Source organism: Aeromonas sobria (genome assembly GCF_006243315.1).
Lineage (GTDB): Bacteria > Pseudomonadota > Gammaproteobacteria > Enterobacterales > Aeromonadaceae > Aeromonas > Aeromonas sobria_A.
The window spans coordinates 57672-115037 of record NZ_NKWE01000019.1; the positions used below are offsets into that span (position 1 = coordinate 57672).

Annotated in this window: 50 protein-coding genes (1 of these 50 cut by a window edge); 30 read left to right on the forward strand and 20 right to left on the reverse strand. The window is 60.5% G+C overall.

What is annotated here, in order from left to right:
- Together CF137_RS05145 and CF137_RS05150 are read left to right on the forward strand one after the other, a co-directional pair.
- Nucleotides 1-534, forward strand: partial view of a Hint domain-containing protein gene (locus CF137_RS05145; RefSeq protein ID WP_139718253.1) — the 3' portion only. It extends 405 nt beyond the left edge of the window; the window shows 534 of its 939 coding nt (coding positions 406-939); its start codon lies off the left edge, out of view; the stop codon is at nt 532-534.
- Complete coding sequence (locus CF137_RS05150; protein WP_139718254.1) at nt 531-872, forward strand: RT0821/Lpp0805 family surface protein; 342 nt, start codon at nt 531-533, stop codon at nt 870-872. The genes CF137_RS05145 and CF137_RS05150 overlap by 4 nt, the downstream gene beginning before the upstream one ends.
- Nucleotides 873-962: 90 nt before the next feature.
- Here CF137_RS05150 and CF137_RS05155 read toward each other — a convergent pair whose 3' ends face one another.
- Nucleotides 963-2678, reverse strand: coding sequence for an NAD-dependent malic enzyme (locus tag CF137_RS05155; RefSeq protein WP_139718255.1), 1716 nt, complete (start codon nt 2676-2678; stop codon nt 963-965).
- A gap of 276 nt (nt 2679-2954) precedes the next feature.
- On the opposite strand from CF137_RS05155, the gene CF137_RS05160 reads away from it, so the two are divergent.
- Nucleotides 2955-3719, forward strand: coding sequence for a substrate-binding periplasmic protein (locus CF137_RS05160; protein WP_139718256.1), 765 nt, complete (start codon nt 2955-2957; stop codon nt 3717-3719).
- A 96-nt stretch (nt 3720-3815) separates the two neighbouring features.
- On the opposite strand, the gene CF137_RS05165 is transcribed toward CF137_RS05160, so the two are convergent.
- The gene (locus CF137_RS05165; RefSeq protein WP_139718257.1) at nt 3816-4226 is read right to left on the reverse strand and encodes a DNA breaking-rejoining protein; all 411 of its coding nucleotides are present in this window, start codon (nt 4224-4226) and stop codon (nt 3816-3818) included.
- A gap of 203 nt (nt 4227-4429) precedes the next feature.
- Here CF137_RS05165 and CF137_RS05170 point away from each other — a divergent pair, with 203 nt between their 5' ends.
- Nucleotides 4430-5560, forward strand: a complete 1131-nt coding sequence (locus tag CF137_RS05170; protein ID WP_139718258.1) for a hybrid sensor histidine kinase/response regulator — start codon at nt 4430-4432, stop codon at nt 5558-5560.
- 96 nt (nt 5561-5656) lie between these two features.
- Here CF137_RS05170 and CF137_RS05175 read toward each other — a convergent pair whose 3' ends face one another.
- The 10 genes from CF137_RS05175 to CF137_RS05220 all read right to left on the reverse strand — a co-directional run bounded on the left by CF137_RS05175 (nt 5657) and on the right by CF137_RS05220 (nt 16487).
- Nucleotides 5657-6628 carry a formate dehydrogenase subunit gamma gene (locus CF137_RS05175; RefSeq protein ID WP_139692324.1) on the reverse strand — a complete coding sequence of 324 codons (972 nt, stop codon included), beginning with the start codon at nt 6626-6628 and terminating at the stop codon, nt 5657-5659.
- A complete protein-coding gene (gene fdh3B / locus CF137_RS05180; RefSeq protein ID WP_139692323.1) occupies nt 6625-7248 on the reverse strand; it encodes a formate dehydrogenase FDH3 subunit beta in 624 nt (207 codons plus the stop codon). The genes CF137_RS05175 and fdh3B overlap by 4 nt, the downstream gene beginning before the upstream one ends.
- A 4-nt stretch (nt 7249-7252) precedes the next feature.
- Nucleotides 7253-10129 (reverse strand): formate dehydrogenase subunit alpha, encoded by a 2877-nt coding sequence (locus CF137_RS05185; RefSeq protein WP_139718259.1) that lies wholly within the window; start codon nt 10127-10129, stop codon nt 7253-7255.
- 35 nt (nt 10130-10164) lie between these two features.
- Nucleotides 10165-10368: a transcriptional initiation protein Tat gene (locus CF137_RS05190; protein WP_139718260.1), complete on the reverse strand. Its 204-nt coding sequence runs from the start codon at nt 10366-10368 to the stop codon at nt 10165-10167.
- Between the two features lie 117 nt (nt 10369-10485).
- Nucleotides 10486-11115, reverse strand: coding sequence for a TorD/DmsD family molecular chaperone (locus CF137_RS05195; RefSeq protein WP_162515850.1), 630 nt, complete (start codon nt 11113-11115; stop codon nt 10486-10488).
- A 10-nt stretch (nt 11116-11125) separates the two neighbouring features.
- Complete coding sequence (locus CF137_RS05200) at nt 11126-12901, reverse strand: 4Fe-4S dicluster domain-containing protein (RefSeq protein ID WP_139718261.1); 1776 nt, start codon at nt 12899-12901, stop codon at nt 11126-11128.
- Between the two features lie 103 nt (nt 12902-13004).
- Nucleotides 13005-13607, reverse strand: a complete 603-nt coding sequence (locus tag CF137_RS05205; protein WP_139718262.1) for a DUF3306 domain-containing protein — start codon at nt 13605-13607, stop codon at nt 13005-13007.
- The gene (locus CF137_RS05210) at nt 13600-14178 is read right to left on the reverse strand and encodes a DUF3305 domain-containing protein (protein WP_139718263.1); all 579 of its coding nucleotides are present in this window, start codon (nt 14176-14178) and stop codon (nt 13600-13602) included. The genes CF137_RS05205 and CF137_RS05210 overlap by 8 nt, the downstream gene beginning before the upstream one ends.
- Nucleotides 14179-14439: 261 nt before the next feature.
- Nucleotides 14440-15168 (reverse strand): PP2C family protein-serine/threonine phosphatase, encoded by a 729-nt coding sequence (locus CF137_RS05215; protein WP_139718264.1) that lies wholly within the window; start codon nt 15166-15168, stop codon nt 14440-14442.
- Nucleotides 15165-16487, reverse strand: coding sequence for a serine/threonine protein kinase (locus tag CF137_RS05220; RefSeq protein WP_139718265.1), 1323 nt, complete (start codon nt 16485-16487; stop codon nt 15165-15167). The genes CF137_RS05215 and CF137_RS05220 overlap by 4 nt, the downstream gene beginning before the upstream one ends.
- A gap of 291 nt (nt 16488-16778) precedes the next feature.
- Between CF137_RS05220 and CF137_RS05225 the strand changes: the two genes are divergently transcribed.
- Nucleotides 16779-17636: a formate dehydrogenase accessory sulfurtransferase FdhD gene (locus CF137_RS05225; protein ID WP_139718266.1), complete on the forward strand. Its 858-nt coding sequence runs from the start codon at nt 16779-16781 to the stop codon at nt 17634-17636.
- 163 nt (nt 17637-17799) lie between these two features.
- Nucleotides 17800-18666 carry a helix-turn-helix transcriptional regulator gene (locus tag CF137_RS05230; protein WP_162515851.1) on the forward strand — a complete coding sequence of 289 codons (867 nt, stop codon included), beginning with the start codon at nt 17800-17802 and terminating at the stop codon, nt 18664-18666.
- A gap of 80 nt (nt 18667-18746) precedes the next feature.
- Here CF137_RS05230 and CF137_RS05235 read toward each other — a convergent pair whose 3' ends face one another.
- Together CF137_RS05235 and CF137_RS05240 are read right to left on the reverse strand one after the other, a co-directional pair.
- On the reverse strand, nt 18747-20849 hold the full coding sequence (locus CF137_RS05235; protein ID WP_162515853.1) for a sensor histidine kinase: 2103 nt from the start codon (nt 20847-20849) through the stop codon (nt 18747-18749).
- A 25-nt stretch (nt 20850-20874) separates the two neighbouring features.
- Nucleotides 20875-22230, reverse strand: coding sequence for a sigma-54-dependent transcriptional regulator (locus CF137_RS05240; protein WP_101323984.1), 1356 nt, complete (start codon nt 22228-22230; stop codon nt 20875-20877).
- Between the two features lie 256 nt (nt 22231-22486).
- On the opposite strand from CF137_RS05240, the gene CF137_RS05245 reads away from it, so the two are divergent.
- The 6 genes from CF137_RS05245 to CF137_RS05270 all read left to right on the forward strand — a co-directional run bounded on the left by CF137_RS05245 (nt 22487) and on the right by CF137_RS05270 (nt 28405).
- Nucleotides 22487-23317, forward strand: coding sequence for an ABC transporter substrate-binding protein (locus CF137_RS05245; RefSeq protein ID WP_139718267.1), 831 nt, complete (start codon nt 22487-22489; stop codon nt 23315-23317).
- 150 nt (nt 23318-23467) lie between these two features.
- Nucleotides 23468-24169: an ABC transporter permease gene (locus tag CF137_RS05250; RefSeq protein WP_005347674.1), complete on the forward strand. Its 702-nt coding sequence runs from the start codon at nt 23468-23470 to the stop codon at nt 24167-24169.
- 34 nt (nt 24170-24203) lie between these two features.
- Nucleotides 24204-24899 (forward strand): energy-coupling factor ABC transporter ATP-binding protein, encoded by a 696-nt coding sequence (locus tag CF137_RS05255; RefSeq protein WP_101323983.1) that lies wholly within the window; start codon nt 24204-24206, stop codon nt 24897-24899.
- A complete protein-coding gene (gene mobA / locus CF137_RS05260; RefSeq protein WP_139718268.1) occupies nt 24871-25515 on the forward strand; it encodes a molybdenum cofactor guanylyltransferase MobA in 645 nt (214 codons plus the stop codon). Before CF137_RS05255 ends, mobA begins: the two co-directional genes overlap by 29 nt.
- Complete coding sequence (locus CF137_RS05265) at nt 25512-27272, forward strand: bifunctional molybdopterin-guanine dinucleotide biosynthesis adaptor protein MobB/molybdopterin molybdotransferase MoeA (protein ID WP_139718269.1); 1761 nt, start codon at nt 25512-25514, stop codon at nt 27270-27272. The genes mobA and CF137_RS05265 overlap by 4 nt, the downstream gene beginning before the upstream one ends.
- 74 nt (nt 27273-27346) lie before the next feature.
- The gene (locus tag CF137_RS05270; RefSeq protein ID WP_139718270.1) at nt 27347-28405 is read left to right on the forward strand and encodes an FUSC family protein; all 1059 of its coding nucleotides are present in this window, start codon (nt 27347-27349) and stop codon (nt 28403-28405) included.
- A 64-nt stretch (nt 28406-28469) separates the two neighbouring features.
- On the opposite strand, the gene CF137_RS05275 is transcribed toward CF137_RS05270, so the two are convergent.
- Together CF137_RS05275 and CF137_RS05280 are read right to left on the reverse strand one after the other, a co-directional pair.
- The gene (locus tag CF137_RS05275; RefSeq protein ID WP_042020227.1) at nt 28470-29012 is read right to left on the reverse strand and encodes a DUF3332 domain-containing protein; all 543 of its coding nucleotides are present in this window, start codon (nt 29010-29012) and stop codon (nt 28470-28472) included.
- Nucleotides 29013-29193: 181 nt separating this feature from the next.
- Nucleotides 29194-30495 carry a methyl-accepting chemotaxis protein gene (locus tag CF137_RS05280; protein WP_139718271.1) on the reverse strand — a complete coding sequence of 434 codons (1302 nt, stop codon included), beginning with the start codon at nt 30493-30495 and terminating at the stop codon, nt 29194-29196.
- Between the two features lie 490 nt (nt 30496-30985).
- On the opposite strand from CF137_RS05280, the gene CF137_RS05285 reads away from it, so the two are divergent.
- From CF137_RS05285 to CF137_RS05345, 13 genes are all read left to right on the forward strand, one after another.
- Nucleotides 30986-32893 (forward strand): PTS fructose transporter subunit IIABC, encoded by a 1908-nt coding sequence (locus CF137_RS05285; protein ID WP_139718272.1) that lies wholly within the window; start codon nt 30986-30988, stop codon nt 32891-32893.
- Between the two features lie 594 nt (nt 32894-33487).
- Complete coding sequence (gene uhpT, locus CF137_RS05290; RefSeq protein WP_139718273.1) at nt 33488-34894, forward strand: hexose-6-phosphate:phosphate antiporter; 1407 nt, start codon at nt 33488-33490, stop codon at nt 34892-34894.
- A 218-nt stretch (nt 34895-35112) separates the two neighbouring features.
- On the forward strand, nt 35113-35418 hold the full coding sequence (locus tag CF137_RS05295) for a PTS fructose transporter subunit IIB (protein ID WP_042020223.1): 306 nt from the start codon (nt 35113-35115) through the stop codon (nt 35416-35418).
- A complete protein-coding gene (locus tag CF137_RS05300; RefSeq protein WP_139718274.1) occupies nt 35418-36185 on the forward strand; it encodes a PTS sugar transporter subunit IIA in 768 nt (255 codons plus the stop codon). The genes CF137_RS05295 and CF137_RS05300 overlap by 1 nt, the downstream gene beginning before the upstream one ends.
- Before the next feature lie 147 nt (nt 36186-36332).
- Nucleotides 36333-37250, forward strand: a complete 918-nt coding sequence (locus CF137_RS05305) for a pseudouridine synthase (RefSeq protein WP_139718275.1) — start codon at nt 36333-36335, stop codon at nt 37248-37250.
- Nucleotides 37250-37741 carry an NUDIX hydrolase gene (locus CF137_RS05310; protein ID WP_162515855.1) on the forward strand — a complete coding sequence of 164 codons (492 nt, stop codon included), beginning with the start codon at nt 37250-37252 and terminating at the stop codon, nt 37739-37741. Before CF137_RS05305 ends, CF137_RS05310 begins: the two co-directional genes overlap by 1 nt.
- Before the next feature lie 157 nt (nt 37742-37898).
- The gene (gene mnmA, locus CF137_RS05315; protein WP_139426957.1) at nt 37899-39005 is read left to right on the forward strand and encodes a tRNA 2-thiouridine(34) synthase MnmA; all 1107 of its coding nucleotides are present in this window, start codon (nt 37899-37901) and stop codon (nt 39003-39005) included.
- Between the two features lie 23 nt (nt 39006-39028).
- Nucleotides 39029-39640 carry a high frequency lysogenization protein HflD gene (gene hflD / locus CF137_RS05320; protein WP_042020217.1) on the forward strand — a complete coding sequence of 204 codons (612 nt, stop codon included), beginning with the start codon at nt 39029-39031 and terminating at the stop codon, nt 39638-39640.
- A gap of 130 nt (nt 39641-39770) precedes the next feature.
- Nucleotides 39771-41141, forward strand: coding sequence for an adenylosuccinate lyase (gene purB / locus CF137_RS05325; protein ID WP_139718276.1), 1371 nt, complete (start codon nt 39771-39773; stop codon nt 41139-41141).
- 165 nt (nt 41142-41306) lie between these two features.
- Nucleotides 41307-42437 carry a ribosomal protein uL16 3-hydroxylase gene (locus CF137_RS05330; RefSeq protein ID WP_042020215.1) on the forward strand — a complete coding sequence of 377 codons (1131 nt, stop codon included), beginning with the start codon at nt 41307-41309 and terminating at the stop codon, nt 42435-42437.
- Between the two features lie 184 nt (nt 42438-42621).
- A complete protein-coding gene (locus CF137_RS05335) occupies nt 42622-43035 on the forward strand; it encodes a hypothetical protein (RefSeq protein WP_101323972.1) in 414 nt (137 codons plus the stop codon).
- Nucleotides 43036-43479: 444 nt separating this feature from the next.
- Nucleotides 43480-43854 carry a hypothetical protein gene (locus CF137_RS05340; protein ID WP_139718277.1) on the forward strand — a complete coding sequence of 125 codons (375 nt, stop codon included), beginning with the start codon at nt 43480-43482 and terminating at the stop codon, nt 43852-43854.
- Nucleotides 43854-45200: an APC family permease gene (locus CF137_RS05345; protein ID WP_101347604.1), complete on the forward strand. Its 1347-nt coding sequence runs from the start codon at nt 43854-43856 to the stop codon at nt 45198-45200. Before CF137_RS05340 ends, CF137_RS05345 begins: the two co-directional genes overlap by 1 nt.
- Nucleotides 45201-45319: 119 nt before the next feature.
- Here the strand turns inward: CF137_RS05345 and CF137_RS05350 are convergent, their stop codons facing one another.
- Entirely contained in the window at nt 45320-45703 is a 384-nt protein-coding gene (locus CF137_RS05350) for a hypothetical protein (RefSeq protein ID WP_139426946.1), read from the reverse strand.
- A gap of 268 nt (nt 45704-45971) precedes the next feature.
- Between CF137_RS05350 and CF137_RS05355 the strand changes: the two genes are divergently transcribed.
- Together CF137_RS05355 and CF137_RS05360 are read left to right on the forward strand one after the other, a co-directional pair.
- On the forward strand, nt 45972-47120 hold the full coding sequence (locus CF137_RS05355) for a Na/Pi cotransporter family protein (protein WP_139718278.1): 1149 nt from the start codon (nt 45972-45974) through the stop codon (nt 47118-47120).
- Between the two features lie 174 nt (nt 47121-47294).
- The gene (locus tag CF137_RS05360; protein ID WP_139718279.1) at nt 47295-47765 is read left to right on the forward strand and encodes an FKBP-type peptidyl-prolyl cis-trans isomerase; all 471 of its coding nucleotides are present in this window, start codon (nt 47295-47297) and stop codon (nt 47763-47765) included.
- A gap of 145 nt (nt 47766-47910) precedes the next feature.
- Here the strand turns inward: CF137_RS05360 and ggt are convergent, their stop codons facing one another.
- Nucleotides 47911-49692: a gamma-glutamyltransferase gene (gene ggt / locus CF137_RS05365; RefSeq protein ID WP_139718280.1), complete on the reverse strand. Its 1782-nt coding sequence runs from the start codon at nt 49690-49692 to the stop codon at nt 47911-47913.
- Nucleotides 49693-49883: 191 nt separating this feature from the next.
- A complete protein-coding gene (gene rdgC / locus CF137_RS05370) occupies nt 49884-50795 on the reverse strand; it encodes a recombination-associated protein RdgC (RefSeq protein ID WP_042020207.1) in 912 nt (303 codons plus the stop codon).
- Between the two features lie 180 nt (nt 50796-50975).
- On the opposite strand from rdgC, the gene CF137_RS05375 reads away from it, so the two are divergent.
- From CF137_RS05375 to CF137_RS05385, 3 genes are all read left to right on the forward strand, one after another.
- Nucleotides 50976-51404 carry a GNAT family N-acetyltransferase gene (locus CF137_RS05375; protein WP_042020205.1) on the forward strand — a complete coding sequence of 143 codons (429 nt, stop codon included), beginning with the start codon at nt 50976-50978 and terminating at the stop codon, nt 51402-51404.
- 103 nt (nt 51405-51507) lie between these two features.
- Complete coding sequence (locus tag CF137_RS05380) at nt 51508-52734, forward strand: exonuclease SbcCD subunit D C-terminal domain-containing protein (RefSeq protein ID WP_139718281.1); 1227 nt, start codon at nt 51508-51510, stop codon at nt 52732-52734.
- The gene (locus CF137_RS05385) at nt 52731-56483 is read left to right on the forward strand and encodes an AAA family ATPase (protein ID WP_139718282.1); all 3753 of its coding nucleotides are present in this window, start codon (nt 52731-52733) and stop codon (nt 56481-56483) included. The genes CF137_RS05380 and CF137_RS05385 overlap by 4 nt, the downstream gene beginning before the upstream one ends.
- A gap of 97 nt (nt 56484-56580) precedes the next feature.
- On the opposite strand, the gene CF137_RS05390 is transcribed toward CF137_RS05385, so the two are convergent.
- On the reverse strand, nt 56581-57345 hold the full coding sequence (locus CF137_RS05390; RefSeq protein WP_139718283.1) for a DODA-type extradiol aromatic ring-opening family dioxygenase: 765 nt from the start codon (nt 57343-57345) through the stop codon (nt 56581-56583).
- Between the last annotated feature and the right edge of the window lie 21 nt (nt 57346-57366).

The following is a 57366-nucleotide window of genomic DNA, read 5'->3' on the forward strand; positions in this document are numbered from 1 at the left end:
CTACCGCTATTTACCGGCATGCAGATAGTGTGTCGCCCGGCACCTGGCATGGTGACGGGCAATCTGGCCCTGCAACCCCAACCGGAATTACTGCTGGTTGAATCACTCTGCTGGATCGAGGCTCCCCCAACCACTGCGCTCTTCAATCTGCTGCTCGATGGCAGCCACAGCTATATCGCCAATGAGCTGATCGTTCACAACAAAGATGGCGACGGGGGTGGCGGCAGCGATAGCGGCGGAGGCAGCGATAGCGGCGGAGGCAGCGATAGCGGCGGAGGCAGCGATGATAGTGGCGGCCAGAGCGAGCATGCTGGCGGTGAGCAACATGGTGGTGGTGAACAACACGCAGGGGGCGATGACCATGGCGGCCGCGGGTTTGGCAATGGCATTGATGACAACGGCGTGGATGCCGTCGATGCCAATGGCAACAAACTCAGGGGTGATGGCACGGTCGATGATCGCCAACAAGTGCTTACCGATGAGCAGGAGCGGGCTCTGCTCAACAACGGTTTTCGCCAACAGGGGCAACCATGATGCGCAATCTGTTACCACTCCTCCTGCTCGGCCTCACCGGCTGCGCCACGGTCGACACCCAGCCGCTTTACCATCAGATGGATAAAGCAGATGTTCAACTGGCCAATCAGGCCCTCGCCAAGGCGCTGGAAACCCGCGCCAAAGGGCAGAGCCTCACCTGGTTCAATCCGGCCAACCGTCACTCGGGTAGCGTCACGCCGCTGCGTACCTTCCGCCATACCAGCGGGGAGTGGTGCCGCGACTATCGCGAGCAACTCTATATCGGTAAGGCCAGCCAGCAGTGGCAGGATACCGCCTGCCGCAATCAGGACGGTCGCTGGCGGCCCTTGCGCACTTAGCGCATGCAACGGGGGATAAAACAAAAGGGGGTAGCAGCGCTACCCCCTTGTCATCTTTACCAACCCGTTATCCGGGCAGTGGATCCGCGGTTATACCCGACGATAAGGCAGATAAACCGGCTCCCACATGTGGTTGAGGATATGCTGCTGCAGATCCTGACCGATCAGTGGATGGGAGGGATCTCGCCGCACTATGTCTTTCAGCACAGCAGTCGCCACATGCACCGAGATGCTGCGCAGCTCGCGAATACGCGGATAGACGGCACCCTTCGCCAAGTCCACCTCACTGACACACTCGGCCAACGCAAAGGCGGCGGTGGTGAAGATATCGGGGCTTAACTCGCGAAGCTGACTGACAATGGCTGCCAAACCCACCCCGGGGAAGATAAAGACGTTGTTGCCCTGCCCGACCCGGAAATCCTGCCCCTCGTAGCTCACGTCCTTGAACGGGCTGCCGGTGGCAACGATGGCCTTGCCCTGACTCCAGCGGTAAATATCCTCCGGCAGCGCTTCACAGTTGGCGGTCGGGTTGGAGAGCGGGAACACCATGGGGCGCTCGCAATGCTGCTGCAGCAACTGGACGTGCTCTTCCTGGAAGGCACCGCCCGAGCCGCTGGTACCCAGCAGCACAGTGATGGGCACATGGCGCAGCACGTCGGCCAGATTGGCCTTGCCGGGCACCTCGGTATCCCAGCCCGCCAGCAGCAGCCCCGGTTTAGCGTAACGGCGCTTGTACTCGTCGAGCCCTTCCCGGTTGTCACACACCAGCCCTTGGGTATCCAGAATGTAGATGCGATCCCGTGCCGCCTGCGGATCCATCCCTTCGCGGATCATCCCCGCGCAGATCTGATCCGCCACCCCGACCCCGCCAGCACCGGCGCCATAGACCAGATAGTTCTGCTGGCCGAGGGTTTCCCCCTTGACCTTGACCGCGCCTATGATACCGGCCAGCACCACGGCACCAGTACCCTGAATGTCATCGTTGAATGACGGCAGCGCCTGCTGGTAGCGGGCCAGATTGTTGAAGGCGTTGGATTTGCTGAAGTCTTCCCACTGCAGTACGGCATTGGGGAAGTGGCGCTTGACCCCGGCGACAAACTTGTCGATGAAGTCGTCGTACTCCTTGCCACGAATGCGCTTGTGGGGCTGACCCAGATACATGGGATCATCGAGCAGTTTCTGGTTGTCGGTGCCCACATCCAGCGCGATGGGCAGACAGCAGGCGGGGTGAATACCGGCCCCCAAGGTATAGAGAGAGAGTTTGCCGATAGGAATACCCATGCCGCCCACCCCCTGATCGCCAATCCCCAGGATCCCCTGGCTGTCGGTCACTACTATGATGCGGATCGATTTGGCATCGATATGACGGGCCAGCGAATCCATGTCTTCGACATTTTTCGGGGTGATATAGAGGCCGCGCGGCTTCTGGAAACGGTGGCTGAACTCCTGACACGCCTTGCCGACGGTCGGGGTGTAAATATAAGGAGTCATCTCCTCCACATGGCGGGAGAGCAAGGCATAGAAGAGAGTTTCGTTGCGATCCTGCAGAGCACGCAGGTTCTGGTACTTCTCGATGTCGCTGCTCGCGCTCTTGAACCCTTCATAAACCCGTTCGAGCTGGGCTTCAAACGTTTGTACCTGAGGCGGCAACAAGCCATCGAGCTCGAAATCGGCACGTTCCTGTTCGGTGAAGGCAGTGCCCTTGTTAAGATTGCGATCATTCAGCAGGTTTGTACCTGTCAGTGCAACGGGGCGAAAATCCTGTCCCTGTGCATCTTTCCACAGCAGATATTGTCCGGTAGCCATAGTCATTCTCTTTGATTTACGTGAAGTTGCCATTCGGCAGGAGAGTAAGACTCATAATGAAATCAATCATATGACGTTTATTCGATCGGTTTTGTGAGCTTGGGCATACCCTGCGGCCAAAATAGGCCCCCAGCGACCCCGGCGAGACAAATATCCACAGCAAGGAATAAGACTCATGTTAGCATTGCTGGCAACCCAGCCACCCTTCACAGCATCACAGCCGGGAGTGACCCTGATGCCCTCGACTCTGCCAGCCTGCGCCCCCCTCTTCTTGCCATGCGCCTGATCCCGCTGCTTGCTCTGTGGCTGTTTCTGACCTGCCAATCGGCACTGGCCGCACCGGGCCGGGTGCTCAACATCATCGTCGGCGAGTGGCCTCCTTTTGTTTCTGAACAGTCGAAACAGCACGGCCCGGTGGCCCATCTCATCGTCGATCTGTTCAAGGCGGCGGGCTATGAGGTGAAGTTCCACTTCGCCCCCTGGGGCCGAGTCTATTCGCTGGCGGCCAACAGCCAGCTCTATGACGCCACCGCCGTCTGGATGCACAAACCGGAACGGAAGCAGGATTTTCTGTTCAGCGAAGCGGTGCTGCAGGAGCAGTTTGTCTTCTTCTCACTCAAAGCACGACAGCTGCAGGCCGAGCGCCTTGAGCAGATCGTCGGCATGCGGTTGGGGGGCGATATCGCCTACAGCTACGGGCCAGAACTGGACAAGATGGTGGCTGACGGCAAGGTGACCCAGCAGAAGGTCACCGACGTGAAACAGAATTTCGGCAAGCTGCTGCGGGGGCGGATCGACCTCTATCCGCAAGAGCTGCGGGTCGGTCTGGCCGAGCTGCAGAGCCAGCTTGATCCCACCAGCGCAACCCTCATCACCCACAGCCAGACCCCTTTTCTACGCAACGACAGCTTCGTGATGTTCCCGCGCAAGATGCCGGATTCGGCCAAATTGCGGGATCAGTTCAATCAGCAATTGCAGCAGGCCATCGCCAGCGGGCGCTATCAGACTTACTTCGAACGACTGGCCCGGGGCGACTATTGATCGTCTTGATGAACGTATTGAGGTAAACGCGAGGGAAAAACAACAGCGGTGGCCCCCTGTAACAGCCACCGCCGTGATGCTTGTCAGCAGCAGGCATTAACCGCTGATGCCCACCTCCAGCTTGAACGGCGTCTTGGCCTTGCTGCTTTCGTCCGCCCCCATCTGGTAGACACGAATGGTGTAGGTGCCCTTGGCGGGCAGGGTTGTCTCAAAGTTGTTCCCTTCGGTGGAGCCGATAAAGATCGCCTCCCCCTTGCTGCCTGGCGGCAGAATATTGAAATAGGGCTTGCCGGTCAGGATCACCACCATGCTCTGGCCCTTGTTGGCCGTCAGCTTGTAATCGAGGGTTTGGCTACCCTGAATGGTGCCGTTGATGGTCGCCCCAGACTCCCCCTTCTTGAACTGCACCTGCTGGGTCTTGATCCCGTCAGCCGCCTGCACAGACCAGGCCGATATCCCGCCCAGCAACCCGACCGACCATACCGCTGCCAATAACGCTTTGTTCATCTTCACACACCTCTCCGTTGAAACTATGTCCGTGTACTGTCGCTCGCCTACTATTGCACATTTTACGTGCACCGCTGGCGCACAAAAACTCGTTTGAATCACTCTCTCCCCCTATTTGTAAACCGATAAAGGGGATGAACAACTATGCTGAAGATTGGACCCATAGCACGGAACTGCACTGCGGTATGCCAAACAGCAACACCATGAGCAACATACTGATCGTCGATGACATGGCCTCCAATCGCTATATCCTGCGCAGCCTGCTCGAAGAGGCTGGTTATCAGGTGCGCGAAGCGACAGATGGCCAGCAGGCCGTTGATGCCGCAACGCAGGCCACGCCCGATCTGATCCTGATGGACATCAATATGCCGGTGATGGATGGCTACGAAGCGTGTCGGCGGATCCAGCAACAACAGGGGCAATGGGCCCTGCCCATCATCTTTATCAGTGCAAACAGTGAAGTCAGCGCCCTTGAGCAAGCCTTTCAGGCCGGTGGCTGTGACTATGTTTCCAAGCCATTTCATCAGCTCGAAGTGCTGGCTCGGGTGCAAAACCAGCTACGCCTCAAGGAGCTGGGGCGCCAGCAGGCTAGAGTGCAACTCTACCAAAGCCTGTTCCAGCTCACCGCCGGGATTGCCCATGAGATAAATACCCCGCTGGGAGTTGGCATTACCGCCTCCAGCCTGATTCAGGGCGCTGGCGACCTGCTGGCCAACGCGGTAAAAAGCGGCGTGCTGGGTCAACGCCTGCTCCATCAGCAACTCACCGATATCAAAGAGGGAACCGAGCTGGTTGAATCCAGCCTGCGCCGGGTTGCAGTGCTGGTCACCCGTTTCAAGGAGCTGACCCGGGATCAGACCGAGCTGGATGCCAATACCTTTTCAGTGCAGGAGAGTCTGCAGCAGCTGCTGCAGGCCTTCTCCCCAGAACTGCAGATCGCCAAGGTCAGTTACCATCTGGACGGCAACAAGGTCACCATAACTGCCCCCGAATCCCTGTTTCTGGATCTGGTCCAGGAGCTGATCAAAAACAGTCTGGATCACGCCTTTCAGGGGGCCGGGGAGCACAGTTTCACCATCCATATCGAACAGCATGAGGGCTCACTGCTGCTCACCTACAAAGATTCCGGCCCCGGCATGCCCGCCGACAAGTTGCCACGGCTGTTTGAACCCTTCTTCACCACCCTGCGCGGCAACGCCAATCACTGCGGATTGAGCGCCTGCCGGATCCACAATCTGGTCGAGAACAACCTGCGCGGCTCGGTCAATGTCACCAGCCCACCGGGTGAAGGGCTCTGCTACGAGATCCGCCTCCCGCTCAAACCGGCGGGCTGACACATCAAGCAGAGCGAGTGAACAACAGAGGAAATGACACAACAACAAGGGGCGCCTCAGCGCCCCTTCCCTTTATGTTTTCCGTGCCATCGACGGTCAGCTTGACTTACCCGCCTTCGGCTCATCGAGGGTGTGTTTTACCTCTTCATACCAGAGGTCGTGGTGCTCCTTGGCCCAGGTCTCGTCCACCTCGCCGGTCACCATCCCCTCCAGCGCCCCTTCCAGTTGGAACAGACCCATGTAGATATGGAAGATAAAGCCGCAAATGAGGATCAGCGCCCCGACGATATGGATAAAGCTGGCCCACTCCATCTGGCGGCGCAACTGGCCGAAGATGGGGAAGTCGAGGAACAGTCCGGTCGCCACCACTATGCCGCCAAACCAGATCAGCAGCCAGAAGATCGCCTTCTCGCCGCCGTTGGAGAAGCCCGCCGAGGGGTGACTGCCCTTGTGGGGCCCCAGCATGCCACCCGCCTTCATGAACCACTTCACATCCACCATGTTGACGATGTTGTGGCGGAACCACTTGATGAGCACCCCCATCAGGCAGAGGAAGAACAGCGGTCCCACGTAGTTGTGGAACACCTTGGCGAACCAGATCCAGTTCTCCCACACCCCGAGGCTCACCACCGGCTTGATGAAGTACTTGCCATAGATGATGGCCAGCCCCGACCCGGAAAGGGTCAGGAACATGCCCGCCGTGGTCCAGTGCAGCGCCCGATCCAGTCTGCTCCAGCGCTTGAGCTTGCGCCCGGTGCGCGGCTTGGAGAGCTTGGTCTGCCCCACGACCAGGTACATCAGGCCACACATGGCGAGCGACCCGAAAATGGCGATGGCGCCGAGCGGCGACACCCACTTGGTCTTCACCTCGAACCAGAGCTGCCCCGGCACCGAGATCAGCACCCCGTGCTCCGGTGAGCGGGAGGTGGTCACCCCCTCCTGCCCATCCTTCACCGCCCGCCAGTAATCGGCGCCGGCAAAGCCGACCGCCTCTTTTTCGGCATCGGCGAAACTTGCGGTACTCACCAGCAGCAGGGCAGCAAACAGGGCCATTAGCCAGGTTTTCATGCCGCCCCTCCCTTGCCCGCCTTGCTGGCATCATGGAACAGCTCATCGCCATTGCCCCAGGCCGCCTCCTTGGCACCGCGATAGGCAACCCGCTCGCGGAAGATATCGGAGATAACCTGTGCATCCCCCGCCAGCAGCGCCTTGGTGGAGCAGAGCTCGGCACACATTGGCAGCTTGCCCTCGGCGATGCGGTTGGCTCCGTACTTCTGGCGCTCCGCTTCGCTGTGATCCTCTTCCGGGCCACCGGCGCAGAAGGTGCACTTGTCCATCTTGCCCCGATCGCCGAAGGCCGCGGTTTTCGGGAACTGGGGGGCACCGAACGGGCAGGCGAACAGGCAGTAACCACAACCGATGCAGAGATCCTTGTTGTGCAGCACTATGCCGTCGTCGGTGTGATAGAAGCAGTCAGCCGGGCAGACCGCCATGCAGGGAGCGTCGGTGCAGTGCATGCAGGCGACCGAGATGGAGGTCTCCCCCGGCAGGCCGTCGTTGAGGGTCACCACCCGGCGGCGCTGGATGCCCCACTCGAGGGCATCGTCGTTCTCGTTCTTGCACGCCGTCACACAGCCGTTGCACTCGATGCAGCGCTTGGTGTCACACATGAATTTCATTCTGGCCATGGGGTCAGGCTCCTACTTTGCGAAAACGGCACAGGGTGACCTTGGTCTCCTGCATCTGGGTTACAGGGTCATAACCATAGGTAGTGACTATGTTGACCGACTCCCCCAGCACATAAGGGTCAGACCCTTCCGGATATTTGGATCGCAGATCCTTGCCCTCGAAGTGGCCGCCGAAGTGAAATGGCATAAAGGCCAGCCCCGGCTTGACCCGCGGGGTGACCAGCGCCTTGACTTTGACCCGGCCCCCTTCCGGCCCCTCGACCCACACATCCTGACCGTCGCGCACACCGACATCGTTGGCATCCGCCGGGTTCATCTCGACGAACATCTCCTGCTGCAACTCGGCGAGCCAGGGGTTGGAGCGGGTCTCGTCGCCGCCCCCCTCGTACTCCACCAAACGGCCGGAGGTGAGGATGATCGGAAACTCCTTGCTGACGTCCTTCTCCTGCACCGAGGCGTACTGGGTCGGCAGGCGCCACAGGCTCTTCGAATCAGGCCAGGTGGCGTAGTCGGCCAGCAGATCCCGGCGCGGGGTGTAGAGCGGCTCGCGGTGCTTTGGCACCTGATCCGGGAAGGTCCACACCACGCAGCGCGCCTTGGCGTTGCCGTAGGGGACGAAGCCGTGCTTGATGGCGACCCGCTGGATGCCGCCGGAGAGATCTGTCTTCCAGTTCTTGCCCTCGGCCTCTTTCTTCTCGGCCTCGGTCAGCTCATCCCACCAGCCAAGCTGCTTCATCAGGTCGGCAGTGATCTCGGGATAGCCGTCTTCCACTTCGCTCCCTTTCGGCCAGGAGTCTTCGGCCAGCAGCGAGACGCCCTGATACTCGATACCGAAACGGGCGCGGAAACCACCGCCCCCTTCCGAGACCGGAATGCTGGTGTCGTAGAGAATGTGGCTGCCGGGGTGTTTCATCTCTGGAGTGCCCCAGCAGGGCCACGGCAGACCATACACTTCACCGCTGACCGGGCCGCCCTCGGCTTTGAGGTTGGTCTTGTGGAAGGTGTGCCAATTCTGCTGATGCGCCTTGAGCCGCTCCGGGCTCTGACCGGTGTAGCCCACGCTCCACATGCCGCGGTTGTATTCGCGGGTAATGTCTTCCAAGAGCGGCTGGTTGTTCTCCACCTTGATGTGCTTGAACAGCTGGTCGGCAAAACCGAGCTTTTTGCTCATCAGATACATGATCTCGTGGTCGACCTTGGATTCGAACAGGGGTTCTATCACCTTGTCGCGCCACTGCATGGAGCGGTTGGTGGCGGTGACGGAACCATAGGTCTCGAACTGGGTGGTGGCTGGCAGCAGATAAACGCCGTCGGTGCGATCGTTCATCACCGAGGCGACGGTGGGATACGGGTCGACAATCACCATCATGTCGAGCTTTTGCATCGCCTTTTTCATCTCGGGGCCGCGAGTCTGGGAGTTGACCGCATGGCCCCAGTAGAACATGGCGCGGATGTTGGAGCCCTGCTCGATGAGATCGGCGTTCTCCAGCACGCCATCCACCCAACGGGAGACCGGAATGCCGTTGTTGTTCATCGGCAGCTTGCCGCTGTAGGCCTTGTTGTCAAAACGGGCCTTGATCCACTCGTAATCGACATCCCACACCCGGGCCCAATGCTTCCAGGAGCCCTCTTCCAGCCCGTAGTAACCGGGCAAGGAGTCGGAGGTGACGCCAAAGTCGGTGGCACCCTGCACGTTGTCGTGACCACGGAAGATGTTGGTGCCCGCCCCGCTCTTGCCCACGTTGCCAAGGGCCAGTTCGAGGATGCAGTAAGCGCGGGTGTTGTTGTTGCCGGTGGTGTGCTGAGTGCCGCCCATGCACCAGACCACGCAGCCGGGGCGGTTGTCGGCCAGCAGCTTGGCGGCATCGTGCACTTGCTGTTCGTTAAGGCCGGTTACCCGCTCCACTTCGGCCGGGGTCCAGCGCGCCACCTCTTTTTGCACCTCGTCCATGCCATAGACGCGGGTGCGGATGAACTCTTTGTCTTCCCAGCCGTTCTTGAAGATGTGCCAGAGCATGCCCCAGATAAAGGCGACGTCGGTGCCCGGACGCAGGGAGAGGTACATGTCCGCCTTGGCGGCGGTGCGGGTGCGGCGCGGGTCGACTACCAGGATCTTGCAGCCGTTGCGCTCTTTCGCCAGCAGGATGTGCTGCATGGCGACCGGGTGGGCCTCCGCCGGGTTGGAGCCGATAAACATGATCGACTTGCTGTTGTGCATGTCGTTCAGGCTGTTGGTCATGGCGCCGTAGCCCCAGGTGTTGGCAACCCCGGCAACCGTGGTGGAGTGGCAGATGCGCGCCTGGTGATCCACGTTGTTGGTGCCCCACAGGGAGGCCATCTTGCGAAACAGGTAGGCCTGCTCGTTGGAGTGCTTGGCGGAGCCGAGCCAGTAGACGCTGTCGGGGCCGGACTCCTTGCGCAGGCGCAGCACCTCATTGCCCACCTCTTCGATGGCCTGATCCCAGCTGATGCGCTGCCACTTGCCGCCCACCAGCTTCATCGGGTACTTGAGGCGACGCTCGCCGTGGCCGTGCTCACGCAGGGCCGCCCCCTTGGCGCAGTGACCGCCGAGGTTGAAGGGGTGATCGAAAGCTGGCTCCTGACCGGTCCAGACACCGTTCTGCACCTCTGCATAGACGCCGCAGCCCACCGAACAGTGGGAGCAGATGGTGCGCTTCACCTCGACCGGCACGTCAGCAGCTACTGTTTTGGCCTCGGCCCGCTGCATCATGGCAGGGGCCAGCCAACCGGCAGCTACAGCGCCACCGGCCACCAAACCGGAGTTGACCATAAAGGCGCGACGGGTCAGCCCCTGACCGCGAATGGCCTCATTGCCCTGCTCGCCCGCCTGGGGCTGCTCGGCACGTTTTGTCAGTTTCATAAGTTATCCTTCGCTATGTTCGGCACTGATCCGGCTCAGTCGGTGCCGCGCAGGGTGCGATAAAAGTCGTGAACATGGGATGTCTCCCGATAGCCCTTGTCAGGCTCGGTGTCGTGGGTCAGCACCTCTTTGCCCACCACCCGACCGGTGGCTCCGGCCAATACGCCGATAGTGGCGGCCACGCCAACACCCTTGATCAGATTGCGGCGGGACGGGTCTTTCAGCTTTTCATCGCTCATTCTTGTGACCTCTGTTTTTGTACTTACCGGCGCCTGCGCGCCAGCTTCGCGTCCAATGGGATATCTCATCTGCTCGTTTTGTTGCGGGCAGCTCTTGTTATGCACAGATAGGGGCGTTCAGCCCGTCACCACGCTGGCGCCAAACGGCAGACGCAATTCGTTTTCCAGCTTGAAGAAATCTTCGGCAAGGGCCCCGACCGCCCGGTAGAAGCTGCCCCCTTTCGCCTGTTGCTGATCGCGGCAACAAACAAGTACCCAGGGGGCCAGATGGCGTTCATAGAAGCGGTTGCGATCCGGGTGCTGCTCGGCAATCAATACCTCCATCACTTCGCAGAGGGCGGCCAGATGATCTTCCGGCTCACACACCCCGCTCTGGCGCTCGAAGCCGAGCGACTGCAGATCGGCGCGCAGTACCGCCAGCGGCAACTCCATCAGGGAGCCGGTGAGATACCAGGAGGCAAACGGCACGATTTCACCGCGCCCCAGCCCGATAAAGAGATCCTGATACTCCTCGGCAAGCTCGTGTTCGTGGTGACTGCTGGCCGCCAGCTGCACCAGCCCCAGCCCTCTGGCAAAGGGGCCGGGCATGGCCTGCAAGCCTTGCAGCCAGCCGAGCTGTTCGCCACGGGGGGCGGCGCGCCAGAGACTCGCCAGCAGGGCATACATATCGGCACTGCTCTGTTCCAATTCGGTCATGGTCAGTTCGCCTGCATTCAGTGCGGTATGGCTATTCGGTTGTTCACTCATCACAGGCCCCTCATATCTTGAGCTGGGCGGCAGGATCCGCCGCCAGTGCTGCAAACACATCCTTGACCCGGCAATCCTCACACATCAGCAGCCGCTGGGCGGCCTCGTTCTGGAAGTGGGAGTGACCGGCCAGCTTTTGCTGAATGCGGCGGATCATCGAGGCTGGCGCAAACGGCTTGGAGCAGCGAATGCAGCAGGCGGCCTCTTCGGCTTTGACGCTCTGTACGGCGCGGCGCGCCTCGGGCACAGGTTGCAGGCGGGGCGTGAGCACTATGGCCTGCTCGGGGCACGCCTTTTCGCACATGCCGCACTGGATGCAATCCTGCTCGATAAAGTTGAGGCCGGGCGTGTGCCCCACCGCATGCAGCGCCCGGCTCGGACAGACCGCCACGCAGCCCATGCAGAGGGTGCAGTCAGCGTCTTTGAGTTCCACGCTGCCGTAAGGGGCACCGTGGGGCACCGCCAGCGGCTCGCGGCGTCCTTCATTGGCCTGCCAGAGGGCATCGAAGGCGGCAAACAGGTTCTCCCGCTTGTCACCCTTGAGCGGCTTGTCCAGCAGGGCGACGGCTGGCTCACCGGAGAGCGGCTCATCTTTCTCGACATCTACGTTAAACAAGGCGATGAGATCAGCAGCAAGACCGGCGCCCGCCAGCAGCACGGCGGCGCTCGCCAGTTCCCGCTCAACCAGAACACGCACGCTGGCGGGGGCATAGTCACTCAGCGCAATGCGCACCGCGCTGGCACCATAGGCGAGGGCGGCAAACCAGCTCTCGATGCCTAAACTCGCGCTCTCCTCCACCCAGACCGGCAACCAGTTGGCGGGCAGAGCAGTGAGCTCAGATTCCACCCATTCGCGCTCGTTTTCAGCGGCGATCAGCAGTCGAGGCGCTTCGCCCCCCGCCTCCCGATAGTGCTTGAGCAGGCGCAGCAGGTAGTCGCCGCTGGTGTTGGCATCGGGCTGATGATAGGCGATGGCACCGGTCGGGCAGGCAGCCGCACAGCTGCCAAAGCCCTGACAGAGGTGGGGATCGATCTGGATGCGGCCATTGATGGGCTTGAGGGCATCGGTCGGGCAGACATCGAGGCAGCGGCTGCAACCGGGCACACCACGGGCAGTAAAGGCGCAGGCCTCGGGGTCGAGGCGAAAATAGCGCGGCTTGTCGAAGATACCGGTGAGAGCACAGAGCTCGGCGAGCCGTTCGGCCAGCCCTTGGTCATCAGCCAGATGCAGATAGCCCACAGGCGGGCGCTCCAGCGCAAACAGCGGGGTGCGGCCCAGATCGGCCACCAGATCGAAGCGCGGTTCGCTACCCACCGTCGCTTGTTGTGGAAAACCTTGTTGTGGGAAACCGTGTTGCGGAAAGCAGAGCGCCGCCAGGTTAACCCGCTCACCCTGCCCATTGAGGCCGGTGAACTGGAACTGCCCCAGATACCCTGTCAGGCTCGGTTCGCGCAGGGTCAGGGCCGCGAGGGATGCGGTGGCATCGAAAATGGCTTCGAGATCCGCCGTCTCGGCATCGTGGACCGCTTCGGTCACCAGCAGGGTGGGCTTCACCCCGGCGGGCAGCAGGCTGGCGGCGCGGCGAATGCGATCTTCCGGGCCGACCAGCAGCAGGCGCCCCTGACTCTGGTAAGAAACAGTGGCCGGGATCAGGTTGTCGGTCTTGACCGTATGCTGCAGCGCATAGGCGCGCGCGCGCGCGTTATGCTCGGCCGCCCCCGCCCCGTGGGCCAGATTTGAGGTCAGATTTGGGGCCAGATTTGGCAATGTTTGTTCAGTGCTCACATACGCTCCTGTGCGCGCCACCTCATGGGATGGGCGCTTGTTGGTAAGCCGAGAGAGCAAGAGCCGAGCCAACTCCCCCGGAAAAAAAGTGACTGACAGGGAGTCAGGATCCTGAAGGTTCCATTCCCTCACCCTTGGTTGGGACATTTTGTCCACCACAGGAAACCAAAATGTCCCGATCGTTGGTGAGGGTTTGAGAATGGTTATCAGCCAGCTCGGGCGACTTGTCGGCGGCAGGTTCGCTGACAACCGCAACCGGTTCAGCGGATCCGCTGGCCGAATTGGCCGTCTCGCTGTCAGGGGCGGTCACCTGATCCACCAACCAGTTGCGCAGCCCGGCGGTCAGGGCCGCGGGCAGCAATTCGGGCTGGCTGAAATCCTGGGTGTAGTCGTCGAGCCCATCCGGCTTGTGGCTGCGAAACATGGCCCGCAGCGCCTCCTTGTCAGGGAGCTTGGCCTTGCCCGGCTGGGCCGTTTTCAGCTGAGGATCGCCGCTCTCGGCCCCCTCAACGGCAAGGGGTTCACTGCTCCCCTTGTCAGTGCTGACTACGGGGCTATCCGGCGCTGTATCTGATATTTCACCTTCGCCATGGCCTTCGATAGGGACAGCAACCACCTCGGGAATGGCCTCTTCCCGTGGCTGCAGTGCCTGATGCTTGCGCGCGTCACTCTTGCGAGACGACCAGCGCTTGAGAAACTCACTCATGGGCGTTGTTTCCGGCCTTGTTTCCGGCACTGTTTCCAGCATTGCAGCCACGCTCGCGGCCATCGGGTCCGGTGGCTTTAACGGTGCCGCAATTGGCGGGCTCTGCTGCATCGACACCCAGCTGATCCTGCGCCCGTCCCTTGCCCTTCTTGCCCTTACGACGGGCCTCCAGCAGCTCGCCGTGGCGACCGATAAAGGCCTCCACCCAGGCTTGCAGCGCCTCGGGCAGCGGGCAGGAGAGCACCTGCCGCTCGCCATCCATATAGGCGGCGGCCACGGTCTGGCTCAGCGTGAGGCCATCGGCCACAAAGCCACTGTCCACGCGGCTTCCGGTCACAAACAGGCGGGGCGAGCCGGAGCTCAAATTGAAGCGATAATCCCCCCGCTCATCGCGAAACAGGGTAAGGGGCAAAGCGCCGTCAGCATGGTCTTTAGCGGGATGGAGCGCCGCTATCTCGAAGCGGCGGCTCTGCCAGCGGCCCATCTGGCTGTCGATGGCCTTTAACTCCAGCTGCAGCCAGCGCTGCGGGGAGAGGGGTTTGGTTGTCTCTTGCACTGTCACGGCTCCCATCAGAAGGTCTCTGCCGGGCCGCCCTCCCCCGTGTTCCACCCCGTTCGGGGCGGATCAGAGCTGGAGATTCATGGCGGCCACGGCCATCTATGGGATAAGACATAGCAAGAGTGGGGCCAAGGCAGGTTTGGGGGGGATGGGTATACAAATCACAATCGGCACACACAGCGACTCGATGGATAGTAAAAGTAACTAAACATCGTATACTCCCCCCGATCGAAAGATTAATTCATGGCATAAAGCGCCTCTAAAAAAGTTAAATCACTCTTGAAAGGATGCTTGGAAAGCTATTAATGTATAGTCATCTTTAATTTCTTTAGATTCAATTAAGACTTTAATTTTCCGAGTCATTTCATCTAAGTTTGAGCTACTCACAGATATATCCCTTAATTCTGACTTCTTGACTAAAGAATATGCTCCATCAGTTAGCATCATTATTCTATCATCATGTTGCAAACTGAAAAAAACTTCTTGTAACTCATAATCTTTATTTGCATTTAACACAGATAATAAAATATTTTTACGATGATAACTCAATGCTCTTTGTCTAGTTAATATACCATCATCGAGCAATTTCTGTACTTCGGTTTGATCTTTAGTCTTAGTATTAATGCCATTTCCACGCAGATGATATAAGCGGCAGTCTCCAACATGCCCAACAGCCACCTCATTACCTGATATAACTGCGACAGTTAAAGTAGACCCCATATCTTTAATCGATATTGACTGAGCAGACCTATTTATCATTGCCTTTTTAACTTTTTTGAAAATAGCGGGCATATCTATATTAGGATTTTCTTCAAGTGCAATAGCTACAGTTTCTGTAGCTACTTGTGATGCAATCTCACCACCAGGCTTGCCCCCCATACCATCTGCAATTGCAAGAACAATAGTATTTTCACTGATTTTTTTAACTAACAGTGAATCTTGATTTTCTTTTTTTCTTCCCGCCTCAGAAAAGCTAGAAGCTGTCCATTCGATCATTTTCATAGCATTCTATATAAAACAGGATGTAAAAAAGAATTAGATACTCTAATAGAGCGGCACATCTGCTCAATTTGGCCACGAAAGTCCACTTGCTGTACTTCAAGTTCTATTTTTATTCTTTCAGCCAACTCCAAAGAAACATTTTGATTAAGCATGCTTTCCACCTTTCTTTCAACATACCATCGATTATGTGATGTTCCTAAATAAAGAAGTGCGATAGCAATCTGTGATTTCAAACCCAGTTCGGCATTAATATAGAACACTTCCGCCTTACTTGCTAAAACATCACAGTAATCAAAATTGAATGTTCCACCATTTATACTTTCTGCAAAATATCCACCCATCGCAGCAAATAAATCTGGTGAATTAGAAAATAAGTGATTTATATGATCAATAGACAATGCAGAAAAAATAATATTACAATTTAACTGCTGACTTAAATTCCTTTCTATTTGTATAAATACAGAATCCCATTCATCGTCTGTCAGAATTGTTTTAGAATGCAACAATGCGACTATTCCTTCCTCTGATGAAGAGTTAAATGTCACAGTATCACTATTTAAAACTTGGTAAAGTTCATCTCTTAACGCTGAAACAGATGCATAACGACGAATTGGTAATCTTTTGGTGCACTTTTCTATGATTTTTCCTACAGGACCAGGCACAGTTAGCTCTGTATAAGGTATTCTTTGCGCTCTATTTCCAAAAATATCGTGCAAAATAGCACCGAATGCATAAATGTCAGCACTTGCAGTGGCTCGACGAAAATTACCAATCTGCTCAGGAGCTGCATAATTTTCAGTCCCACCATTTGCATTAGTTCCAGTTAATGTTGATGACTCACTATTTGAGGCACTCATTAAACCAAAGTCGGATATAGCATAAATTATTTCCGAGCCTTGCCTTGTATATCGTAGAACATTTGCCGGTTTTAGATCTCGATGAACAAAACCACGACTATGCAAAAACTCTAAACCAGCTAAAATGCCGAACAAGGCAGGCATTAAGTTTTTACCTAATGTAGCATCGGCTTGCAATTCATCTTTTAGAGTACAGTCTGCAAGTGGCATGATAAAATAAGGTGGGTCTTCTTGCAAAAACTGCTCAACAACTTCAACCACATTTGGATGTTGGACTGAACTTTGATATTTAACTTCACGAATAAAGCGACGTTTCAAATGATCATCACCTATATCCCGAACTAATTGTGCATCAGGGCTATACGTTTTTTTCGCAAAAAGCTGACCTTGTTGATCAGTAACGACATCAACTCGGGCAAAACCACCTTGCCCTTTAAAACTGAGATATGAGTAGTTCATCATCCATCATCCATCATCCAGCAACGAAAACACGGTATTGTAACACCAAGCTTCTTGAAGCAGTAACTGCATATAGGAGAAGCTAAAATATCCGATTGCAACAATAATTTTGCATAGTTCGCAATCTTGTCATGATTAAACTAAGTAACAGCCCTGTATCCTCTAACTTTCACTGCTCTCAATCAAGAACTCTTATCTACAAATCATTACACCACATTCCTCAACTTATGCAGCGTGGAACAAAACTTGCTGTGTCCCTCCCCTTAGATCCCGACAACCGGTCGCGAGGGGCCCATGACACCGACCTTTATCAAAAGCAATGCAGCAGCCCAGCTCACCATGGCCGTCGAGGTGATGGATGAGCAGGGCACGCTGCAAACCCGCCAAATCGCCTGTGAGCGGCCACTGACGGTCTACCTCAACTGGAAGGAGATCGTAACCCTTATGACGCTGGGGGCCCGCCCCGAAGCGCTGGTGCTGGGTTATCTGAAAAATCAGGGCTTTATCGAGGATATTTCGGCCATCGAGTCGGTGATCGTCGACTGGGAGAGCGAGGCCGCCGCCGTGGTGAGCAGCCAGCAAGCAGCAGATCTCGACCAGGCGCTGGAGAAGAAGACGGTCACCTCCGGCTGCGGTCAGGGCACCATGTATGGCAGCGTGATGAAGAAGCTCGAAGGGGTGGTCTTAGCAGCGCCGGAGCTTAAACAGAGCACCCTCTACGCCCTGCTCAAGGCGCTGTCGGCCCATAACGAAACCTACAAGATGGCGGGGGCCGTGCATGGCTGCGCCATTTGTCGCGGCGCTGAGATCCTCTCCTTTGTCGAGGACGTGGGGCGCCACAATGCGGTGGATACTCTGGCGGGCGAGCTCTGGATGCGCGGCGAGGCTGGCCACGACAAGATCTTCTACACCACAGGGCGGCTCACCTCGGAGATGGTGATCAAGGTGGCGCAGATGGGCATTCCGGTGCTGCTGTCGCGCTCCGGCGTCACCCAGATGGGGCTGGATCTCGCCCGTCAGCTCGGCATCACCATGATTGCCCGCGCCAAGGGGCGCCACTTCGAGGTATTCAGCGGCCACGATCATATCGTGCTGGACGAGAAGCCGCCGGTGCTGGCGTCCAGTTCGGCCGGTCGCGGGATGCGGGACTAGGCAATGAACGAGTTTATGAGTGTCGAGCAGATCGCTCTGTATCTCGACCACGCCAGCCAGAGGGTCAAGCGCAAGCCATGAATGAATTTATGAGTGCCGAACAGATCGCGCTGTATCTCGATCAGACCAGCCAGAGGGCCAAACGCAAGCCATGAACGAGTTTATGAACGTGAAGCAGGTGGCGGAATACCTCGATCTCAACGAGAAGAAGGTCTACCAGCTCGCCAACGAGGCGCGCATCCCCGCCACCAAGGCGACCGGCAAGTGGCTGTTTCCTCGCTCCCTGCTCGATCGCTGGCTGCTCGGCAGCTGCCACGAGGGGGTGATGAACGACCGGTTGCTGCTGGCGGGCTCCGACGATGTGCTGCTGCACTATGGTTGCAGCACGCTTGCGCGGCAGCTCGGCACCCAGGCACTGGTGGGGTACACCCCGTGCGGCACCCGTCAGGGGCTGGCGATGCTGGCCCGAGGCCATGTGGATCTCTGCGCCATCCACTGGGGGCAGGCCGAGGAGGCCCACCTGCGCCACCCGGCGCTGGTGCAGCAGTATCAGGGCCACCGGCAATGGGTGATCGTTCATGGATTTCGGCGGGTACAGGGGCTGGTATTGCGCCAAGGGCTGCAACCCAAGGAGGCGAAAGAGGCGCTCGACTGGCGCTGGGCTATGCGCCAAGAAGGAGCTGGCAGCCAGCGCGCCCTGCAGGAGTGGCTGCAAACCCAAGGGGAGTCGCTGACCCGGCTGGAGCGCACCCTCGAGGTCAACAGCGAGCGGGAGCTGGCCGCCGCCATCAGCCGTGGCGATGCCGATGTGGGGCCCGGCGCCCAGAGCACCGCCACCGAGTTTGGCCTCGGCTTCATGCCGCTGTCGCAGGAGTGCTTCGATCTGGTGATGCCGCAGGGGGTCTTCTTTCGCACCCTGCTGCAACAGCTGATCGGCTGGCTGCAATCCCCCGAGGGGCGCGAGCTGGCGGCCCGTCTCGGCGGTTACGACCTGACCCAAAGCGGCAAGCTGGTGTGGAGCCCGCAGTAAATAACCACTCACCTACAGACAAAACAGCCCGCCAACCATGTTGACGGGCTGTTTTTATCACGGGCCTTTTTATAACAGCATCAATCGCTTGTCTCACGACCCTCGGCATTGAGGGCGATGCGCCACCCTTCCAGTTTCGCGGGCTCGCTGCCGCTTGGCAGCAAGGCGTGGCTGCGCAGCCGCACGGTAAAGCAGCTCCCCTGCCCCGGGGTGGAGTCCACCAACAGCTCCCCACCCCAGCGGCTGATGATGCGGTGGCTCAGGGCCAGCCCCAGCCCGGTGCCGGTGGCGCGGGTGGTGAAGAAGGGGTCGAAGATCTTGTCGATAATGGCCGCCTCGATGCCGCTGCCGTTATCGATCACCCGCACCTCGGCCCCGCGCAGCTGACCCAGTTCATCGACCCAGTCGCGGCTCTCGACCCGGATCTCCCCCAGCTCCCCCAGCGCGTGGCTGGCATTGACGAGGAGGTTGATCAGCACCTGCAACAGCTGCTGGCGATCCGCCTCAATGGGCTGCTGGGCCTTGAGATCGGCCACCAGCGCCACCTGCTGCTGGCGCAGGGCGGAGCGCACCAGGGTCAGGCTCTCCTCGATGATGGGGGTGAGGTGTTGCCATACCGGCGCCGTCTCGTAGTCGCCGGGGCGCGAGTATTGCAGCAGGCTGCGAGTGATGGCGCGAATGCGCTCGATCTGGGCCAGCACCAGCGCCAGCTCCTCGCTGACCGGCTCGGCCGCCTCCCCCAGCTCCAGCTTCATCAGCTCCACGTTGCCGAGGATCACCGCCAAGGGGTTGTTGATCTCGTGGGCCACCCCGGCCGAGAGCTCGCCAAGGGCCGCCAGCTTCTCGCTGATCAGCAGCTGCTGGCGCGCCTCGGTCAGCATATGGATATGCTCTTCCAGCTCGGCGGTCTTGAGCTTGAGGCTCTGGGTGCGCTCGGCCACCTTCTGCTCCAGCTCGTCGGCGCTGCGGGCCATCTGCTGCTGGTGCGCCTCCTGCCGATCCAGCATGGCGTCAAACTGGCGACCGAGCTGGGCCAGCTCGTGGTCGGGGTCGAGAGCCAGCGGGCCGATGCGGGCCGACTCCCCAGCCTGCACCTGCCGCACTACCTTGTGCATCCGCTCGATGGGGGAGAAGAGATCCCGCGCGCCGCGATAGACCAGCAGGCCGGAGAGCAGCAACAGCAGCACCACGCCGGAGCCCAGCTCCACCAGATTGGTGAGGTAGGTGCGGATGATGGGCCACTCGAGAAAGCCGACATAGAGCATGCCGAGCCGCTCGCCCCGGGCCCCCAGCAGCGGCTCGTAGCCCGAGACATACCAGGCGTCGTGGACGAAGGCGCGGTCAACCCACATCTCGCCGCGCCCCAGCACCTGCTCGCGCACCGGCGGCGAGACCCGGGTCCCCACCGCCCGGCCCACCTGACGGCTGCTGCTGACCGGCACGTTGGTGCTCACCCGCAGATCGTCGAGAAACAGGGTGACTGTACCGACGCTGCCATCCGGCAGGGTGTTTTTGGCAAACACCTGCCCCTTGAGCTCATCCACCAGCCGGGTGCTGCCGTTGATCAACTCGCCCCCCTCCAACACTGCCCAGAGGGAGCCGTCGCGGCCCATCACCGGCGTCAGCGCCAGGCTGATCAGTCCCCGGTTCTCCACCGCCTTACTGCCATCCTGTTGCCACAGCACCGCCCGCTTGGCCAACAGCGGGGAGAGCGCCTCCATCTGCTGCTGCGACCAGACCACAAAGTGGCTGATGCTGCGACCGGCCGTGAGGACGGCGCGCTCCTGCGCCGTCAGCTGATCCAGCTCGGGGCCACGGCGCAGCCGCAGAAAGTCGAGGCCATAGTTGGCCGCCAGCGGCATTACCCACTCCTGCAGCTGATCCGGTGATTCCCGCAGCCGCAGCTGAAAAGCCCAGGCATCGCGCAGATGCTCCAGATGTTCGGTCTGGCGCTGCTGCTGCACCGTGATGGCGTGGTGGGCCACCCCGAGATCGCTGCGCACCGTGGTGAGCAGGTTCTGCCAGCTGTAGGTGAGGGTCCAGTAGAGGGTGAGCGCTATCATGCCCGCCAGGGTGAGCATGATGGGCACCGAGGTGAGCAGCAGCAGACGCCAGCGCACTTTTGTGCGCACGCAGCGGGGCAACAGGGCGCGCATGCAGCGGGCGAGCAGGGTCAGTTTCATCGCCACCCCATCCAATCAACCTTCCTCATTCGATGGCCCACTCCTTGAATTTGCGCTCCAGGGTCTTGCGCGCCACCCCGAGCACCCGGGAGGCGGCCGACTTGTTGCCATCATGGCTCGCCACCACTTGCAGGATGTGGGCTTTTTCCACCTCCGCCAGCGGCCACGCCAGCGGATAACCCTCCTCGCTCGCCTCCTGTTCGGCGGGTTTGCTGCTCTGCCAATAATCGGCGGGGGGCTTGCCCAGCAGCAGGCAGCGCTCGATCAAGTTGCGCAGCTCCCGCACGTTGCCGGGCCAGGGATAAGCCTGCATCGCCACCACATCCTCGTGGGTCCAGCTTAAGGAGCCCATCCCCATCTCGGCGGTGAGCTGGCGGGTAAAGTGGTGCACCAGCGCGGGGATGTCGTCGATCCGATCCCGCAGCGGGGCGACCGGCAGCGCCACCACGTTGAGGCGATAGAAGAGATCTTCACGAAAGCGGCCCGCCTCCACCTCGGCTTTGAGATTGCGGTTGGTAGCGGCGACGATGCGCACATCCACCGACAATTCACGTTCGGCGCCGACCGGGCGGATGGCTTTTTGCTCCAGCACCCGCAGCAGGGAGGATTGCATGGCCAGCGGCATCTCGCCGATCTCGTCGAGAAACAGTGTGCCCTGATGGGCCACCCGAAACAGGCCATCTCGCCCCTTGCGGGCACCGGTAAAGGCCCCTTGTACGTGGCCGAACAGCTCGCTTTCGAGCAGTTCGGGGGCGATGGAGGCGCAGTTTAGCGGCACAAAGGCCCCCATCCGGCCGGAGAGTTGATGCAGGGCGCGGGCCACCAGCTCCTTGCCGGTGCCGGACTCCCCCTCCACCAGCACGGCGGCGTTGGAGGGGGCAACTCTGGCTATGAGCGTCTTGAGCTCGCGGGTCTTGGCGCTGTCGCCAATCAGGGTGGGCGGGAACAACTTGCTCACCTCCCGGCGCAGCAGCAGGTTCTCCCGCTCCATCTGGCGGCGCTCGATGACTCTGTCCACCGCCTGCACCATCTGATCGAGGTTGAAGGGCTTGAGGATAAAGTCGCTGGCGCCGAGGCGCAGCGCTTTTAGGGCGGTATCCATGTCACCGAAACCTGTCATGAAGATGATGTCGCTGCGGCGGGTAGCGGGGTCGATGGCTTCGTGCCACTCGATGCCGGAGCGCCCCGGCAGCCGGATGTCGGCGATGATGAGATCAAAGTGAAGGCGGCAGCGCAGGGCTTCCGCCTCTTCCACGCTGGCGGCAGTCTCTATCTGGGCGAAGCGCTTGGCCAGCGCCTTGGCCAGAAAGCTGCGCATGCCGGGCTCATCATCAACGATGAGCAGGGAGAGGGCAGACCAGCGGCTAACGGATGCAGTCATGGAAAAAAGTACCTTGGATACACGTAAGGTCGGATAATATCCCGATAACCGGAACTTTAGTGGGACATTTTGTCCTTCCCGTATCAAAAGTACCAACACCAATTATTAAAAACGATAACAAGCTCACCGGATTGATGCTAATAAGCTTCTGTTTTTAAACGGCAAACCCTGAATGCAACGGCAAAGGAACAGTTTGGCACCCTGCTTGCTTACGCTTACCCTCTCCTCATCCACCCTGAAAAAAAGTTGCATCAAGATGACGATAAAAACCAATTTCAAACGTTTTGCGCTCTCCCTCGCCGCCAGCCTGCTGATCGCCGGGGCTGCCCATGCTGACGCCGAAAAAGCACCAATTCGCCTCGCCACCACCACCAGCACCGAGCAGTCCGGTCTGCTGGGCTGGCTGCTGCCCCAGTTCACCAAGGAGACCGGTTATCCGGTGCAGGTGATGGCGGCCGGTACCGGCCAGAGCCTGAAGATGGGCGAAAATGGCGATGCGGATCTGGTGATGACCCACGCGCCGTCTGCCGAGAAGAAGTTCGTCGATGCGGGCTTTGGCATCGAGCCGGTGCACCTGATGTACAACGATTTCGTTATCGTCGGCCCAGCGAAAGACCCGGCGGGTCTGGCCAAGCTGCACGACGCGGCCAAGGGGCTGCAAGCCATCAAGGATCAGGGCCAGACCTTTATCTCCCGCGGTGACGAGTCCGGTACCCACATCAAGGAGAATACCCTGTGGCAAGCCGCTGACGTCAAACCCGAGTTCGCCGGTTACAAATCCATCGGCCAGGGGATGGGGCCGACCCTGACCATGGCCTCCGAGCTGGGTGCCTACACCCTGACCGACCGCGGCACCTGGCTCGCCTACCAGAGCAAGCTGGATCTCGCCGTGCTGCTGGAGGGTGACAAGCGCCTGTTCAACCCCTATCAGGTGATCCTGGTCAACCCCAAGCGCTACCCGGATCTCAACACCGAAGGGGCCCGCACTCTGAAGAACTGGCTGGTCTCCGAGCATGGCCAGACCCTGATCGGCAACTTCAAGGTGGCCGGTCAGGCGCTGTTTGTGGCGGATGCCAACGGGAAATAATGGCAACCCTGACCCCTGCGATGACGCTGATGGCCCTCCCCCAGTTCGCTGAGGGAGGCGCCTGATGCCGACCCTGCTCGACACTACCGTATTGACGGCCCTCGCACTGCACTACTCGCCCTGCACTATGAGAGAGGAGAGAGAGGTCTGATGCCGACCCTGCTCGACACGACGTTAGCGGCCCTCGCCCTGCTGTTCAGTGGTGACACCGAACTGTGGCAGGTGGTGGGGGTCTCCTTCTCCGTCTCCTGCATCGCCCTGCTGCTGGTGCTGCTGCCCGCATTGCTGCTGGGCTTTGCGCTGGCCTATCTGCCGTTGCCCGGCCGCTGGCTCTGGCTCTCCTGCATCAATACCCTGCAGTCGGTACCGACCGTGGTGATTGGCCTGCTGCTCTATATGCTGCTGTCGCGGGCTGGCCCCTTTGGCGACTGGAAGCTGCTCTTTACCCAGCAGGCGATGGTAGTGGGGCAGATGCTGATCGCCTTTCCGGTGATCGCCACCATGGCCCACGCGGCCTTTGTCCAGAGCGACCGCCGTGCCTGGGAGACCGCCCTGACCCTGGGCGTCTCCTGGCCCAAGGCGCTGATCGGCCTGATGCACGAGTGCCGCTTTGGCCTGCTGGCCGCCATCATCGGAGCCTTTAGCCGCATCGTCACCGAGGTGGGCTGCTCCATGATGGTGGGGGGCAATATCCTGCACTTCACCCGTAACATCCCCACCGCCATCGCGCTGGAGACCCAGAAAGGGGCCTTCACCCAGGGGGTGGCGCTGGGCATAGTGCTGCTCACCCTGGCCCTGCTGCTTAACTTGCTGCTGACTGCCTGTCGTGGCCACAGCTATCTGAAGAACTGACCATGCCCCCACTGTGTATCAACAGGAGTACCCCATGGCCCTGACCGCCCAGCAACTCACCATGCGTTTTGGCGAGCGCCAGCTGTTCGAGATTGACCAGCTCGCCATCGCACCGGGGGATGCCATCTGGCTGCACGGGGCCAACGGGGTGGGCAAGACCACTCTGCTCAAGATCCTGGCGGGGCTGCTTGCCCCCACCCGTGGCCACACCAATCTGCCGGGGCGCTGGCAACGACGGCTCAACCGGCTGCTCAAGCGGGATCTAGGGCCGGGCCGGGTCACCTATCTGCACCAGACTCCCTATCTGTTTGATCGCACCGTGCACGACAACGTGGCCTGGGCGCTGGATAAACAGCTCGGCAGCGAGATCCGGGTGTTCGAGGCGCTGCGCCGGGTCGAGCTGGAGGGGCTGGCGCGGGAGCACATCAGTATTTTGTCCGGCGGCGAACGGCAACGGCTGGCGATGGCCCGCGCCTGGGCGCTGCAACCGGCCTTTCTGCTGATGGATGAGCCCACCGCCAATCTGGACACACATTCGGTTGCCCTGATGGCCGCATTGGCGCAAGATCTGCGGGAACATGGCAGCGGCCTGGTGGTCATCAGCCACCAGAGCAACGGGTTGACCGACCTGTGCGAGCGGCAATGGACCCTCGCCCGTGGCCAGCTGCAAGAGACGACCCCTTTAAAAATCATCGAGCGACATGACTTCAAAAAGCGACAGCCACTCTGATCCCGTTGCCGTATCAGCAGTGATCCTGGCAGGAGGCCGCGCCACCCGGATGGGGGGCGAAGACAAGGGATGGGTAGCACTGGCGGGACGCCCCCTTATCGACCACGTTTTGGCGCGGCTGCGCCCCCAGGTGGATGAGGTGCTGATCAACGCCAACCGCAGTCAGCCCCGCTATCAAGCGCTGGCCCCGGTCATCAGCGATGACAACAACGACTATCTCGGCCCGCTGGCGGGCATGCAGGCAGGCCTTGCCGCCGCCCGTCACGACTGGGTGCTGTTTGTCCCCTGTGACGGCCCCGCCCTGCCAACGGATCTGATGAGCCGCTTTCGCGCCGCCCTGACCCCGGATACCGAGCTGGTGGTGGCCCACGACGGCGACTGGCTGCAACCCGTGGTGGCCCTGCTGCACAAATCCCTGCTCCCCTCCCTCACCACCGCGCTGGCCGATGGTGAGCGCAAGATCGATATCTGGTTTGCCCGCCACAATATGGCGGTGGTGAGCTTTGCCGATCAGCCGGATGCCTTTATCAATCTCAACAGCCCGGACGATCTGGCCGCCTACGAGGCCCGTCTGCTTGCCCCGGCTATCGACCCCCAACAAGGAGTCACCTCATGACCCCGGCCCCCACTCTTCCCCTGCTCGGCTTCGCCGCCTGGAGCGGCACCGGCAAGACCACCTTGCTGGAGCAGTTGATCCCCCTGCTGGTAGATCGCGGCCTGCGCATCGGGGTGCTCAAGCACGCCCACCACGACTTTGACATCGACCAGCCGGGCAAGGACAGCTACCGGCTACGTAAGGCCGGCGCCCAACAGATGATGGTGGCCTCCCGCCGCCGCCATGCGCGCATTACTGAAACAACGCACGGCGAGACCGAGCTGGCCGAAGCGGACTTTCGCCAGCTGCTGGCCAGCTTCGATCAAACCAGCCTCGACTTGCTCTTGGTCGAGGGGTTCAAGCATGAGCACTTCCCGAAAATCGAGCTGCACCGCGCCGAGATTGGCAAGCCGCTGCTCTTCCCCGAAGATGGCGACATCATCGCCCTGGCCAGCGATCAGCCGATCGAGATAAGCCTGCCCCGCCTCGATATCAACGATCTGGCGGCCATTGCCGACTTCGTCTGTAGCTGGCTTGACGGCTGCCAGACCAAGGAGCCGGAGGCGGGCAAGGGCTTTCTCTCGGTAGAAGCGGCCCGCAACGCCATTCTGGCGGCCATCACCCCCAACAACGCCTGCTCCGACAAGCCGCTGGACCAGTGCCACGGCGCCGTGCTGGCGGCCGATCTGGTAAGCCCCATCAATGTGCCGCCCCACGCCAACTCGGCAATGGACGGCATTGGCCTGCGCAGCGACGATCTCGTCGCCGGTCGCTGGCAGCTGGTGGGGGAAGTGCTGGCGGGCCAGCAGCGCCATGAAGCGGTGCTGGCCGGTCAGGCGGTGCAGATCATGACTGGCGCCCCGCTGCCCCCCGGGGTCGATACCGTGGTGATGCGGGAAGAGACGCTGATTGAAGGTGAGTGGGTCACCGTCACCGCCCCAGTCCGGGCGGGGCAAAATGTGCGCCTCGCCGGGGAAGATCTCGCCAGGGGCGCGGTCGCCATCCCGGCCGGTACCTGGCTTGGTGCCCCCCAGCTCGGGCTGGCGGCATCCCTCGGTCAAGCCAGTCTCACTGTGCGTACCCCGCTGAAAGTGGCACTGTTCAGTACCGGCGACGAAGTGCAGGCGCCGGGCGAGCAGCTCGCCCCCGGCCATATCTTCGACAGCAACCGCTTCACCCTGATGGCCCTGATCCGCGCCGCCGGTTGCGAGGTGATGGATCTTGGCATCATTCCCGATGACAAGGCCATCTTGCGCCAGCAGTTGGAGCAGGCCGCCGCCAGCGCCGATCTGGTGCTGAGCTCGGGCGGGGTCTCGGTGGGCAACGCCGACTTTATCAAGCTGGTGCTGGCAGAGCTCGGTCAGATCGATTTCTGGCGCATCCAGATGCGGCCGGGTCGCCCACTGGCCTTTGGCAAGCTGGGGCAGACCCCCTTCTTCGGTCTGCCGGGCAATCCGGTGGCGGCGATGATCTGCGTGCTGCAGTTTGTCGAGCCCGCCATCGCCCGCCTGCAAGGCCGGGTCTGGCAGCCGCTGCGCCTGTCAGCACTGGCGGATGAGAAGATGAAGAGCCGCCCGGGGCGCACCGAGTTTCTGCGCGGCATCTTCCATCAGGACCGTAACGGCCAACTGCGGGTGCGCACCACAGGGCCGCAAGGCTCCGGCATTCTGAGCTCGATGGCCGATGCCAACTGCCTGATCGAAATCGTGCCGGACCAACCCGGCATCGCCGTTGGCGAGCGGGTCTGGATCCACCCCTTGCAAGGACGACTGGCCTGAATCCCGACGGGGCGTCGGCCGGATGCACGGCGCCCCGTCACACACCTGATCGGCAACCTGATACGAGGCAAACTGTGCGTCTTGATGCCCCTCTCTCCCGACTCGATCTGCTGGTCTATGGCCACTACCGGATCGTCCATGGCCTGCGCATTGCGCTCGCCTTTATGCTCACCTTTTTGCTGACCCGGGAGCTGCAACTGCCGGAGAGCACCTGGCCGCTGATCACCCTGGTGGTGGTGATGGGGCCCATCTCGTTTTGGGGCAATGTGCTCTCCCGCGCCCTGCAGCGGGTGGTGGGCACCATCTTCGGCGCCGGTTGCGGGGTGGTAGCGCTTTATCTCGAGATCTACTCCATGCCGCTCACCCTGATCTGGTGCGGTTGCATCATGTTCCTCTGCGGCTATCTGGCACTCGGCAAGCGGCCCTATGTGGGGCTGCTGATCGGTATCACCCTTGGCATCACCATGGGAGCCATGCCGGGGGATATCAAGATGGCGCTGTGGCGCAGTGCTGATGTGATCCTCGGCTCCCTGCTGGCGCTGCTCTTTTGCAGCATCTATCCCCAGCGGGCCTACAGCCACTGGCGGCTGCAACTGCACCAGATCCTGCAACAGTCGGGGCGGCTCTATCACACCCACCTCTCCCCCAACGTGCTGGAGCGGCCACGGCTCAAACACAATCTCTCCCAGCTGCTGGCCCAGACCGGCAAACTACGGGCCCTGCTGGCCCCCGCGGCCAAGGAGAGTCGCCACAGTATCTCGCTGTTTGATGCGGTGCAGGTCACCATGCGCAACACCCTCTGTACCCTGGAGATGCTGGCCAACACCTACTGGAACGATCGCCAGAGTCACTTCCTGATGCAGAGCACCCGCGAGCTGCACACTTGCCATCAGGCCACCGAGGAGGTGATCAACCAGCTCGCCCTGATGATGCAAACCGGCGACGGGCGCGAGGCGGATGCCGCCATCGCCCGCCTGCAAGAGGTCGCGACTCAGGTTACCCTGCCGCCCAACACCGAGGCGGCCATCAATGGCTACCTCTGGCTCAACGTCCAGCTGACCGAGCAGCTCACCCACCTGCGCCGCCTGCTGGGGCTGATCCTCACCCCGCCCCATCGCAAGCAGCCGGACTAAAAACAATGCAAAACGCCCCGCAGTTGCGGGGCGTTTTGAGTACCAACCTGAGGATCGCAGCCGTTTACGCGGCGGTGCGGATCTGCTCAAGTTGATCCTGGGTCATGGTAGAGACCAGCTGACCATCGAAATAGATATCCAGCATCTCACCACGCTTCTCACCGCGCATCATGCCGATGCTGCCATCCAGATAATGCAGCTTCATTTCGGCGCTCTGTGCGTTGGGGTAGCTGATTTCTACTTCGCGCACACCCTGCGGCAGCATGGCCAACGGCACCTTTTTAAGGGCCGGGTCCAGATGCTGGTTCACCTTGATCACCGAGTTGGCACGCATGTCGACCAGCGCTGGCGACTTGCCAGTGATGACGTTTTTGCCAGTCCAGAATTCGATGGTATTGAATACGAACAGATCGCCAGTGGCCGCCAGACCATAGACAGGGGCGAGCAACACGAAGACCCCGGCACGGCCGTAGCGGTTATCCACCACGCTCAGGTTGCCCTTGGTGACCATGCCAGAAAGCCCCATCTGCCCCATACAGCCGCCCAGACCCATGCTCGCGACCATAACCAGCAGGGCCATTGCCCGCCCTTTCTGTTGTAATGCCATCTTGTTCTGTTCCTGCTCCAAAATTAATGAGGCGGCAAGCCTAATCAAGAGGTCAAACCAGAACAATTCACAATGGAGGGACGATACAGGAGGGGTTCAGATTCACATATCAAGTGCACAATAAATAAGCACCGATGGCGTAATAATCCAAACGGTGCCTTTACTCGACAGCCAATCCCATTCAAGAATCTATGGCCAAGTTGGAGACGGTTTCGGTGACACTGATGGCCCCCTGCTCAATCTGGGCCATCACACTGCTCACCTCGCTAATCTGCTCCTTGCCACGTAATGCTCTACTGGCAACTTCATCGATATTGCTGGTGATATGGGCGGTCAACTCGCGGTTTTTCTGCACCACTGCGGCAATCTCGCCGGTAGAGAGCGAGGTGCGAGCCGCCAGTTGCCGTACTTCGTCGGCCACCACCGCAAAACCACGGCCCTGATCTCCGGCCCGCGCGGCTTCAATGGCCGCATTCAATGCCAACAGGTTGGTCTGCTCTGCAATGCTGCTAATGGTGGAAACGATCGCCTCTATGCTTTTTGACTGCTCATTTAACTGACCAATCAAATCTGAGGTTTTGCTTACCTGCTCCGAAATCGCACTCGAGAGAGCGACCGAGGCATTGAGCAGATCAGCACCGGTCGATGCTGCCTGGGTGGTATCTTTAGAAATAGTGTGAGCGATACGGGCCGCTTCACTGACCGCCTGGGCCCGTTTGATCCGTTCCGTCACGTCACTGGCAAACTTGACCACTTTGATCACCTTGCCCGACTCATCCTTGATGGGGTTATAGGTTGCCTCCAGCCAGAGCTCGTTACCATGACTGTCCCGGCGTAAAAAAAGACCGGACTTGAGCTGGCCATGGGCCAAATCCTCCCAAAAATGGGGCTGTTCCCGATAAAAGCTGTCGTCACAAAACAGCTTGTGATGCTGTCCTTTGAGTTGTGATAACGAGTAACCAACGCAGGAGAGGAAATTCTGATTGGCAGTGATGATGTCACCTTTGGGGGTGAATTCGATAATGGCCAGCGAACGGTCGAGGGCTGAGGCGATGGCTTTCTGACGGCTGAGCTGGATGTAACTCTCGGTGATATCGGCGGCAATCTTGACCACTTTGATCACCTTGCCATCAACCTTGACCGGGAAGTAGGTCGCCTCTAACCACAACTCTCGCCCCTGCTTATCAAAACGCTGATAAATGCCGCTGTGGGTCTCGCCATGGTCCAGTTGCTGCCAAAACTGCGAGTAAGAGGTCGACTGCCCATAGTGGGCGTCGCAAAACATCCGATGGTGTTTGCCAACCACCTCCTGCTCGCTATAACCCACCACACTTAAAAACAGCGGATTAGCCTCGAGGATAACCCCTTGCGGGGTAAAACTGATGGTTGCCACCCCCTTTTTGACGGCATCAATAAAGGCGTGGGCCTGGGCCAACTGCGTTTGACATGCGAGTAATTCTGCTTTGATTTTAAAGTTAAACATCAGCCCAGCCTCCGGTAGATACCTGCAATTAGGTTACGTCTGTACCGATTTTAGACGAAAAATCTGATAGATAACGCTTACCACTTCCCCCCGGCCAGCAGGCGCATAAAAATCCTAATCACGTCGAGAAAAACAGGGGTTAGCGTGATAAAGATCACACTACTTTATTCTGGTTCACCACATAAAAATCCATCACCAGATAGGGATTAATTTATTGATATTACCCATAACAAACCTCCACCCATGCCACGAAAAGCCTCAATCATTTGTTTTTAAAAAGAAAAATAAATACCGACTGAAAATAGCGAGTCCTGCCTGAAAACGGGATCTGCATCACGTCGTGTTTTGCTGCGCACAAAAATCCAGTGATTAGCACATTTGTCCGATAGGGCAAGGGCGGACGAACCGCGATAATAGTCAGGTCATTTTTATCCAGTACGTCGATACGTACTCACGCATAGCTTCCGTCACCGGAAGCGGGGAGAGCGCCATGATCACCACCTTGATCAATGAACATCTGATCAACCTCGATTTGAAAGCGACGCGAAAGGAAGAGGTCTTCACCGAGATGGCCCGCCTGCTGGCATCGCAAGGCAGGGTCAGCGACGAGCAGGCCTTTATCAAGGATCTGTGGGCCCGCGAAGAGCTGGGTAACACCGGCTTTGAAGAGGGGGTGGCCCTGCCCCACGCCAAGAGCGCGGCGGTGAGCAACCCGGCGGTCGCCATCGGCATCAGCCGCAACGGCATCGAGTACGGCGCCGAAGATGGCAAGCCGTCCCACCTCTTTTTCATGATTGCCTCCCCTGATGGTGGCGCCAATCACCATATCGAGGTGCTGGCCGAGCTCTCCGGCAAGCTGATCGAAGAGGGCTTTATCGCCAAGCTGCTGGCGGCCAAAACCCCGGCCGATGCGCTGGCGCTGCTGCTGGCCAAGAAAGAGGAGCAGAGCGCTGCCCCGACCACCAGTAAGGGCTTCATCATCGGTGTCACCGGTTGCCCGGCCGGTATCGCCCACACCTATCTGGCGGCCGAGTCGCTGGAACGCGCCGCTCGCGAGCTGGGTTATGAGGTGAAGGTGGAGACCAACGGCTCCATCGGCGTCAAGAACAGCCCGACCGCGGACGAGATTGCCCGCGCCAGCGCCATCGTGGTGGCCTGTGACAAGCAGGTGGACATGGCCCGCTTCGCTGGCAAGCCGCTGATCAAGACCGGCGTCAAAGCCCCCATCAAGGATGGCAAGGGTCTGATTGAGCAGGCGCTGAAAGCCCCGGCCTATGTGGCTGGCAAAGAAGATAAAAAGGGTGAAGAGAAGAGCTCTGGCGGCAGTTCCGATCTCTATCGCTACCTGATGAACGGCGTCTCCCACATGATCCCGTTCGTGGTGACTGGCGGTCTGTTGATTGCGCTGGCACTGGCCATCGGCGGCAACCCGACCCCGAGCGGCATGCAGATCCCGGAAGGGAGCATGTGGAACCAGATCCTCAACGTGGGTGTGGCCGCCTTCACCCTGATGATCCCCATTCTGGCGGGCTATATCGCCTACGCCATCGGAGATCGTCCGGCGCTGGCACCGGGCTTTATCGGCGGCTGGATCGCCAACAACGGCAGCTTCTACGGCGCTGACGCCGGTACTGGCTTTATCGGTGCCATCATCGCAGGTCTGCTGGTCGGCTATCTGGTGCGCTGGATTGCCACCCGTCACTACCACAAGATGGTGCAGCCGCTGGTGCCGATCCTGATCGCCCCCATCGTCGGGTCGCTCTTTATCGCTGCGGTCTTTATCTTCATCATCGGCGCCCCGATTGCCGACATGATGACCGGCCTCAACGCCATGCTGCTCTCCATGAGCGGTGGCAGTCTGGTACTGCTGGGCATCGTGCTGGGGGGTATGGCCGGCTTTGACATGGGTGGCCCGGTCAACAAGGTGGCCTTCCTGTTCTCCGTCGGCATGATTGCCTCCGGTCAGACCCAGTTTATGGGAGCCATGGCTTGCGCCATCCCGGCCGCGCCCCTCGGCATGTCGCTGGCTACCGTGCTCGGTCGCAAGCTGGGTATCTTCGATGCCTCTGAAATCGAAGCAGGCAAAGCCGCCGGTGCCATGGGTCTGGTGGGTATCTCCGAAGGGGCGATTCCGTTCGCTGCCCGTGATCCGCTGGCCGTTATCCCGGCCAACATTCTGGGCAGCATGACCGCCGCTGTGATGGCCTTCCTGTTCGGCATCACCAACAGCGTCGCCCACGGCGGCCCCATCGTGGCCCTGCTGGGTGCGGTCAACAAGCCGCTGCTGGCGCTGCTCTGCATGGTCTGCGGTGCCATCGTCACCGGCATGGTAGCGGTAGCCCTGAAAAAACTGCGGGTCAAAAAGAGTGACGAGGTGACCCTGGCCAAGGCGGCCTGAGCCCCTCCTCGCCATCGCGGCTCGTAACGCATAAAAGGAGGCCACCCCACGGGGTGGCCTCTTGTTTTTTGCGGCGGCGGGCGGGCCGTTTCCCCGGCTCCCCCCCCCCACGAAACAGGGGTCGATAAGCCCCGCCTACCTCGCGCCTCTTATCACTTCTCTCTTCTCACTTCTCGCTTCGCCCTCCTCTCCTTGCTGCTCTCCCTCACGTCTTGCAACCAAGGGCGCGCACGGCGCGGCAAACTGGCTGAGATGGCAGCAATTTGGCGTTCACTGTGTGATGTTTCTCACGCTTTTTCCGCGAAAGCGCAAAAACTAGGAAAATTTCCTAGTGCCACTAGGGATGGCTCTCAAGCCATTTTCTGCCCCTCTGATTAGAGTCACCTCACCTGATGTCGTGACCCGCACCACGATGGGCAACCAGCCCCGTCATCCTGTGCCGGGCCCGGGTTTATATGGATGGAGAGTCGAGCGCAGCAACCGCTGGCAGCCCCTGACTTTCCGTTCCCCCTTCCGTGGCGTGACCTCGAACAATTTATCTACAAATGAGGGGCGCGACGGAAATACCGTCTATCTCGCAGAGGATGAACGAAGATGTTGAAATTGCTCCAACAGGTCCGGGTTCCGACCCTCGACCTGCCGGTCGAAGCCCGGCGCAAGCTCTGGTTCAAGCCTTTTATGCAATCTTATCTGGTTGTATTTATTGGCTATTTGACCATGTATCTGATCCGCAAGAACTTCAACATTGCGCAAAATGACATGATCCAGGAGTACGGTCTGTCGATGACCGAGCTTGGCATGATCGGCCTTGGTTTCTCCATCACCTACGGGGTGGGCAAGACAGTCGTCTCCTACTACGCCGATGGCAAGAACACCAAGCAGTTCCTGCCGCTGATGCTGATCCTCTCGGCGCTGTGCATGCTGGGCTTCAGTGCCAGCATGGGTGGCACCGGTTTTAGCCTCTACCTGATGATCTTCTTCTACGCAGCCAGTGGTTTCTTCCAGAGCTGTGGTGGCTCTTGCAGCTACTCCACTATCACCAAGTGGACCCCTCGCAACAAGCGCGGCACTTACCTCGGCATGTGGAACCTCTCCCACAACGTCGGCGGTGCCGGTGCGGCCGGTGTGGCGCTGTTCGGTGCCAACTACCTGTTTGATGGCAATGTGCTCGGCATGTTTATCTTCCCGTCCATCATCGCGCTGATCGTCGGCTTTATCGGCCTGCGTTTTGGTAGCGATTCACCGGAAGCCTATGGTCTGGGCAAGGTGGAAGAGCTGTTTGACGAAGTGGCGAGTGAAGAAGATATAGCCACCGAAGAGCAGCAGCTGACCAAGGGTCAGATCTTCGTCAAGTACGTGCTGCTGAACAAGGTGATCTGGCTGCTCTGCTTTGCCAACATCTTCCTCTACGTGGTGCGCATCGGTATCGACCAGTGGTCCACCGTCTACGCTCACCAGGAGCTGGGCTTCTCCAAAGAGGTGGCGATTCAGGGCTTTACCTTCTTTGAAGTGGGCGCACTGGTCGGCACCCTGATGTGGGGTTATCTCTCCGATCTGGCCAATGGCCGTCGTGGTCTGGTCGCTTGCGTCGCCTTGGCACTGATCATCGCCACTCTGGGTCTCTATCAGCATGCCACTACCCCGTTCATGTTCCTGGGTTCGCTGTTCTTGCTGGGCTTCCTGGTGTTTGGCCCACAACTGCTGATCGGCGTCGCCGCCGTGGGCTTCGTCCCCAAACTGGGCATCAGCGTAGCCGATGGGGTCAAGGGCACCTTTGCTTATCTGATCGGTGACAGCTTCGCCAAACTGGGTCTGGGCATGATTGCCGATGGCACCCCCATCTTCGGTCTGACCGGTTGGGCAGGCACCTTCGCCGCCCTCGACATGGCTGCTGCCGCCTGTCTGGTGCTGATGGCCTGTGTGGCTGTGGCCGAAGAGCGCAAGATCCGCCGCATCAAGCGCGAGCTGAAAGCCGCAGCGCTGGCCGCCCAGACCGCCTGATCCCCTTTAGATTGTCGCTAATTGCTCAGGGCCACCCACACCGGTGGCCCTTGTTGTTTGGCAAGGCCAGACACCCGACTGGCCCTATATCAGCCTGCCCTGCCGCTCAAGGGGCAGGCATATCCCTATCAAGATCTCACTTTTTGTATGGACATTTGGTAAAGCCAGCCCGCCAGCGCTATCTTGTTGCTCCCACTTGCCTGCATCACAGATATCTGATGAAGATCGTTGCCATCACCGCTTGCCCGACCGGTATTGCCCATACCTATATGGCTGCCGATGCCCTGCAAAAAGCTGCCACCACCCTGGGGCTCAAGATCAAGGTCGAAACTCAAGGCGCCATGGGCATGGAGAACATGCTGACCGCCCGGGATATTGCCAGCGCCGATCTGGTGCTGATTGCCTCCGATATCGAGATCGAGCAGAAAGATCGCTTTCTCGGCTGCGCCATCCATCAAGTGACCCTCGAGACAGTGCTGCTGGACGCCATGGGCGTACTCAAGGGATTGCCGATCCCGGCCTGATGCTGACCCGCGAGATCACCTTCTACTGCCAGCAGGGAATGAGCATCACCCAGGCCAAACAGTTGAACCGGCTGGCGGGGATGTTCAAATCCTCCATCTGTTGCGCCAACCTCACCCGGCGCCAGACTGTCATCGCCAGCAACCAGCTCTCTCTGCTGACCCTCGCCACCCAACCCGGCGACCTCTGCCAGTTGCAGATCGAAGGGTGCGATGCCGAGCTGGCCCACATGGCATTTACCTGCTGGTGCGGCGAACTGGGCCAACCGCTGGTGCGCCCGCTGACCGCCGCGCTGGCCGAATTGCGGCTGGCGAGCGCCCTGCCCGACTACCATTTTTCCCTGCGCCAGCTGGCCCACAGCCCCCATCCGCTGACCAAGGCCGAGGCCCTCGAGCACCTGATCGATCTGCTGCCCGCCGAGCTGGTCACCGACCGCACCAAACTGACCGCAGCGGTGGAGCGGCGCGAGCAGGTCTCTGCCACCATTATCCGCCCCGGCCTTGCCATGCCCCATGTATTGAGCGAAGGGATAAGCCAACCGGCGCTGAGTCTGCTCAACTGCGCAGAACCCATCGAGTGGGGCTCCCGGATTGGGCCGGTGCAGACCATCATTTTGCTGGCAGTACCGGTCGGCAGCGGACGGGAGACCCTGCGCCCCCTCACCCGACTGGCGCAGGCGATGATCGACGATGTGGTCAGCCACGCCCTGTTGCAGGCAGGCTCGGCTCCCGCCCGTCAGGCTATCGTGATTGAAAGCCTGCTGAGCTAAGCCGGTTTGCCCTCTCTTGCCAACTGAGCTGTTGCCAACTGAAGAGTCGGTCTGCGATCTTGCTCTCACTGCGGCCTCTGCCATTCATCCCGCCGTCAGCCCCCTGTGGTACACTCGCTGCCATCGACAGTCTGAAGTGTGTATCCGATGAAATCTCCCCGTTCCCGTCTCTCTCTCCCTGGCCGTCCGCCCCGTGATGGCGCCGCGCGCACCACCACAATGGCGCGCCCAGCAGCCCCCCGCAAACCTGAGCTGGCAGCAGCTGATCGCAAGCTGCTGCTGTTGAACAAGCCCTACATGGTGCTGTGCCAGTTTACCGACGAGGCGGGCCGGGAGACCCTCAAGGATTACATCAAAGAGCCCGGCATCTATGCCGCCGGTCGGCTCGATCGCGACAGCGAGGGATTGCTGCTGCTCACCAACGACGGCAAGCTGCAGGCGCGCCTCACCCAGCCGGGGGAGAAGACCCCCAAGACCTACTGGGTACAGGTGGAAGGCATCCCGAGCGAAGAGAAACTGGCCGCCCTGCGCGCCGGAGTGGAGCTCAATGACGGTATGACCCTGCCCGCCGGGGCGCGCATTATGGATGAACCTGCCGTGTGGCCGCGCAATCCGCCCATTCGCGAGCGCAAGGAGATCCCCACCCGCTGGCTGGAGATCAAAATTATCGAGGGGCGCAACCGGCAGGTGCGGCGGATGACCGCCCATATCGGCCACCCCACCTTGCGCCTGATTCGCTACGCCATCGGCGACTGGACCCTCGATGGTCTAGCACCCGGTGAGAGCCACAGCCTGCCCGCCCCCGAGCTGGCGCCAGCGTCGGCCAGCCGCCAGCGTCCGTCCTCACCGCGTTCTGGCACAAATGCCAAACCGGCAGGAGAGGCACCCCGGCGGGCAAACCAGCCGAAACGGGACGAGCGTCCCCGCAGCACTCATTCGACGGTAAGCTCAACTGCAAGCTCGACCGAGAGCCCGACTGGCAGCAAACCCCGCAGCAGCGGGCGCAGTACGGCACGCAGACCGGCCCGCGCGAGCAATCCCAATAGCAACGACAAGGAGTCATGATGAGCAATCAGGCAGAGCAATCGACCACCAGCCATGCCCGTATGGAGGCGCACCTGACGGTCGCCGCCGTGGTGCAGTGGCAGGGCCGCTTTCTGGTGGTGGAAGAAGAGATAAAGGGTCAGCGCCGCTTCAACCAGCCCGCCGGCCATGTGGAGCCGGGGGAAAACCTGCTTGAAGCGGCCTGCCGCGAACTGAAAGAGGAGACGGGGCTCACCGCCACGCCGACCGCCTGGCTTGGCACCTATCTGTTCAAACCGGCTGACAGCGAGGCCACCTTTGTCCGGACCGCATTGATCTTCGACCTTGAAAAAGCGCCCGGTCAGCACCATCCAGAGGATCCTGACGGCGATGTGCTGGCGTGCCACTGGCTCACTCTGGAGGAGATCGCCGAGTGCAAACCGGCCCTGCGCAGCCCCCTGGTATGGCAGTGCATTCAGGACTATCTGGCGGGTACACGGCTGCCGCTGTCGGCGCTCAAGGCCTTTATTTGAGGCCATTTGACACTCTTTTACGGCCGCGCTGGCCAATAACAGAAAAACGATTTCCTGCTGTCAGGCTCCTGATGGGAACTACCGCATGGAGATGTGACCGGGGGCGCAAAACTCTGGTAGAATACGCCCCGTTTAAACGAACTGGTAACTTCGACTAATGACAGACAACAGCCAAATCAAGGTGATCGTCGGCATGTCCGGCGGCGTGGATTCTTCCGTCTCGGCCTACTTGCTCCAGCAGCAGGGTTATCAGGTCGAAGGCTTGTTCATGAAGAACTGGGAAGAAGACGACACGGACGAGTACTGCTCTGCCGCCCAGGATTTGGCTGATGCCAAGGCCGTCTGCGACAAGCTGGGGATGAAACTCCACACCATCAACTTCGCGGCCGAGTACTGGGACAACGTGTTCGAGCACTTCCTCGAAGAGTACAAGGCTGGCCGTACGCCGAACCCGGATATCCTGTGCAACAAGGAGATCAAGTTCAAGGCGTTCCTCGAATTTGCCGCCGAAGAGCTGGGTGCCACCTACATCGCCACCGGCCACTATGTGCGCCGTGACGACAGCACCGGCCACCCGCGCCTGCTGCGTGGTCTCGACACCAACAAGGATCAGAGCTACTTCCTCTACACCTTGAGCGAAAGCCAAGTGGGTCAGAGCCTGTTCCCGGTGGGCGATCTGGAAAAACCGGAGGTGCGCCGCATCGCCGAGCAGCTCGATCTCATCACCGCCAAGAAGAAAGACTCCACCGGCATCTGCTTTATCGGTGAGCGCAAGTTCAAGGACTTCCTGGCCAAGTTCCTGCCCGCCCAGCCCGGCCCCATCGAAACCGTGGACGGCAAGGTGATCGGCGAGCATCAGGGCTTGATGTACCACACCCTGGGCCAACGCAAGGGGCTCGGCATCGGTGGTCGCAAAGATGCCACCGAAGAGGCCTGGTATGTGGTCGACAAAGAGGTCGAACGCAATGTGCTGGTGGTCGCTCAGGGCGAGCATCCCCGCCTCTACTCCGACGGCCTGATTGCCAGCCAGCTGCACTGGGTGGATCGTACTCCGATCCGCGAGCCGCGCCGCTGCACCGTCAAGACCCGCTACCGCCAGCAGGATATCCCCTGCCTGATCCAGCCCATCGACGATCTGACCATCCGGGTCATCTTCGACGAGAAACAGGCTGCGGTCACCCCGGGCCAATCCGCCGTCTTCTATGACGGGGAAGAGTGCCTGGGCGGTGGCATCATTGAGCAACGTTTCAGCCATCCGGTTTGAATCCTTAACACAAGGCAGCAGACGTGAGCGATAAATTCCAAGACAGAACAATGGCCTTTGCCGGCATCTGCCAGGCCGCCTTTCTGGTGCAGAAGGTGGCCCGTGACGGCAACTGCGACGAAGCCTCCCTGCGCGAGAGCCTCTCGAGCGTACTGGTGACCGATCCCAAGCAACCGCTGGAAGTGTTTGGCAGCCATCTGGCGATCCGCGACGGTTATCGCGCGCTGGTCGAACAGCTGGGAGCCGACGGCAGCCAGAAGAACGCCGAGCTGACCCGTTATGTGGTGAGCCTGATTGCGCTGGAGCGCAAGCTGGCCAAGCGCAAGGACATTCTCAATCTGCTGGGTGAGCGGATCAGCCAGATCGGCCGCCAGCAACAGCATTTCGATCTGCTGGATGAGCAGATCATGGCCAACATGGCGAGCATCTACAGCGATCTTATCAGCCCCATAGGGCCGCGCATTCAGGTGGCGGGTACCCCGCTGTTCCTGCAGCAGCCGCTGGTGCAGCACAAGGTGCGCGCCCTGCTGCTGGCGGGCATTCGTGCCTGCGTGCTGTGGCGTCAGCTCGGTGGCAGCCGCACCCAGATCATCTTCGCGCGCAAGAAGATGGTGGAGCTGGCCAAACGTTACTAATTCATCGGCTCGCGCGCGGGCAATCGAGGTCGACATCAGGGTGAACAGCCACACAGCGGCCTTGATGACGACTCCGGCCAACGCGCGAGTGGATACGGATCCCCCACACAAATCATCAGGAGTTCACCCCATGGAGCTGTCCGCGCTGACTGCTGTTTCCCCGATTGACGGTCGTTATGGCGACAAGGCCGATGCCCTGCGCCCTATCTTCTCCGAATTCGGCCTGCTGCGTTTTCGCGTCGAAGTCGAGGTGCGCTGGTTGCAAAAACTGGCCAGCCACGCCGGGATCCCGGAAGTCCCTGCCCTGAGCGCGGCCGCCAATGCCCTGCTCGATGGCATCGTCAGCAACTTCAACGAGAGTGACGCAGCCCGTATCAAACAGATCGAGCGCACCACCAACCATGATGTGAAAGCGGTGGAGTACTTCCTCAAAGAGCAGGTCGAAGTGACCCCTGAGCTGGCGGCTGTCAGCGAGTTCATCCACTTCGCCTGCACCTCGGAAGATATCAACAACAACTCCCACGGTCTGATGCTGAAAACCGCCCGCGAAGAGGTCATCAAGCCTTATTGCGAAAAGCTGATCAGCGAGCTCAAGCGTCTGGCTCATGAGTATCGTGACATGCCGCTGCTCTCCCGTACCCACGGTCAGCCGGCGACCCCGAGCACCATGGGCAAGGAGATGGCCAACGTCGCCTACCGTCTGGAGCGCCAGTACAAGCAGATCATGGCGGTGGAGATCCTCGGCAAGATCAACGGGGCGGTCGGCAACTACAACGCCCACATCAGCGCCTATCCGGACGTGGACTGGCACCAGTTCTCCGAGGAGTTCGTGACCTCCTTGGGCCTTTCCTGGAACCCCTACACCACCCAGATCGAACCGCACGACTACATTGCCGAGCTGTTCGACGCCATGGCCCGCTTCAACACCATCCTGATCGATTTTGACCGCGATGTGTGGGGTTACATCTCCTTGGGCCACTTCAAGCAGCGCACCATAGCTGGCGAAATTGGCTCCTCCACCATGCCGCACAAGGTCAACCCCATCGACTTCGAAAACTCCGAAGGCAATCTGGGTCTGGCCAACGCGGTGTTCCAGCATCTGGCCAGCAAGCTGCCCATCTCCCGCTGGCAGCGTGATCTGACCGACAGCACAGTGCTGCGCAACCTGGGTGTGGCAGTGGGTTACTCGCTGATCGCCTATCAGGCGACCCTCAAGGGTATCTCCAAGCTGGAAGCCAACGACGCCGCCATGGCCGCTGATCTGAACGCCAACTGGGAAGTGCTGGCTGAGCCGATCCAGACCGTAATGCGCCGCTACGGCATCGAGAAGCCCTACGAGAAGCTCAAAGAGCTGACCCGTGGTCGCCGCGTTGATGCCGAAGGGATGCGTACCTTTATCGACACCCTCGAACTGCCGGAAGCGGTTAAGGTGGAGCTGAAGAAGCTGACCCCGGCCAACTACATCGGTGACGCCCAGCGTCTGGTTGATCTGCTGAAATAAGCGGATAAGTAACACGACCGGGGCCCTGTGCATGATCTGCAACAGGGCCCCGGTTATTTTATGTGGCACCCTGTACACAGTGTGCAAGAGGGCTTGCCCGAGGCCGGCTGTCGCCTCTGGCAAGACCTCTCTTACCCTTTGCCGAACCCTTTGACGAGAAGATCTATGTACGAACTCAATCTGGACATCGCTCACTTCCTTGAGCACTACTGGCAGAAGCGCCCGCTCCTTATCAAGGGCGGCTTCAAAGACTTTCAGGATCCCATCAGCCCGGACGAGCTGGCAGGTCTGGCCATGGAAGAGGTGGTAGAGTCCCGCCTGGTTACCCGTTTTGATGGCAAGTGGGATGCTGCCCACGGCCCCTTCGAATCCTATGACCATCTGGGCGAAGAGAACTGGACCATTCTGGTACAGGCTTGCAACCATTGGGCCCCCGAGGTGAACGAGCTGGCGGTGCCGTTCCAGTTCATCCCCGGCTGGCGACTGGACGATGTGATGGTGAGCTTCTCCACCCCCCACGCAGGTGTCGGCCCCCACATCGATCACTACGATGTGTTTATCACCCAAGGGCTGGGCAAGCGTCACTGGCGGGTTGGCGATGCGCTGCCCCTCAACGAGTTTGCTGCCCACGCCGCCCTGCTGCACTGCGAGCCGTTCGAAGCGATCATCGACGTCATCATGGAGCCGGGCGATATCCTCTATATTCCGCCAGGATTCCCCCACGAAGGCTACGCCATCGAGCCCTCCATGAACTTCTCGGTCGGTTTCCGCGCGCCGGACGCCAAGGCGCTGATCTCCTCCTTTGCCGATCACCTGATCGACAACGAGGTGCGCACCGAACGTTACAGCGACCCGGACCTCAAGCCCCGTGCCCGTCACGGCGAGATCCAGTCTCATGAACTGCACCGTCTGCGCGAGCTGATGCAACAGGCCCTCGATGACGAGACCCTGTTCAAGGAGTGGTTCGGCGCCATGATCTCCGAGGCCAAGCACGATCTGGACGTCAATCCGGTCGAGCCGGACTACAGCGCCGAGGAAGTGGCCGACCTGCTGACCCAGGGCGAGCCTGCCATCAAGGTGCCGGGCCTGCGCAGCGTCTGGTTCAGCGGCGAGAGCCAGCAGTGCTATATCGACGGCGAAGCCTGGACTCTGCCGAGCGAAGATGCGGCTGCCATTTCGCTCTTGTGTGACAAAGACATCATCACCCAGGCAGATATGGTGGAGCTCGCCGATCAAGCTGGCTTCCTGCAACTGCTGACCCGTCTGGTCAATCGCGGTTACTGGTTCTTTAGCTGATCAGGCTGTGGTTGAACCATATGAAAGGCGCCTTTTAGCGCCTTTTTTGTTGCTCTGCAACTGTTCAATTAACAATCTATTCGCGAAGCTGAACCTACTCTTGATGAAGCGGCAAGTGGTGCTTTGTTGAACGAAACCGGCCACGTATCATGCGGCCGTTCCTGTTCAGAAGAGAAGAGCCACCATGCAGATCACCTCCCAGCCCATGCCACTGCCCGACTACAGCAAATACCCCTCCTACCCCGATGTGACACCCGAGCAGATCAATAAAGCCCGCAATGAAGCGTTGGCCAAAAAAGATGAGGTGAAGGCGCAGAGCGAGGAGCAGGCAACCGCCCGCAGAACCATGGCGGTCTCCTATACCGCCCACCAGCAGGATAAAGCGGCGATCAATCGTTACTTGCAAGCGAGCGGACAAGAGACTGGCGACAGCGCCGCCCCGAGCACCGGCGATATCTATCAGAGCGCCAATCGCTACCAGCGCCAGCAGAACCTGACCGGCTATCTGCAATTCCAGCAGAGCCCCCTCGGTCAACAGATGGGTAGTATGGTTGGTGAAGAAAAACGCAAAGGCTCCCAGCTGGATATCATGGCCTGACGGGAGAGACGGCCAGCATCGCCGACTTGAATGGCCATGCTCCGCTCAGCTCAGCTCCTCATGGCCAGCCCTGGGGTCATCGCAACTCCCGAAGAGCCGGCAGGCTCTTTGGGTTTGTCGCAAAAGTGTGATTTATTTCAAATAACAGCCTGTTGCGCCGTCTCGTTATTAGCTGGTTTTGGCAGAAGCATGCCATATGCGCAGTCACTAATGTGACTAACTATTCAGGCTTATTATGCGCCCTTTATCCCCCTTGGCTGACCCTGCCCGACCACTCGATAACGGGACTCACACATCAGGGGGGCATGGCAAATATGATCCGGATCAATATTCAGGCGTAATGCACCCTGCAGCGACGATTTGCCGGTTTTTCATCCCCTCTCTGACCCTCCTGTTTTTACCCCAAAAAGAGCCGCAAGGCGCACCGGCAGCCACAGCGGGATAGTGATCACTTACCTGCCACCCCTTTATGCAAATAAATGCGTTTTAGCGCCTTTAATTGCTTGTCAAGGGGGCATCACGAATGCAAAATACGCCGCCAATAAAGGACCGATGTTCACTGCGACATCGGTTTTTGTATTTTTGAAGTGCAGTACAAACCCACCACAAGAGGCCGGAACATTTCCGGAAGTGATATTCGAGATTGCCAAACAATCTCCCGACGTTGAGAGGATAACCATGGGGCGTTTTAATGCTTTCCTGCCGGTACAGCCCGGTATGCGCCACCCCGGCGCCCTTGATGTACAGGTGTGCGAATTCATCGTATCCCTGCGCTCGTTGCAAGCACGTGCTGCGGCACTGATTGAGGAGAAAGCGTAATGGCATCGCAAAACGCCAAGCTGCTCAAGACCCTTACCCTGACACAAGTGATTGTGATGGGTCTGGCCTATCTGACCCCCATGGCTGTGTTCGACACCTTCGCCATCGTCGGTGACATCACCGATGGCCGGGTCGCCACCGCCTATCTACTGGCACTGGGTGGCATCCTGCTCACCGCCCTCAGCTATGGTCATCTGGTACGCAAGTTCCCTTCTGCGGGTTCTGCCTACACCTATGCCCAGAAAGTATTCAACCCCTACGTCGGTTTCATGGTCGGCTGGTCATCCCTGCTCGACTACATGTTCATGCCGATGATCAACATTCTGCTGGCCAAGATCTATTTGACCGCCATGTTCCCGGGCGTCGAGCCCTGGATCTTCATCTTCGGTCTGGTGACCGTGATGACCTTGCTGAACCTGCGCGGCATCAATCTGGTGGCCAACTTCAACGGGCTGATCGTAGTGATCCAGCTCGCCATCATCACCCTCTTCATCGGCCTGATGGCATGGGGCATCTATCATGGTGAGGGCGCTGGCACCCTGATGAGCAGCCGTCCGTTCCACGTCGAGTCAGCCCAGATGGTGCCCCTCTTCACCGGTGCGACCATCCTCTGCTTCTCGTTCCTCGGCTTTGACGGTCTGAGCTCCCTCTCCGAAGAGACCCCGAACGCCGGCAAGGTGATCCCCAAGGCGATCGTGCTGACGGCCCTCATCGGCGGCATCATCTTCGTGGTGGTCTCCTACTGCCTGCAGCTCTACTTCCCGAGCCTTGCCCGCTTCCAGCATCCGGATGCGGTACTGCCGGAGATCGCCCTCTACGTTGGCGGTACCTTCTTCCAGTCGGTGGTACTGGTCTGCACCACGGTCGCGGTACTGGCCTCCGGCATGGCGGCTCACGCCGGTGTCTCGCGCATCCTCTACGTGATGGGTCGTGACCGGATGATCCCGGAGCGGGTGTTTGGCTACATCCACCCGAAATACCGCACCCCGGCCATCAACGTGTTGATGGTGGGCGGTCTGGCCCTCTCCGCCGTGTCGTTTGATCTGGATACCGCGCTGGCGCTGGTCAACTTCGGGGCGCTGGTGGCTTTCAGCTTCGTCAACCTGTCGGTGATCGGTCAGTTCTGGGTACGCGAGAAGCGCAACAAGACCCTCAAGGATCACGTGGTCTTCCTGCTGCTGCCGCTGCTCGGCGCTGCCACCATCGGCGCCCTGTGGATCAACCTGGAGCAGAGCTCCCTGGAGCTGGGGCTGATCTGGGCCGGTCTGGGTGTGACCTATCTGTTCCTGCGTCTGGCGGTGTTCCGCATCCCGTTCCGTCAGTACGAGGAAGCGGCTGACGCCTGATCCCGCGCGGATAAGGGATACACAGAAGGGGAGCCATGGCTCCCCTTCTGTTATTTCACCGGCGCTATCTCACCGAGTGACTGCCCTTACTCGCTACAGCGCGTCAGGGGAGAGCGTGATCAACTCTTGTTGATCACCGCAGTTGCTGCCGCCTTGAGCGGATCATTGGCAACCGCTTTAACATCCTTGTTCACTTGCTTGAGCTGATCTTGGGCCTTGTCGGCCTGGCGCTGGGTCGATTTAACGTCATCACGGGCACCTTGCACGCTGTCGCTCGCCTTGTCACGCAGATCGGCGGTGCCATTTTTCAGCTCATCCTTCGCCTTCTCTTTCTGCTGACGCATCAGCATCTCGGTATCACAACGCCCCTTGACGCCGACGGAGGCACCCATCGCCTCGTTCTTCAGCGCTTTGTCCAGATTACAATCCGGCTGCAGCACTGACTTGGCCTGCACACCGACTGACAACAACCCGAGGGAAAGAGAGAGAACCAATGCTCGCATCACGCTTATTACTCCACGACTAAAAAGAAACGCCGCAGCATAGCGTCCCGTGCCGGGATCACAAGCCTTATTGTGCCGATAGCCCCCGGGCGACCGGATAATCGTCCATATCCGTCACACCTTGTCGAAGAAGTTACCGAAAAAGCCCCCCTCCCCAGTCATAAAACCATCATAAAAGTGTCACTTTGTCATATTTCTGTCATTTACCACTGCTTAAATGCGCGGGTCATCAACTACCCAAGACGGAACGACCGTCCCAAGAGGCTTTATGCAACACCATCACGCTTTGTCACAGCCGCCCGCGACCCGCGCCCTGTTCAACTGGATGAGTGTCATCGTACTGGTCTACCTGATCCTGGTAGCCGTGGGCGCCATCTCCCACGGTTTCAAAGATTTCTCCGGCGGCGCCGAGGGCGCAGCCCAGATCTTCGCCTTTGCCAACAACCCCTTTGTCGCGCTGATGCTCGGCATTCTGGCCACCGCGCTGGTGCAATCCTCCAGCACCGTCACCTCGGTGATCGTCGGTCTGGTGGCGGGCGGCCTGCCCATCGGCATGGCCATCCCCATGGTGATGGGGGCCAATCTTGGCACCACCATCACCAATACCATCGTCTCCATGGGCCATATCCGGGATCGCGCCGAGTTCCGCCGCGCCTTCGCCGCCGCCACCGTGCACGACTTCTTCAACCTGCTGGCGGTGTTCATCTTCCTGCCGCTGGAGCTGATGTTCGGCCTGCTGCAACACAGCGCCGAGTGGCTGGCCAACCTGCTGGTGGGCTCCGCCAACATGTCGATGAAGGGGATGGATTTCATGAAGCCGCTGACCGCACCGGCCCAGCAGCTGATCGACAGCGCCGTTGCCTTGCTGCCGGGCAAGGGTGCCGCCATCGCCACCATCGTCATCGGTATCCTGCTGATCCTCGCCTGCGTCACCTGGCTCGGCAAAGTGTTGCAACAGGTGCTGGTTGGCCGTGCCAAAGAGCTGCTGCACAAGGCGCTGGGCCGTGGCCCGCTGACCGGTATCACCTCGGGTGCGCTGGTGACCATCATGGTGCAGTCTTCCTCCACCACCACCAGCCTGATGATCCCGCTGGCGGGCGGCGGGGTGTTCAGCACCCGTCAGCTCTACCCCTTCACGCTGGGGGCCAATATCGGCACCACCATCACCGCCCTGCTGGCTGCCACCGCCATCAGCGGAGCCGGTGCCCAGCTGGCCCTGACCATAGCGCTGGTACACGTGCTGTTCAACGTCTTCGCCGTGGTGCTCATCTATGGCATCCCCTTGCTGCGTGACCTGCCGGTACGCGCCGCCGAAGGGCTGGCCCGGGTTGGCAGCGAGAACAAGCTGCTGGCACTGGGTTATGTAGCGGGTCTCTTCTTCGCCCTGCCCGCCCTGATGATGGTGGCTGCCAAATAAGCGCTGCCGCCATGACAAGGGGCGAGTCACCGACTCGCCCCTTTTTACGTCTGCGTCACCCTGCTTTGCCTGCCCGCTCACATCCTCCCGCCCTGTGGCTCGCCATCAGGGGCAGTGCGCGATAAGATGGCGCCCTCATTGCACTTTTTACATTTCATGGAACAGGAAAAACCGATGAAATTCATACTGATCGCGCTGCTGGTTGCCGGTGTCGCCTACTACTTCTACTCCAGCAGCAACAACAAAAAGCTGGCGGCCGACAACGTGCGGATTGGCGCCGAATTCCTCGCCAGCAACAAGGACAAACCGCTGGTGACCACCACTGCCTCCGGCCTGCAGTACGAAGTGCTGATCCCGGGCACCGGCACCCTTCACCCCACCGCCACCAGCAAGGTGAAGGTGCACTACGAGGGCAAGCTGCTGGACGGCACCGTCTTTGACAGCTCGGTCGCCCGTGGCGAGCCCATCGAGTTTGGCCTCAATCAGGTGATCAAGGGCTGGACCGAAGGGGTACAGCTGATGGTGGAAGGGGAGAAGACCCGTTTCTACATCCCCGCCAACCTCGCCTACGGCGACCGCGCCGCTGGCAAAATCCCGCCGGGATCAGTGCTGATTTTCGATGTGGAACTGCTGGGGATCCAGTAACCGCACAGGGCGATCCAGCGGCAATATCCCACTGAGTGTCCGTGCTGATCTTTGACGTGGAGCTACCGGGCATCCAGTAACTCCCTCTGCCACACGCCATCAACAACAAGGCCAGCATCATGCTGGCCTTGTTGTTATGGGAACCTCACTCCCCCTTGGCGATCCCCTCCCGGCGCGGATCCGCTGCGCCAAACCAGCCGCCAGCGTTGCGCTCAACCCCCTGCAAGCCGGAGGTCTGTTCGTTCAGTACCACCTCGTGCCCCCTGGCCTTCAGTCCCTCGACCACCGATATGGGGGTGCGTCCCGCCTCCAGCTCGGTGGGGCCGTTGCGACTGCCGAAGTTGGGCAGGTTGATGGCCTGTTGCAGATTCAAGCCCCAATCCTGGGTGCCGAGCAGAGTCTTGCCCACGTAGTTGATGATGGCGGAGCCGCCCGGCGAGCCCAGCGTCATGGTCAGCTCGCCGCTTGGCTTGTCAAACACCAGCAGGGGTGACATGGAGGAGCGGGGCCGCTTGCCGGGCTCCACCCGGTTCGCCACCGGCAGACCGGCGGCATCCACCGAGGTGAAGGAGAAGTCGGTCAGCTGGTTGTTGAGCAGGTAGCCGTTGACCATCTGGCGCGAACCAAAACCATCCTCGATGGAGCTGGTCATGGAGATGGCCATCCCCGCTTGGTCGACGATCGAGACATGGCTGGTGGAGGGGAGTTCCGGGGTCGCATCCTTGCCGCGAGCCAGCGCCAGCGGCGGCGTACCGGGCTTGGCAATCCCCATGGAGTACTCACCGATAAGCTTGCCGCGCTCGGCCAGATAGCCCTTATCCAGCAGCCCCTGCACCGGCACGCTGACCACATCGCTGTCGGCGACGTACTGATTGCGATCGGCGAAGGCCAGGCGCGCCGCTTCGCTGTAGAGGTGGATAGCCTCGCTGGATGCAGCCAATCCCCCCTCCTTGGTGGTGATCGGCTTGAGGGCCGCCATATCGCGACTCTCCAGCATGCCGAAGATCTGGCCGAGTGCCAGAGTGCCGGATGAAGGAGTGGGGAAGCCGCAGATCTCGCTCTGGCGATAGTCAAAACAGAGGCCATCCCGCAGTTTGGCCTGATAGCTGGCCAGATCGGCGGCACTGAGTACCCCGGGATTGGTCGGGTGCTGGCGCACCTTGGCCACCATGGCATCCGCCAGCGACCCCCGATAGAAGGCGTCCGCCCCCTCTGTTGCCAGAGTGCGCAACACCTTGGCCAGCGCCGGATTGGTCAGCCGGGTTCCTGCCGTTTTGGGGCTGCCATCAGCCTGATAGAAGTAGGCACGCGCCTCCGGGTCACGGGCCAGATAGGGATCTTTGGCCAGCAAGGTTGCCAACCGGGGGCTTATTACAAATCCTTGTTCTGCCAGCGTGATGGCGGGTTCGAACAGCGCAGCCCAAGGCAACTTGCCATAACGCTGATGGGCCAGCGCCAGCGCACGCAGGGTGCCGGGAACCCCGACCGATCGACCCCCTACCACCCCATCATAAAATGCCAGCGGTTTGCCATCTTGCATAAACAGCTGGTCAGTGGCGGCGGCCGGCGCCGTCTCGCGACCATCCACCGCACTCACCTTGCGGCCATCCCACACCAGCAGCAGCGTCCCGCCACCGATCCCGGAGGATTGCGGCTCCACCAGCGTCAATACCAGCTGCACCGCAATGGCGGCATCAACGGCACTGCCACCGGCTTTGATGATCTGGTAGCCCGCATCCACCGCCAGCGGGTTGGCGGCCGCCACCATGAAGTCATGGCCCTGCCAGCCCTGTTTGTCGGTCCAGCCACTGGCCGCTTCCGGCGCGATCAGCGTCTGGGGGGGCGGGGCGTAGTGAAAGCCGTTGTCACTGGCACAACCGGCCAGCAGGGCAAGGGCGACAGCCAGCCCCAGAGGTTTGCGCAACATGACACTCTCCTTGTCTGTTTTATGACCATGAAGGGGGACTATGTCACGATTGGCGCTGACAGCTCAAGTTATTGAACAAGATCAATATCTTACTCATCTATCAATAATGGTTATTCGCAATAGATACAAAAAAACCGCCCGAAGGCGGTTTTTACAATGAGATAGCTGAGGCTACACAGCCGCCAGTCCGCTTAGATGGACTGCTCTTCGCCACCCAACACGGCAAACAGCGCCGGGATAAACTGGGCCAGCTCGGAGGTGACCAGCGCGAAATCGGCATCCAGACGGGCGGCCGGATCTTCGCTGGTAACGTCGTCGTTCTGCTCGCGCAGCTCTTCGCTGAATTTCAGGCGCTTGATGGAGAGATCATCCCCCAGCACAAAGCTGATGGTCTCGCCCCAGTTGAGGGCAAGCTTGGTCACCAGCTTGTCGTTGGCCAGGTGGTTTTTGATCTCTTCACTCATCAGATCCTGCTGTTTGCACCGAATGATGCCGCCGTGCTCCATGGCACTGCGCAGCTCGGCTTCGTCTTCCAGGGTGAAGGTAGACGGCAGATTACCCTCGTTCAGCCACTCGGTCATGGTGATCTCGGGCGGGTTCTTGAGGGCCACCGGCACCACCGGCAGGGAGCCGATGGATTTGCGCAGCAGCGCCAGCAGATCGTCTGCCTTCTTGGCAGAGCCTGCGTCTACCACCATCAAATTGTCGGCCGGATTGATCCAGGCGAAGGTCTGGCTAGTACGACTGAAGGCACGGGGCAGCAGGGTGTGGAGGATCTCCTCCTTGAGCGCTTCTTTCTCTTTTTTCTTGAGGGCGCGTCCCTGTTCGAACTCGATCGCCTCTACCTTCTCGGCCAGCATCTCCTTGACCACGGTACCGGGCAGCATCTTCTCCTCTTTGCGGGCGCAGAGCAGGATGTGGCCGGAGGCAGAGTGGGTCAGGGTTGAGCCGAATTTGCCAAGGGGCTTGACCCACCCGAAACGGGAGATGTCCTGACTGCCGCAAGGGGTGAAGGCACAGGCTTCCAGCTGGGTTTCCAACTGATCCACGGTCAGGTCAAAGGGGCGGGTAAAGCGATAAATCTGCAGGTTTTTAAACCACATGGCGTCCTCGGTCTCTAGATTGTCCGGCGGGCATTGTACTAGAGAGGCGCTTTGTGATCAGCCAATCATTCTCGCTAAATAAAGGGCGATCGACCTCACAGGGTCTCATTTATATCACCTGAACGGTCACCAAGTTCCCCTAGACTGCGAGTTGTGCAAGTTGTTAACAAGGATGAAATTATGTTACGGCCCAGTCGCCCGGAAGACATGGAAGAGATCGTCGAAATCTGGTTGCTGGCCTCCCTGCAGGCCCACGATTTCGTCGATGCCTCCTGCTGGTGGCGGGCTCAGGAAGATCTGCGCATTCGCTACCTCGATCGCGCTGCCATCTGGGTATTCGAGGAGCGCGGCGATCTGCTCGGTTTCATGGCGCTGGTGGACAACTACCTCGCCGCCCTGTTCGTGCGCCCCGACCGCCAGGGACGCGGCGTCGGCCATGCCCTGCTGCAGGAGGCCAAGCGTCAGGGGGCGTCGCTCCACGCCCGGGTCTTTGTCGAGAACGATCAGGCGGTGCGTTTCTATCGCCGCCACGGTTTTGTCATCGAGGCCGAGGAGTCCGATCCCCTCACCGGCCACCCCCAATACCGGATGTGCTGCGAACCAGCCTGAATCGATGCCAGCCCGCTGTTTTACTTGAAAAAAGCACCGGGCATCCTCATCTTGTCTCCATCGGGTGCCCCTGGCACCGTCCCTGCAACCGGGCTGCTTTCCAATGAAAATCCTCCATACCGCCGACTGGCACCTTGGCCATCAACTTCATGGTCACGACCGCCGTTTTGAACACGATGCCTTTCTCGACTGGCTGAGCGACACCCTCAAGGCGCGCGAGATCGACGCCCTGCTGGTGGCGGGCGATCTGTTTGATACCGCCAATCCCCCCGCCAGCGCCTGGCAACAGCTCTACCGTTTTCTGGCCAGACTGCGCGCCGAGATGCCCCGCCTCAACATGGTGCTGATCGGCGGCAACCACGACTCCCCTTCCAAGCTCGATGCCCCCCACGAGCTGCTGCGCGCCTTCGATCTGCATCTGGTGGGCGGTGTCAGCCGCGACAGTGAGGGCAAGCTCGAGACCGACCGTCTGCTGGTACCGCTACAAGACCGGGAGGGCAACATTGCCGCCTGGTGCGCCGCCGTGCCGTTCCTGCGCAGCAGCGATCTGCGGGTGGAGCAGCTGGCAGAGGGGCAGGACAGGCTGATCGAAGGGGTACGACAGGTCTATGCCGAGGTGCTGGCCGAGGGACGCGCCCGCTGCGGGCAAGATCTGCCGCTCATCGCCATGGGCCACGCCTATCTGGCGGCGGGCCAGCTCTCGGAGCTTTCCGAGCGGCGGGTGCTCGGCGGCAACCAGCACGCCCTGCCTGCTGATCTGTTTGCCACGGCTGACTACACGGCGCTCGGCCACCTCCATCTGGCCCAGAGCCCGGCCGAAGGGGTGCACTACAGCGGCTCGCCGCTGCCCCTGTCGCTGGCCGAGGCGAACTACAACCATCAGGTGCTGGAAGTGACCTTTGCGGGGGGGAAACTGGCCGGGTTGGAGCGGATCCCGGTGCCCCGCGCGGTGGAGATGATCCGCCTGCCCCAGAGCACCCTCGACGACGCGCTGCAAGCCATCGAGGCGCTGACGCTATCCGCTTGCCAACAAGAAGCACAGCCCTTCCTCGAAGTGCGGCTGTTGCTGCCCAAACCCGAAGCCCGCATCCGCGAGCGGATTCTGGCCGCCATCGCCGACAAACCGGTGCGGCTGGCCCGCATCACGACCAGTTATCAGGGCTCTGGCGAAGGGCTGGCCGATGGCCGCGAGCGGCGCAGGTTGGATGAGCTCTCCCCCACCGAGGTGTTTCGTCTCTGCTATCAGCGCCAGTTTGAAGGGGAGCCCGAGGCACAACTGGTCGCCTCGTTTGAAGAGATCCTGGAGCAGGTGAAGGAGTCTAACCAATGAAAATTTTGTCTCTGTCAGGGGAGAATCTGGCCAGTCTGACCGGCGCCTTCACCATCGACTTTACCAAGGGGGCGCTCGGCGCCGCGGGCCTGTTTGCCATCACCGGCAATACCGGCGCAGGCAAGAGCACCCTGCTCGATGCCATTTGTCTGGCCCTCTACGACGAGATGCCGCGCTTTATCGCCAATCGCAAGAACGTGGCCGAAGTGGGCCGCATGGATGACGAAGAGAAGCTCAAGGCCAACGATGTGCGCGGCATCCTCAGTCGCGGCCACGCCAGCGGCTTTGCCGAGGTACAGTTTCGTGGCTGTGATGGCCGCATCTGGCTGGCCCGCTGGGCGGTGCGCCGGGCGCGCAACCGCTCGGAGGGGCGCTTTCAGGCACAGGAGCGCACCCTGACCGATGTGGAGTCGGGACAGGTTTTCTCCGGCAGTAAGCGGGAGCTGCAGGATCGCATTGATGAGCTGGTGGGCCTCTCCTGGGAGCAGTTCCGCCGCGCAGTGATCCTGCCACAGGGGGAGTTTGCCGCCTTCCTCAAATCGGACGCCAACGAGCGCTCCGCCCTGCTCGAACGGATGACCGGCACCGAGCTCTACTCCGCCATCTCCATCCAGACCTATGAACGGGCGCGGGAAGAGCAGCAGAAGCTGGCCACCATCGCCCAGCGCCTCGGCGACGTGGCGCTGATGGACGAGGCCACCCGCGAGCAGTGGGTGAGCCAGCAGGTGAGCCTCTCCACCACTCTCAAACATGAACAGCAGCAACAGCAACTGATGCAGGATCTGCGCGACCTCAACAGCCGCATTACCGCCCAGCTGCAGGGCTGCGCCGAAGGACAAGCAGCGCTCGATGCTGCCCTGCAGGCCCACGGCGGCGCCGCCCCAGAGCGCGACGAGTTTGCCCGTGCCGAGCAGGCCCAGGTGGCCCGCGCCGATCACGACGAGCTGGCCCGCCTCACCCTTGAGGTACAGCAGCAGGAGAAGGTGATCGCCGAGTTGGGGCCTGAGCTGGCCAAGCTCGAGGAGCAGACCCAGCAAAGCGCCCTCACCGAGCAGCAGCTATTGGCGGAGAAGATCGCCGCCGAGCGCGAATGGGGCGCCCTGCAACCCGAACTGAAGCGGGCCCAGGAGCTCGATACCCGCATCCGGGAAAAAGTGCAGCAGTTGCAGAAGATCCAGCAGGAGGGGGCGCAGGAGCGGGAGGTCCAGCTCACCCTCGAGCAGGGCTGGCGCGAGCAGAGTAAACAGGTTGAGCTGCTCAAGCAGCACCACCAGCAGTGGGGGCTCTGGCTCGAAGAGCACAAGGGGCTGGCCCCGGTGGCCCGTCAGTGGCAACCCCTGCTCACCGCCATGCAGGATTGGGCCGATGATGCCGACAAGCTGCAACAGCTGCTCACCCTGCGGGATCACCAGCTGCGCGCCCTGCAACAGTTGCAACACCAGCTGGCTCAAGCACAACAGGATCGTGACTACTGGCAACAGGAGCAGGCGCGGCTGCAACAGCATCAGCACGAACTGCAGGAGCAGCAGTGGGAGAGCCGTCTCGCCAAGGCGCAGGAGCAGTGGCAGCAGCAGACCGAACAGCTGGGCCAGCTACGCCAGTTGCTGGAGCTGGCCGATTATGGCCGCAACCATGGCGAGCAGCACGGCCGCCTGCAGCAGGAGATTGCCCAGCTGGAGCAGGCACTCGGCAAGCTGGCCACCCTCGGCGAAGAGCTGGCGCCAGCCCGCGAGCGGCTCGCCCTGCAGCGGGATGAGGCGCGCCACGCGCTGGAGCAGTCCCGCGCCATCGCCAGCTTCGAGCAGCATCGCCACATCCTGAGCGATGACGAACCTTGCCCGCTGTGCGGCGCCAAGGAGCACCCCTACAGCCAGAGCCAGCCGCAGGTGGCGGGGATCCTGGGTCAGCTGGCGGAGCGGGCCCGCAGCCTGGAGCTCGAATGGGAGCGGCTCAACCATCAATACATTCAGTGCGAGAGCGAGCGTCAGGAGCTGGCCCGCCAGCTGGCGGTGCGTCTGCAACATCTGCCGGAGCTGGAAGCCCGCGCCGAGCAGCTGACCCAGCGCTGGCAACAACTAGGGGGCGATACCCTGCTCGGCCATCCGCTGCCGCTACGCCAGAGCACCATTGAGTGGAATGAACTGATGAGCACCCTGCTCGGCCGTGGCCAGGCGCTGGAGCAGGGGTTGGCCCAAAGCCAGCAGCAGCTGCGTCAGGCCCAGCTCGGTCAGCAGCAGCTGCAAGGGGTGCGTCAGCAACTGAGCCAGCTGACTGCCCAGCACCAGCAGTTTGACCAGCAGTGGCAGGAGGCCGATCGCCAGCGCATCACGCTGGAAGGGGAAGTGAAGGCAATGGGCGAGCAGGAAGCGACCCTGCGCCAGCGCCTTGAGCAAGGCGCTCACCGCCTCGACGAGCAGATGGGCGGCCAACCGTGGCGCCAATGGCTCGGCAGCCAGCAGTGGCACGAGTGGCAGCGAACCTGCGAAGCCTGGCTGCACGGCCAGAGCGAGTGGGAGCGGCTGGCCAGCGAGATCGCCAGCCTCACCCCGGCCCTGAGCGCACAGGAGGCGCGCCTGCAGACCCAGCGCGAGCTGCTGCACAAGCTGGAGCGGGACTACAAGGAGCATGATCAGCAGCGGCAGGGGCTGCTCACCAGCCGCAGCGGTTGTCTTGGTGGCGAGGAGATCCCGCTGGTCGAGAGCCGCTGGCAGCAGCGACTGCAACAGCTCGCCAGCGAACTGGAGCTGATGCAAAGCGGCGCCCGCGTTCTGCGGGAGCGGCAGACCGAGCTCAAGACCCGCCTAACCCATGTGGAGCAGGAAAAGCAGACCAGCAGCCGCCGCAAGCGGGAGGTGTTGGGGCGCTGGGCTGCCCACGCCAGCACCCTTGGCATTGCCGAATACGACCTGCGCCGCCTGCTCGCCATCAGCCCCGATGAGCTCAAGGCACGCCGCACCGCCCTGCAGGGGCTGGAAGATGCCCTTGGCGAGGCACGTACCCGTCTTGCCGAGCGGCAACGGGCGCTGGCGCTGGAGGAGAGCAAGCGGGATCGCTATCGGGAACACCATCCCGAGCTGGCCGCCCTGCCGGATGCACTGTTGAATGAGCAGCTGGCGGCGCGGGGTGCCCGCTGCCGCGCCCTTGAAGAGCAACTGTTCGAGTGCAAGAGCAAGCTGGCGCAAGCCGAAGTCGCCGCCCTCAAGGCAGGCAGCCTGCAACAGGAGTTGGCCGCCCAGCAGGCGGTGGCCGACCACTGGCAGCAGCTATGCGATCTGATAGGGCAAGCCAACGGCGCCAAGTTCCGCACCTTCGCCCAGAGCCTCACCCTCGAGCGCCTGCTGCTGGAGGCCAACGCCCAGCTCGCCGAGCTGTCACCGCGTTACCGGCTGGAGCGGGTGCCCGGCACCGATCTGGCGCTGCAGGTGGTGGATCGCGACATGGGGGACGAGGTGCGCTCGGTGGACTCCCTCTCCGGCGGCGAGAGTTTTCTGGTGTCGCTGGCGCTGGCGCTGGCTCTCTCCAGCCTCTCGTCGCGCCAGACCCAGGTCGAGTCGCTGTTTATCGACGAAGGGTTTGGCACGCTCGATCCGGACAGTCTGGATCTGGCGCTCTCCAGCCTCGACTCCCTGCAGGCCGCCGGTCGCCAGATCGGGGTCATCTCCCACGTCCAGACCCTGGTGGAGCGGATCGGCGTGCAGATCAGGGTCGAAGCCCTCGGCGGCGGCGAGAGCCGGGTGCGAGTCCCCTGAGTAGCATCGGTTCAATCACCAGTTCCATCGGCTCAACCATCACGCCGTAAACGACAAGACCCCGCCAATTGGCGGGGTCTTGCTGTCAGAGAGGCTATCAGCCGAAGCGGTAGGCGCCCATATAGAGGCTGCCGCCATCCCAGCTCTCGTGCAGCCGGGTGGGCGCCACACCATCGGCCGCCCCCAGCGCCACAAAGAGTGGGCGCAGGTGGTCGTCGTGGGGATGGGACTCCACCGCCCCCGGGGCCCGCTGGCGATAGTCGAGCAGCGCCAGCTGATCCTCCTCGGCCATCTTCTGCTCCAGCCAGCCGACAAACTGGCTGGCCCACTCTGGCACCGGCGAATTCTCCGGCCCCAGCGCCCGCAGGTTGTGGGTGATGGCGCCGGAGGCGAGGATGCCAATCCCCTGACTGCGCAGCGCCCCCAGCACCTCCCCCAGCTGCCACAACTGGGCCGGAGTGAAACTGGCGGGGATAGAGATCTGCAGCAGCGGGATCCCGCTGTCTGGGTCGATCAGGGAGAGCGGCGACCAGACCCCGTGATCCAGCTCGCGCCGCACCGGGGTGGCGGTCAGTCCGGCCAGCGTCAACTGGTCGCTCACCCCCTGCTGCAACCACGCCGGGCTGCTGGCAGGCCAGCGCATCCGGTAGAGGGGCTCGGGAAAACCGTAGAAGTCGTACATCAAGGCCGGTTTGGGCTCGATGTTGATCTGCAACTCGCGGCTGAACCAGTGGGCGGAGATGACCACCAGCCCCTTGAGCTCACCCAGACGCAGGGTACGCAGAAAACGGGTGGCGGGTTGCTCACGCAGCACCAGATCCGGTGCGCCGTGAGAGATAAACCAGACGGGGGCGAGAGACATAAAGCGAACTCCAACAAGGTA

Excerpts from the sequence above, each read along its gene's own strand:
- CF137_RS05350 (WP_139426946.1), bottom strand. The coding sequence starts at position 45,703 with ATGCGAGCATTGGTTCTCTCTCTTTCCCTCGGGTTGTTGTCAGTCGGT.
- CF137_RS05210 (WP_139718263.1), bottom strand. The coding sequence starts at position 14,178 with ATGGGAGCCGTGACAGTGCAAGAGACAACCAAACCCCTCTCCCCGCAG.
- CF137_RS05330 (WP_042020215.1), top strand. The coding sequence starts at position 41,307 with ATGTACGAACTCAATCTGGACATCGCTCACTTCCTTGAGCACTACTGG.
- CF137_RS05220 (WP_139718265.1), bottom strand. The coding sequence starts at position 16,487 with ATGATGAACTACTCATATCTCAGTTTTAAAGGGCAAGGTGGTTTTGCC.
- CF137_RS05335 (WP_101323972.1), top strand. The coding sequence starts at position 42,622 with ATGCAGATCACCTCCCAGCCCATGCCACTGCCCGACTACAGCAAATAC.
- CF137_RS05295 (WP_042020223.1), top strand. The coding sequence starts at position 35,113 with ATGAAGATCGTTGCCATCACCGCTTGCCCGACCGGTATTGCCCATACC.
- fdh3B (WP_139692323.1), bottom strand. The coding sequence starts at position 7,248 with ATGGCCAGAATGAAATTCATGTGTGACACCAAGCGCTGCATCGAGTGC.
- CF137_RS05155 (WP_139718255.1), bottom strand. The coding sequence starts at position 2,678 with ATGGCTACCGGACAATATCTGCTGTGGAAAGATGCACAGGGACAGGAT.
- CF137_RS05385 (WP_139718282.1), top strand. The coding sequence starts at position 52,731 with ATGAAAATTTTGTCTCTGTCAGGGGAGAATCTGGCCAGTCTGACCGGC.
- CF137_RS05390 (WP_139718283.1), bottom strand. The coding sequence starts at position 57,345 with ATGTCTCTCGCCCCCGTCTGGTTTATCTCTCACGGCGCACCGGATCTG.
- CF137_RS05190 (WP_139718260.1), bottom strand. The coding sequence starts at position 10,368 with ATGAGCGATGAAAAGCTGAAAGACCCGTCCCGCCGCAATCTGATCAAG.
- CF137_RS05160 (WP_139718256.1), top strand. The coding sequence starts at position 2,955 with ATGCGCCTGATCCCGCTGCTTGCTCTGTGGCTGTTTCTGACCTGCCAA.
- CF137_RS05195 (WP_162515850.1), bottom strand. The coding sequence starts at position 11,115 with ATGAGTGAACAACCGAATAGCCATACCGCACTGAATGCAGGCGAACTG.
- CF137_RS05305 (WP_139718275.1), top strand. The coding sequence starts at position 36,333 with ATGAAATCTCCCCGTTCCCGTCTCTCTCTCCCTGGCCGTCCGCCCCGT.
- CF137_RS05240 (WP_101323984.1), bottom strand. The coding sequence starts at position 22,230 with ATGACTGCATCCGTTAGCCGCTGGTCTGCCCTCTCCCTGCTCATCGTT.
- CF137_RS05185 (WP_139718259.1), bottom strand. The coding sequence starts at position 10,129 with ATGAAACTGACAAAACGTGCCGAGCAGCCCCAGGCGGGCGAGCAGGGC.
- CF137_RS05250 (WP_005347674.1), top strand. The coding sequence starts at position 23,468 with ATGCCGACCCTGCTCGACACGACGTTAGCGGCCCTCGCCCTGCTGTTC.
- ggt (WP_139718280.1), bottom strand. The coding sequence starts at position 49,692 with ATGTTGCGCAAACCTCTGGGGCTGGCTGTCGCCCTTGCCCTGCTGGCC.
- CF137_RS05310 (WP_162515855.1), top strand. The coding sequence starts at position 37,250 with ATGAGCAATCAGGCAGAGCAATCGACCACCAGCCATGCCCGTATGGAG.
- CF137_RS05380 (WP_139718281.1), top strand. The coding sequence starts at position 51,508 with ATGAAAATCCTCCATACCGCCGACTGGCACCTTGGCCATCAACTTCAT.
- CF137_RS05150 (WP_139718254.1), top strand. The coding sequence starts at position 531 with ATGATGCGCAATCTGTTACCACTCCTCCTGCTCGGCCTCACCGGCTGC.
- mnmA (WP_139426957.1), top strand. The coding sequence starts at position 37,899 with ATGACAGACAACAGCCAAATCAAGGTGATCGTCGGCATGTCCGGCGGC.
- CF137_RS05235 (WP_162515853.1), bottom strand. The coding sequence starts at position 20,849 with ATGAAACTGACCCTGCTCGCCCGCTGCATGCGCGCCCTGTTGCCCCGC.
- CF137_RS05175 (WP_139692324.1), bottom strand. The coding sequence starts at position 6,628 with ATGAAAACCTGGCTAATGGCCCTGTTTGCTGCCCTGCTGCTGGTGAGT.
- CF137_RS05245 (WP_139718267.1), top strand. The coding sequence starts at position 22,487 with ATGACGATAAAAACCAATTTCAAACGTTTTGCGCTCTCCCTCGCCGCC.
- CF137_RS05285 (WP_139718272.1), top strand. The coding sequence starts at position 30,986 with ATGATCACCACCTTGATCAATGAACATCTGATCAACCTCGATTTGAAA.
- CF137_RS05205 (WP_139718262.1), bottom strand. The coding sequence starts at position 13,607 with ATGAGTGAGTTTCTCAAGCGCTGGTCGTCTCGCAAGAGTGACGCGCGC.
- CF137_RS05375 (WP_042020205.1), top strand. The coding sequence starts at position 50,976 with ATGTTACGGCCCAGTCGCCCGGAAGACATGGAAGAGATCGTCGAAATC.
- CF137_RS05215 (WP_139718264.1), bottom strand. The coding sequence starts at position 15,168 with ATGAAAATGATCGAATGGACAGCTTCTAGCTTTTCTGAGGCGGGAAGA.
- rdgC (WP_042020207.1), bottom strand. The coding sequence starts at position 50,795 with ATGTGGTTTAAAAACCTGCAGATTTATCGCTTTACCCGCCCCTTTGAC.
- CF137_RS05355 (WP_139718278.1), top strand. The coding sequence starts at position 45,972 with ATGCAACACCATCACGCTTTGTCACAGCCGCCCGCGACCCGCGCCCTG.
- CF137_RS05225 (WP_139718266.1), top strand. The coding sequence starts at position 16,779 with ATGACACCGACCTTTATCAAAAGCAATGCAGCAGCCCAGCTCACCATG.
- purB (WP_139718276.1), top strand. The coding sequence starts at position 39,771 with ATGGAGCTGTCCGCGCTGACTGCTGTTTCCCCGATTGACGGTCGTTAT.
- CF137_RS05170 (WP_139718258.1), top strand. The coding sequence starts at position 4,430 with ATGAGCAACATACTGATCGTCGATGACATGGCCTCCAATCGCTATATC.
- CF137_RS05280 (WP_139718271.1), bottom strand. The coding sequence starts at position 30,495 with ATGTTTAACTTTAAAATCAAAGCAGAATTACTCGCATGTCAAACGCAG.
- CF137_RS05345 (WP_101347604.1), top strand. The coding sequence starts at position 43,854 with ATGGCATCGCAAAACGCCAAGCTGCTCAAGACCCTTACCCTGACACAA.
- CF137_RS05255 (WP_101323983.1), top strand. The coding sequence starts at position 24,204 with ATGGCCCTGACCGCCCAGCAACTCACCATGCGTTTTGGCGAGCGCCAG.
- CF137_RS05300 (WP_139718274.1), top strand. The coding sequence starts at position 35,418 with ATGCTGACCCGCGAGATCACCTTCTACTGCCAGCAGGGAATGAGCATC.
- CF137_RS05265 (WP_139718269.1), top strand. The coding sequence starts at position 25,512 with ATGACCCCGGCCCCCACTCTTCCCCTGCTCGGCTTCGCCGCCTGGAGC.
- CF137_RS05360 (WP_139718279.1), top strand. The coding sequence starts at position 47,295 with ATGAAATTCATACTGATCGCGCTGCTGGTTGCCGGTGTCGCCTACTAC.
- CF137_RS05230 (WP_162515851.1), top strand. The coding sequence starts at position 17,800 with ATGAACGTGAAGCAGGTGGCGGAATACCTCGATCTCAACGAGAAGAAG.
- CF137_RS05275 (WP_042020227.1), bottom strand. The coding sequence starts at position 29,012 with ATGGCATTACAACAGAAAGGGCGGGCAATGGCCCTGCTGGTTATGGTC.
- CF137_RS05165 (WP_139718257.1), bottom strand. The coding sequence starts at position 4,226 with ATGAACAAAGCGTTATTGGCAGCGGTATGGTCGGTCGGGTTGCTGGGC.
- mobA (WP_139718268.1), top strand. The coding sequence starts at position 24,871 with ATGACTTCAAAAAGCGACAGCCACTCTGATCCCGTTGCCGTATCAGCA.
- uhpT (WP_139718273.1), top strand. The coding sequence starts at position 33,488 with ATGTTGAAATTGCTCCAACAGGTCCGGGTTCCGACCCTCGACCTGCCG.